This window comes from Micromonospora sp. WMMD730 (genome assembly GCF_049178955.1).
In the GTDB taxonomy this organism is placed as follows: Bacteria; Actinomycetota; Actinomycetes; order Mycobacteriales; family Micromonosporaceae; genus Micromonospora; species Micromonospora wenchangensis.
Map to the genome: position 1 here is coordinate 3606659 of NZ_JBMHML010000002.1, position 54339 is coordinate 3660997.

The following is a 54339-nucleotide window of genomic DNA, read 5'->3' on the forward strand; positions in this document are numbered from 1 at the left end:
CACGGCCAGCCAACCGTCGGCGATCTCGCCGGCCAGCTCCAGGTTCTTCGGGCCGACGGCGGCCAGGTAGATCGGGATGTGCTCGCGCGGCGGGTGGAAGCCCAGCCGCAGCGCCTTGCCGGGGCCGTCGGGCAGCGGCAGGGTGTAGTGCTCGCCGGCGTAGGCGACCTCCTTGCGGGCCACCGCCAGCTTGACGATGTCGACGTACTCGCGGGTGCGGGCGAGCGGCTTGGCGAACCGGACGCCGTGCCAGCCCTCGGAGACCTGCGGGCCGGAGACCCCCAGGCCGAGCCGGAACCGGCCGCCGGAGAGCGCGTCGATGGTGGCCGCCGTCATCGCGGTCATCGCCGGGGTGCGGGCGGGGATCTGCATCACCGCGCTGCCCACGTCGATCCGTTCGGTCTGCCCGGCCATCCAGGCGAGCATGCTCGGGGAGTCCGAGCCGTACGCCTCCGCCGCCCACACCACCGAGTAGCCGAGGCGGTCCGCCTCCTGGGCAAGCGCCAGGTGGTCCGCCGGCGTACTCCACGCCGTCTGATATCCGAGGCTGAGCCCGAGTCGCACTGATCCTCCCCATCCCGCACCACAGGTCGCATCAGGTTACGCAATGGCCCGGGGCCGGCCGCCCACCGGCTCGCCACCGGACGCCGACCGTCCGGACGCCGGGCGGGGTGGGTGGTCGGGCCGCGCCGGGACGGGTGGACAGCCAGCGACCGGACCGGCGCATCCGGTGCACAACGCGGCGGCGCGGGCGGCGGTGACGGTCGGATCGGCGACGCGACAGGCAGAGATGCCGGGAGCGAGGATATCGGTTGCGCCGCGTTCGAAATAAGGTTCACCCATGCAACAGCGACCGCTCGGCCGAAGCGGGCTGGCGGTTTCCCGGCTCGCGCTCGGCACCATGACCTGGGGCCGGGACACCGACGCCGACGACGCGGCGGCCCAGCTGAAGAGTTTCCTGGACGCGGGCGGCAACCTGGTCGACACCGCCGACGTGTTCGCCGACGGCGACGCCGAGTCGGTGCTCGGGTCGCTGCTGGGCACCCTGGTCCCCCGCGAGGACGTGCTGATCGCCACGAAGGCGGGGCTGCGGCCGGGCAGCGGCCGGCGGCGGGACGGCTCGCGCGGGCACCTGCTGCGTACGTTGGACGCCTCGCTGCGCCGGCTCGGCACCGACCACGTCGACCTGTGGCAGGTGCACGGCTACGACCCGGACACCCCGCTGGAGGAGACGCTGGCCGCGCTGGACCACGCGGTCGCCTCGGGCCGGGTCCGCTACGTCGGGGTGTCGAACTTCTCGGGTTGGCAGACCGCCCGCGCCGCCGCCTGGCAGGCCGCCTGGCCGGGGCGGGCCCCGGTGGTCGCCGCCCAGGTGGAGTACTCGTTGCTGGAGCGGGGGGTGGAGCGGGAGGTGCTGCCGGCCTGCGCCGCGTTGGGCCTGGGCGTGCTGCCCTGGTCGCCGCTGGGGCGGGGGGTGCTGACCGGCAAGTACCGCAACGGCCGCCCGGCGGACTCGCGGGCCGCCTCGGCCCACTTCGAGGCGTTCGTCGCCACCTACCTGGAGCCGCGCTGCTCCAGCATCGTCGAGGCGGTGAGCATCGCGGCCGGCGGGTTGGGCGTGTCGCCGCTGGAGGTGGCGCTGGCCTGGATCAGGGACCGGCCGGGGGTGACCGCGCCGGTGCTGGGCGCCCGCACGGTGGGGCAGCTGCTCGGCGCGTTGCAGGTGGAACGGATGACCCTGCCGGAGGAGATCACCACGGCGCTGGACGACGTGTCCGCCGTGCCGGTCGGCTACCCGGAGCGCGAGGGCTGATCCCGCCGCCGGCGCACAAGGTGGCGGACCGGACCAAAAGCACACCGGTACGTGTCAATTCCACCGATCGTCCTTTACCAACTGCCACTCCCCCATAATTGGTTCAGGCCGCTTGCGTTGTTCCGTCCGAATAGGCGGCTTAGAACCCCCTGGTGTTGTTGGCCCGGGTTTCGGCGTCCGCTTTTCGGCGGGCCTGTCCGGAAAGAGATCCGGCCCGGCGAAAACCGTCTGATCCGGCCGCCGTAAACATTGTGGCGGACCAATGACGGTGCTCTAATGATTGCGGCGTGAGCGACCCCCGCCGCGCCGTTTCTCCCATTTCGTTGGAGGACCCGTGGACCGTAAGACCGACGTCAAGCGCAAGCCCGCCAAGGTCGTCGTGCGCAAGCTCGAGCGGCTCGAGACCACCGTCGCCATCATCAGCGAGCCGGGCTGCCGCAACGACGTCTGCGGCTGACCCACCCCGTTTCGGCCGGGGCGCGGCGTGCCGCGCCCCGGCCGGCCATCTTCCAGGAGGTCTTCGCCCGATGCAGCGGCCCCGGATCAAGGGCATCCACAAGCCGGTACGGCTCCACCCGACCCTGATCAACATCGGTGGTCGGCAGCTGGGGATCGGCGCGGAGATCGACGACGAGGACGGCAGCCTCTGGGAGCTGCTGCGCCTGATGGACGGCACCCGGACCCGGGCGGAGATCGTCGCCGCGCTGCTCGACGTACGCCCGGAGATGGCCGCCGAGGACGCCACCGACGCGATGCAGACGATCATCGACGCCGGGTACGTGGAGGATGCCGCCGCGCCGCCCCCGCCCGAGCTGAGCCCAGCGGAGATCGACCGCTACGACCGGGCGTTCACCTACCACGCCTGGGTGGATCTCACCCCGCGCACCTCCCGCTACGAGGTGCAGGCCCGGCTCAAGGCGGGCCGGGTGGTGGTGCTGGGGCTCGGCGGCTCCGGTTCGGCGGTGGCCGCCTCGCTGGTGGCCGCCGGGGTGGGCACGGTGCACTGCGTCGACTTCGACGTGGTCGAGGCGGGCAACCTGACCCGGCAACTGCTCTACACCGAGGACGACATCGGCGCCGCCAAGGTGGACACCGCGGTGGCCCGGCTGCGCCGGATGAACCCCCACGTCACGGTCACCGGCGAGGAGGCCCGGGTCGACTCGACGCAGGACGTGGCGGCGTTGATGCGCGACCGCGACCTGCTGGTGCTCTGCGCCGACCAGCCCCGGCACGCCATCCGGGAGTGGACCAACCGGGCCGCCCTGGCCACCGGCACCCCCTGGATGCTCGCCCAGTACGCGGGCCCGATGGCGGTGATCGGTCTCTTCGTACCCGGTCAGACCTGCTGCGAGGCGTGCCTGCCGAGCGTCACCGACCGGCTGCGTGAGGAGCACGGCACCGAGCCGGAGGAGTTGTTCGAATTCACCGGGCACGCGGTGATCGCCCCCACCGCCAACCTCACCGGGCACCTGGCCGCCCTCGACGTCGTCTACCACCTCGCCGGCATCCCGACGACCACCCGGGGCCGGATGTTCCACCTGAGCCTGACCGACCTGACCTACCACTACGTGGTCAACCCCCGGCCCGGCGTCAAGTGCGACACCTGCGGCTGGTTCCAGGAGGAACGGTGACCGTGCTCGGGTTGGACAGCCGCCCCGCGGTGACGCACCTGGTGGTCCGCCAGGAGGAGGACGACGAGTACGTCGTCGGCGACCTGGCCAGCGGGAACTTCGTGGTGGTGCCCGAGGTGGGGGCGCGGCTGGTCGCGTTGTTCGCCGCCGGCCGGACCGTCGCCGAGGCCGCCGACGAGGTGGAACGCGAGACCGGTGAGCCGGTCGACGCGCTGGACTTCGTCGAGGTGCTCGTCGAGGCGGGCATCATCCGGCCGCAGAACGACGGTGGGCCGCCGCCGACGCAGGCCCGCCCCTGGTCGGTGTCGCGCATCCCGGCCCGGCTGGTCCGGCCGCTGTTCGGCCGGGTGGCCTGGACGGTGTACGTCGGCGCGCTGGTCGCCACGCTGGCGATGTTCGTCGCCGAACCGTCCCTGCTGCCGACCTACGAGGACACCTTCATCTTTCCCGACGTGGTGCTCAGCCTGCTGATCACCAATGTCACGGTGGCCCTGCTGACGGTGGTGCACGAGGCGTGGCACGCGTTCGCCGGGGCGGCCGTCGGCGTCCGGTCGCAACTGCGGTTGGAACGTCGGGGGATCTTCCCGGTGCTGGAGACCGACCTGACCGGGCTCTGGGCGTTGCCGCCGGAACGCCGCTACGGCCCCTTCCTCGCCGGCATGGCCATCGACGGGATCCTGCTGTTCGCCGCCGTCGCCCCACGGTTCGCCTGGTCGCGGGGCTGGCTGGAACTGCCGCCGGGAATGGTGCGGTTCCTCGCCATGGTGGTGTTCAGTCAGGCCGTCAAGCTGGCCTTCCAGACGCTCGCCTATCTGCGCACCGACATGTACCTGGTGATGGCCACCGCGACCGGTTGCCGCAACCTGCACGAGGTGACCCGGCTCAGCCTCAAGAAATGGGTTCGCCGGCTGACCCCGGCCGAAAGCACCGTGCTGCGTGACGCGCACGCCCGGGATCTGCGGGTGTCCCGCTGGTACCGGTTGTTGTATGTCGCCGGGGTCATCTGGATGGTCTGGTTCGCCATCCATTTTCTGCTACCGGGGGCGAAAGTGACCCTGGGGTGGGCCGCCGGAGTGCTGACCGGCGCACCGTTCGGCAGTGCCTACTGGTGGGAGGGAATTGCGCTGGCGGCTTTCGCCTCGCTCAACATCCTGCTGCCGCTAGGGGTGATCGTGCGTAATCGTTACCGCGCCGGAAGGTTGGCCACGTGAACCGCAGATGGCTCGGCCCGGTGGTCAGCGTGGTGGTCACCGTGCTCAGTGTGGCGACCATGTCCAGCCTCGGGGTGGGGGTGTTGGTCAACCTGTTCGGCGGGGACGCCGCGCTGCCCTGCGACCGGCTGCCGGGCACGGCGCAACCGTTCGAGGGCGACCGGCACATCGCGTACGAGGGGGCGCCGCACGAGCCGTACCGGACACTCCCGCCGACGTCGGGGCCGCACTCGCCCCGGGTGGTCGTGCCGGGCATCTACCGCGACGCGGTGCCGGAGGAACTCCAGGTGCACGCGTTGGAACACGGCCACGTGCTGGTGCAGTACGCCCCGGACGTCCCGCCGGGCGACGTCGAGAAGCTGGAGCGGCTCGGTCGCCGGCATCCCCGTGACGTGGTGGTGGCCCCCTACCCGGCGCTGGGTCACGGCATCGGGTTGACCGGCTGGCAGCGGCTGGACCGCCTGGACACCCTCGACGAGCGGGCGGTCGAGGAGTTCGTCGAGCGGATCGCCGGCCGCTACGACCACTCCTGGCAGCACGGGGCGACCGACTGCGTGCCGGGCTGACCGGCGGTGGCGGGTGGCGCGGCGCACCGGCCAAAGGGTGGCGCGGGGCCGCCGGGCTGGGCAGCATAGGTGCCATGGACTACGAATACGCGCCGCTGCGGTTGCCGCCGAATGTCGACAGGTTGACCGCCGCGGCGCAGCTGGCGATCCAGGCGGAGTTCTCCGGGTGGGAGTTGGCCCGGGTGCAGCTGTTCCGGGACGGCACCCGCAAGGTGGTGTTGCGCCGCCGCCGGGTCAACCAACCCCAACCGGGCCTGTCCTACTGACTGACCCCGTCGGCGGCACCGACCGTCGTCCGGGGGCACCCGGGTGGCCCGGGGCCGCCGGCCGGCCCGCACCGGGCGAGCCCGGTGGTGCCGTCGGGCGACCCCGGCCACCGTCTAGTGCCGGTGCCCGGCGTGGTCGTGGTCGTCCTCGTCGAGGAACGGGTGCTCGTCGAGCCGACCCACCAACCGGTCGTCGGCGGCCGGGGTGAACGGGCCCACCGGGTCGTCGTCGTCGAACGACTCCAGGTCGACCGGGGTGCCGACCTCGCTGACCATCACCACCCCGTCCAGCGGCTCCAGCTCCGGCACGTCCAGGGCGGACAGCGATCCGTCGCCGCTCTGCAACAGCTCCAGCACCGCCTCGCCGACCCCCTCGACCGGCGCCGGCTCGTCGTCCTCGGGGGTGCCCTCGCGGCGGGCCACCTCGGCGACCCGCAGCAGCGCCGAGACGCTCGGCACCCGGTAGTCGCGGCGCTGGCGTACCGAGATGACCTGCGGGTGCGGGTCGGCGGCCTCGGCGTCCCCGGCCGCCCCGCCGAACCGCTCGTCGGCCTCGTCCGGGTCGATGGACTCGACGTCCCAGGGCGTGACCTCGCCGAACGCGTCGAGCAGCTGCTCGTCGTAGGCGAAGGAGGCGTTGTTCAACGCCACGTACGCCTGCCACACGTCGTCGTCGTCGATCCGACCCTGCGCGGCCCGCACGGCCGTCAGGTGGGCACGGGCCGCGTCGATCACGCGTTCCAGGGCGGCGTCCAGCTCACCGTGCTGGTCGGTCATGAGGCTGTCCCTTCGAGACATGGGGGGAGGTGCGGCACCGGTCCGGTCAGCAGGTGCGGAGGAACCGGTCGAGCACCCGCACGCCGAACTGTAGTCCGTCCACCGGTACCCGCTCGTCGATGCCGTGGAACAACGCCGAGAAGTTGAGATCCGCCGGCAGCCGCAGCGGGGCGAAACCGAAGCACCGCATGCCGAGCTGCGCGAACGCCTTGGCGTCGGTGCCGCCGGAGAGCATGTACGGCACCGGGCGGGCACCCGGGTCCTCGGCCCGCAACGCCGCCGACATCGCGTCGACCAGGTCGCCGTCGAAGGTCGTCTCCAGGGCGGGCTGGCGCTGGATGTACTCGATCTCGATGTCCGGGCCTACCAGCTCGCGCAGCTGCCGTTCCAGCAGCTCGGACTGGCCGGGCAGGCTGCGGCAGTCGATGGTGGCGGTGGCTCGGCCGGGAATGACGTTGTCCTTGTAGCCGGCGGCCAGCCGGGTCGGGTTGGCGGTGCTGCGGACGGTCGCGCCGATGATGTTGGCGATCGGGCCAAGCTTGGCGATGGCGGTCTCCGGGTCGTCCGGGTCCAACTCCACGCCGAGCACGTCGGACAGCTCGGTCAGGAACGCCCGGACGGTCGGGGTGACGGTGAGCGGGAACCGGTGCCGCCCGATCCGGGCCACCGCCTCGGCCAGCGCGGTGACCGCGTTGTCGTCGTGGACGAACGAGCCGTGCCCGGGGCGGCCCTTGGCGTGCAGCCGCATCCAGTCCAGCCCCTTCTCGGCCGTCTCGATCAGGTAGAGCCGCTGGGCGTCGCTGATCGAGTAGGAGAAGCCGCCGACCTCGCCGACCGCCTCGGTGCAGCCGTCGAAGAGGTCCCGGTGCTGCTGGACGAGGAAGTGCGCGCCGTAGTCGCTGCCCGCCTCCTCGTCGGCCGTGTAGGCCAGCACGATGTCGCGGGGCGGGCGGACGCCGGTGCGCTGCCAGTGCCGTACCACCGCCAGCACCATCGCGTCGAAGTCCTTCATGTCGATCGCGCCCCGGCCCCACAGGTAGCCGTCGCGGACCTCACCGGAGAACGGGTGCACCGACCACTCGGCGGCGTCGGCGGGCACCACGTCCAGGTGGCCGTGCACGAGCAGGGCGTCGCGGCCGGGGTCGGTACCGGGGATGCGGGCGATCAGGTTGGCCCGGCCCGGCGCGGACTCGTGGATCTCGGCGGCCACGCCGACCTCGGCGAGCTTCTCCGCGACGTACTCGGCGGCCCGGCGCTCGCCCGCGCTGGTGTCGTTGTCGCCGGTGTTGGTGGTGTCGATGCGCAGCAGGTCACGGCAGAGGTCGACGACCTCGGCGGTGGGGTCGGGCGCGGCGGAGGCGGCATCGCTCGTCATCGCCTCTTTCTACCAGTCGCCGGCCCGGCCGCGAACGGCCCGGCCGCCGCGGCGGCGGCCACCCGGGGCCGCCCGGCGGCGGGGTGCCGGCCGAGCGGGCCGTGGGCGGCGGAAACACCGGCGGTGGACGCCGTCCCGGTTTGCCGATCACCGGGTACGGGTACCGGCGCTGGCGTCCCCGTTCCGCCCGTCGCACCGGCCGGCGCCCCGCGCCGGCCCCCGCCGAGGAGGACGTCATGTCCGCCGTTCCCCTGCCGCCGCTGCCGCCCTCCGCCGACGACGCCTACCGTCCGGGTGGGCGCAGCATGGCCGACCTCGCCGACACCGAACACCGGCAGTTGCTCGCCCTGGTCGACGAGGTCACCGACGCCACGGTGGCGCCCGCCCGGCGGCGCGAGGTGCTCCAGGTGCTCACCGCCATGGTGTCGCGGCACCTGTCGGCCGAGGAGCAGTACCTGCTGCCCACGGTCCGCGCGGCCCTGCCCGACGCCACCGCCCGGGTGGAGCGGGAGATCGCGGCGGACGCGACGCTGCTGACCGCACTGAAGGCCCTCGCCGGACCGGACGACCCGACGCTCGCCGACGTCGCCGCCCAGGTGCGTCGGCATGTCACCGCGGTGGCCGAGCTGGTCACCCCGCTACGCGAGGTGGCCTCCGACGCGGAGCTGATCCGGCTGGGCAACCGGTGGGAGATCGCCGAGGAGGCGGCGCCGACCCGGCCGCATCCGGGCACCCCGGCCACCCCGCCGTGGAACCGGATCGTCGAACCGGCCGTCGGCGTGGTGGACAAGCTGCGCGACGCGGTGACCGGCCGGCGCACCCAGTTGGCCGACCTGAACCGCCGTCCGCGACAGTGATCGACCGACCCCGATCCGTCAGGTTCACCGGCCCGGTTCGGTCCGGGGCCTTCCGTCTATCGACGTGTGGCCATACCGTCACCATATGAATCTGGAGCTGCGTCACCTCCGGGTGGTCTGCGCTATCGCCGAGACGGGCAGCGTGACGAAGGCCGCGTCCACCCTCGGCCTGGCCCAGCCGGCCCTGACCGCCCAGCTTCAGCGCATCGAGCGGGCGCTGGGCGGTCCGCTGTTCGAACGCGACAGGCGGGGTGCCCGGCCGACCGCGCTGGGTGAGTTGGTGCTGTCCCGGGCCCGGGTGCTGCTGCCGGCGATGAAGGGCCTGCAGGACGAGGCGGCCCGGCTGGCGGGGGCCGACGACGCCCTCGGCCGGTACCGGTTCGGCGGGGTGAACAGCCCGATCCTGGGCCGGCTGGTGCACCGGCTCGCCGCCGAGCAGCCGCACGCGCAGATCACCACGTACGCGTCGTGGTCGGCCGACGAGCTGGCCGCGCTGGTCGCCGGTGGCCGGCTGGACTTCGCGCTGACCGGCGTCTGCGGCGACGCCACCCCGCCGGCGGAGTTCGGGCTGGCCTGGCGGGAGGTGGCGGTCGATCCGGTGCTGGTGCTGCTGCCGTCCGCCCACCCGTTGGCCGACCGCGACGAGGTCGGCCTGGCCGACCTGCGCCACGAGCAGTGGGTGGCCGCGCCGGGTGACGGCTGCTTCGGCGACTGCTTCGCCGCCGCCTGCGCCCGCGCCGGGTTCACCCCCCGCAAGGTGTACGAGACCGACGTGCGCGGCTGCATGGACCTGGTCGACGCCGGCGAGGCGGTGGCGTTGTGCCAGGCCACCTTCCGCCCCGTCGCCGGCCTGGTGACCCGGCGGCTGGCCGGCACCCCGTTGCGCTGGCGGCTGCTGCTGGGCTGGCACCCGGAATCCCCGGCGGCCCGGGTCGCCGAGGCGGTGCTGGACGACGCGGTCGCCGCGTACTCCGACTCGCTGGCCGCGCACCCGGACTACCTGGCCTGGTTGCTGCGGCATCCCGAGTTCGGGGCCCGGGACACCGGCACGGCCCGCCCGGCCCCACGGGTGCGAACGGCGTGACGGCGGGTATCAGCCCTGCATGACCGATCTCTATCCGGCCGCCGACCAGCGGGAGCTGCTGCGTCGGGCGGCCAGCGCGCACACCGCCGCCGCCCGTGACGTCGAGACGTTCCTGCGCCGGCTGCCCGAGGTTCCCGACCCGGCCGACATCACCGAGTACGCGACGCTGCTCACCCGGGAGGAGCAGACCCGCACCGAGCGGCAGGACGCCGCCGACGCCGCCGGGCTGCGGCTGCCCAGCCTGGAGTCCGAGTAGCCGCACCGACGCGCCGGGCACCCGGGACGGCGTCCCGGGTGCCCGGCGCGGTGTCGGCCCGGGTCCGGTGCCGGCGGGTCCGGTGCCGGTCCGGTCCGGTCGGCGGGTCAGCGTTCGACGAGGACGTCGTGGCCCAGGTCGAGCAGGGCGTGCCGCCACTCGTCGTCGGCGTTGCCGTCGCCGGGCTTCTCGTCCACCAGCGACCGGATCCGGTCGATCGCCGCCCGCATCACCGCGACGTCGGCCGGGGTGAGGTCGACCTTGCGCTTACGCAGCACCGCCAGGATCTGCCGGCCGGGCTCGGGCAGGTCGAGGTCCGGGCCCGGGCCGAACGCCTCCTCGCCCGACCCCCGGGTCAGCAGCCACTGCCGCAGCTGTTCGGAGGGGACGTTCACCTCGGCGTGGAAGTCCTCCCAGATCAGCTCGACCTCGGGGTCGAGTCGCTGTTCGCGTGCCATCACGCCTCCTCTTCCGGTGGCCCGGGTGGTGCCGGGTCACCGTCGTCGGTCCACTGCCCCGGGCCCTCCGGCGGCACCTGCACCCGGGCCGGGTTCGCCGTCGGGGGCGCGAGGATGGGTGCGGTCCGCTCGGCGTACTCCTCGGTCTCCTCGGGTTCGGTCATCTCCGCCCTCCGGTCATCGGGGATGCGAGGTGGTGGCGGGCGCGTAGTCGCGGTCGCCTGCGGACACGTCGAAGGTGAGCTGTCCGTCCCGCGCGTCGACGGTGACCTTCTGCCCCGGGGAGAGCTGGTTCTCCAGCAGCATCCGGGACAGCCGGTTGTCCACCTCCCGCTGGATCACCCGGCGCAGCGGCCGGGCCCCGAACTCCGGCTGGTAGCCGTGCTCGGCCAGCCAGTCGGTGCCGGCCCGGGTGACGTCGACCTGGATGTCCTGGGCGTGCAGCCGGCGGCGGGTCTCCTCCAGCAGCAGCCCGGTGATCTGGCGCAGCTGCTCGGCCTCCAGCCGCTGGAAGATGATCGTCTCGTCGATCCGGTTGAGGAACTCCGGGCGGAAGTTCTCCTGGAGCCGGCGCATCAGCCGCTCCCGCAGCTCGTCGGCCTCCTGCTGGTCGCCCTGCGCGCCGACGCCGAACCCGACCGTCCGCTGGGCCCCGGTGATCAGCTCCGAGCCCAGGTTGCTCGTCATGATCAGCACGGTGTTCTTGAAGTTGACCGTGCGGCCCTGGCTGTCGGTGAGCCGGCCGTCGTCGAGGACCTGCAGCAGGATGTTGAACACGTCCGGGTGGGCCTTCTCGATCTCGTCGAGCAGCACCACCGCGTACGGGCGGCGGCGGACCGCCTCGGTGAGCTGGCCGGCCTCCTCGTAGCCGACGTAGCCGGGTGGCGCGCCGACCAGCCGGGCCACCGTGTGCCGTTCCTGGAACTCGCTCATGTCCACCCGGACCATCCGGTCGGCCTCGCCGAACAGCGCCTCGGCCAGGGCGCGGGCCAGTTCGGTCTTGCCGACGCCGGTCGGGCCGAGGAACAGGAAGCTGCCCATCGGCCGGTTCGGGTCGGCCAGCCCGGTGCGGGAGCGGCGGACCGCCTCGGCGATGGCGTTGACCGCGTCGTCCTGGCCGATCACCTTCTGGTGCAGGTGGCCCTCCAGGCGCAGCAGCCGGTCCCGTTCCTCCTCGGTGAGCTGACTGATCGGGATGCCGGTGGACCGGGAGACCACCTCGGCGATCTCCGTGGTGCCGACCGAGGGCACCTGGGTGTCGCCGCCGTCGCCCCGGGCCCGGCCGATCTGCGCCTCCAGCTCGGCGAGCCGGTCGCGCAGCGCGGACGCCTTCTCGTACTGCTCGTCGGCGACCGCCTGTTCCTTGTCCCGACGGACGTCCTCCAGTTGCTGTTCCAGTTCCCGCACGTCGGAGGCGGGGGTGCGGGTACGCAGCCGGACCCGCGCGCCGGCCTGGTCGATGAGGTCGATCGCCTTGTCCGGCAGGAACCGGTCGGTGACGTACCGGTCGGACAGTTCGGCCGCGGCGACCAGCGCCTCGTCGGTGAACCGGACCTGGTGGTGGGCCTCGTAGCGGTCCCGCAGGCCGCGCAGGATGGCCACGGTGTCCTCGACGTCGGGCTCGGGCACCAGCACCGGCTGGAACCGGCGGGCCAGGGCGGCGTCCTTCTCGATGCTGCGCCGGTACTCGTCCAGCGTGGTCGCCCCGATCACCCGCAGCTCACCGCGCGCCAGCGCCGGCTTGAGCATGTTGGACGCGTCCATGCCGCCCTCGCTGCCGGCGCCGCCCGCGCCGACCAGGGTGTGGATCTCGTCCAGGAAGATGATCAGCTCGTCCCGGTGGGCCCGGATCTCGTCGATCACCTTCTTGAGCCGCTCCTCGAAGTCGCCCCGGTAGCGGGTACCGGCGACCAGGCCGGCCAGGTCGAGTTGGACGACCCGCTTGCCGAGCAGCGTCTGCGGCACGTCACCGTCGCAGATCCGCTCGGCCAGGCCCTCCACGATGGCGGTCTTGCCGACGCCGGCCTCGCCGATGAGCACCGGGTTGTTCTTGGTCCGCCGGGACAGGATCTCGACCGCCTGTTCGATCTCGTCGGCGCGACCGATCACCGGGTCGATCTGGTCGTTGCGGGCCAGGTCGGTGAGGTCCTGGCCGTACTGGTCGAGGGTGGGCGTGCCCCGGTCCGGTTTCGGGCCGGCCGTCGCCCCGCGTTCGGCGCCCGCCGCCTGCAACGACTCGGGCTGGATCCGGCCGGCGGCGAGCATCCGACCGGCGGGCGACTCGGGGTTGAGCGGCAACGCCATCAGGATGTGCTCGGGGCCGATGTAGTTCGCCCCCATCGCCCGGGAGAGCTGGTGGGCGTCGAGCAACGCCCGTTTCGCCGCCGGGGTGAGGGAGAGGTTCGGTGGCACCTCGCCGCGCGGGGCGCCGTCGGCGCGGCCACCGAGCGCGTTGACCAGGGTGTCCGGGTCGGCGCCGGCACGGCGTACCAGGTCGCGCAGCGGCTCGCGCTGCAACGCCGCCCAGAGCAGGTGGTCGGTGTCCAGGTCGGTGCTGTGTTTCTGGGCGGCCCGCCGGGCGGCGTCGGCCAGCATCTCCCGGGCGTCGGCGGTCATCAGCCGGGTGATGTCGACCCGATGGGCCGGCCGGCGTCCGCCCTCACCCCGACCGAAGTACCGGGCCAGGAACTCGTCCCACGGGTCGGAGCCGAAGTCACCGGGTCCCATCATGTCTGTCCTCCGCTCCTCGGGCGCGGCCGGGCCGCCGAGGGCGACACGCAGGCGCGACACGATCGCCGGTGGCTACCCGACGGTCGCCCCGACAAACGCCGACAGGTGGCAGGGTGGAGGCATGGACACCCATCCGCTGCTGATCGTCGACGGTGCGAACGTGGTCGGCTCCCGGCCGGACGGCTGGTGGCACGACCGGGCCGGTGCGGCGGCCCGGCTGCGCGACCGGCTGGTCCCGGTGGCCGACACCGGCGTACCCCCGGAGCTGCCGGCGCCCGTCGAGGTGGTGCTGGTGGTGGAGGGCGCGGCCCGCGACGTGCCGGGCGTGGCCGGGGTACGCACCGTCGCGGCCCCCGGTTCGGGCGACGACACCATCGTCGACCTGGTCCGCGAGTCGGCGGACCGGCGGCGGCTGGTGGTCACCGCCGACCGGGAGCTGCGCGGCCGGGTGGGCGAGCTGGGCGCCGAGGTGTACGGCCCACGCTGGTTGCCCTCCTGACCCCCGTCCACGGCGCGGGTGGGTGGCGCGCAACCCCGCCCCGGCGGTCCCGTCGACGGGATCAGATGTCCCGCTACCGTGACCGGGTCGGCGGCTTCCCGCACGTCAGGGCGGTAACGGGACAGCGCGGCGGCAACACCGCCAGGGCGGATGTTCTCTCCCCGTCGGGTATACGTTGTAATGGAGATCTCCCCGCCCCCAGGAGGTCACCCGTGGCGAGCGTCGCCGAGCTGAAGGCCGCGATCGACATCGCCCTCCAACAGATCGGTGACGGGCAGAGCGCCGTCCAGGCCGCCGGGGAGAAGCTCGCCGAGGCGCAGCAGACCCTCGCCGGGGCGCTGGAGGGCAGCGGGCACGAGACCGTCGAGGCCGCCCAGGCCTCTCTCACCCAGGCCGGCCAGGAGCTGGAGGAATGTCTCGCCGCGACGCTCGTCGCGGTGGAACAGGCGCAGCTCTACGTGTCGTCGCTGTAGCGGGGCGTCGTGTCGATCGTCGAGGACGTCGGAGCCCAGGTACGGGCCGCCGCCGAGGAGTTTCCCCTGGCCCAGCTCGCCCTGGCCCTGGAGAAGTTCGGCCAGGCCACCGAGCGGTTGCGCTGGGTACGCCAGGAGTCGGCCAACCCGATGGGGGTGCCGGAACTCGCCGCCGCCACCGAACACGCCGAGTCGGCCGGGCACGCCCTGCGGGTCGCCCAGGAACAGCTCTCCGGCTACCTCGCCGCCATCGGGCTGGCCCCCGACGGCCCGCCCCCGGCGCGCGCCGACGGTCCCGCGCCACGCCACGACGGGCCCCGGGGCGACACCACCGCGCCACCTGCCGCCCCGGCACCGGCCGCCGACGAGGACCCCACCGTCAAGCGCTGGTGGGCGGTCCGGGTCGCCGAGCTGACCGGCGGCCGGGAGGGCCAACCCGAGCAGCCGGACGAGCGGGTCGCCGACTCCCGGGAACTGCTGCACCGGGTCGTCGCCGGCATCCGCTCCGGCGACCGGGACCGGCTGCACCGGGAGCTGCGCGCCGCGCACGCCGACGTCGGCCTCGGGCTCGCCGCGATCGCCCCGCCGCTGCTACGCGACCTCGCCGGGGAACTGCTCGGGCATCCGCCCCGCGCCGACGACCTGCCCCGGCTGCGCCGGGAACTGGACGGCCGGGTCCGCGACCTGCTGCCCGGTCTGCCGCCGCCGGTGCTGCACACCCTGCTCACCCGGGTCTGCCGGATGCCCCCGCCACGCCGGGGCGAGGGCGAGCAGGAGCAGCCGCACGCCGCCGACCCGGCCGTCACCGCCGGGGTGCTGACCGGCGTGCTGCTGGCCCGACTCGGCCGTGACCTGCCCCGCGAGGACCGCGACCCGCAGCGGGAGCAGGTGCCGCAGCGGGCACCGGAACCCGACCGGTCGCCGCCCCGACCGCCCGCCGACCGGCACACCGAGCGCCGGCCCGAGCCGACCCCGCACCGCCGGCCCGAGCCGACGCCACCGCCGCCGCCCGCCGGGTCGGCCCCGCCCCGCCCGAGGAGCCCGTGGGCGGACGGTGGGCCCCGTGGCTGATCTGCGGGCCCAACTGGCGACGCGGGTACGCGGAATGCTCTCCGAGGCGCTCGGCGTCACCCGTACCCGGGTCGCCACGGCCGAGTCGGAGCTGGCCGCCGCCCGGGACCGGCTCGCCCGGGTCCGGCGGGCCGCCGCCGGTGTCCCGGAGCGGGTCGGCGTCGAACGCGACAGGCGGCTGGCCGAGATCGACAGGCGGCACGCCGCTCGGCTCGCCGAACTCGCCCACCGGGCCGTCGAGGCGGCCCGCCGGGAGGCCCCCGGCGCGGCCAGCGCCCCCTGGTCCCACTGGCAGGTCACCCCGGCCGGTCGCGGTGAGAGTCCCGGCCCGCTGCGGGTCGGCACCCTGCGGGTCGCCGACGCCGAACCCGTCCCGGCGCTGGTGCCGCTGCTCGACGCCGGTCACGTGCAGCTGCACGGCGACGACCGGGAGGGTGCCGAGGCGGTGGTGTCGGCGCTGCTGCTGCGCGGTGTCGGCCGGACCGACCCGGGCACGGTCCGGCTCTACGGGTACGACCCCGAACACCTCGGCGGCGGGCTCGCCGGCTTCGCCCCGCTGGGCACCGCCGGGCTGCTGACCTTCGTCGGGCCGGGCGGGTTGGCCCGGCTCCTCGACGACCTGGTCGAGCAGATCCGCCGGATCAACGAGACGGTGCTGGCCGGCGAGTACGGCTCACTGCGGGCCCTGGCCGCAGCCACCGGACGGCGGCCCGAGCCGTGGCGGGTCGCGGTGCTGCTCGGCGGCGACGAGCTGTCCCGCCACGAGCGCGGCCAGCTCGACCGGGTGGTCCGCACCGGCGCAGCCTGCGGGGTGCACCTGGTGGTACGCGGCATCGAACTGCCCGACGACCCCGGCCTGACCCGGATCCGTACCGGCGCGGACGGAACCCGGATCGGCACCCCGCCCGGCCCTCCGGTACGCCTCGACCCGCCCCCGCCGGCCACCCTGGTCACCGAGACCTGCCGCGAGATCGCCGCCCGGGTCAACGCCGGCCCGCCGCCGACCCCCTTCACCGACCTGTTGCCGCCGCCGGAGCAGATGTGGAAGGAGGACTCGGCGCACGGGCTGACCGCCCCGATCGGGGAGGGACCACACGGCCGTCCGGTGCTGCTGACCCTCGGCGACTATCCCCCGCACGCACTGATCGGCGGGCCGTCGGGCACCGGCAAGACCAACCTCATCTTCGCCTGGATCGGCGCGCTGGCCGCCCGCTACTCCCCCGCCGAGCTGGAGTTCTATCTGCTCGACTTCAAGGAGGGGGTGTCCTTCGCCCGGTTCGCCCAGGGCCGGCGCGACCCGAGCTGGCTGCCACACATGCGGCTGGTCGGCATCAACGTCAACACCGACCGGGAGTTCGGCCTGGCGCTGCTGCGGTTCCTCGCCGAGGAGCTGCGCCGCCGGGCCGACGCGGCCAAGAAACACGAGGTCACCAAGCTGTCCGAGCTGCGGGCGGTGGACCCGGCCGGGCACTGGCCCCGGATCGTCGCGGTGGTCGACGAGTTCCAGGCGCTGCTCGCCGGCCGGGACGTGGTGGCCCGGGAGGCCGCCGACCTGCTGGAGGACCTCGCCCGGCGGGGCCGCTCGCAGGGCATCCACCTGGTGCTCGCCTCGCAGGACGTGCGGGGCATCGAGGCGCTGTGGGGCCGGCCCGCGCTGGTCGCCCAGTTCACCCTGCGGATCGCGCTGCCCAAGGCGCTGCGCATCCTGGCCGAACGCAACGACGCCGCACAGGCGCTGCCCCGCTACCACGCGGTGGTCAACGCCGAGTCGGGCCTGACCGAGGGCAACGAGGTGGCCCGCATTCCGTCGGCCAGCGACTGGGAGACGTGGAGCGAGTTGCAGCACCGGCTGTGGCGGATGCGGCCCGCCGACGCCGCCCCGGCACGGCTCTTCGACGGTGACGCCATCCCCCGCCTCACCGAGGCCCCCGACTTCCGGGCCCTCACCCCGCCGCCGGGCGACGCCACGCCGCGCGGCCCGGTCGCGGTGCTCGGGGAGATCATCGACGTGCAGTCCCGGTCGGCGGCGCTGCGGCTGCCCCGGGCGCCCGGCCGTAACCTCGCGGTCCTCGGCACCCGGGTCGACGAGGCGTGCGCGGTGCTCGACGCCGCCGCCCGCTCGCTGGCCCGTCAGCACCGCCCCGGCACCGCCCGGTTCTCCATCGCCTGCCTCGACCCGGACGCCGACCCGGCGGCCCGCGCCCTCTACGAGGACCTCGCCGACGACGCCGCCTGGTACGACGAGGAGACCGTCGCCGAGCTGATGGCCGAGACGGCCACCGCGCTGACCCGCCCCGGCACCCCGGGCACCCCGCACTACCTGCTGCTGTTCGCCGTCGACGCGGCGGCCGGTGCGCTGGCCACCGGCTCACCCGGGTCGACCGGCCTGGACCGGCTGCGCCGCATCCTGCATGACGGGCCGGAACGGCGTACCCACGTGTTGGCCTGGTGGCGCGGGGTGGCCCGGATGCGGGCGGACCTGGGCGGGCCGGCCGCCCGTACCGACCAGATCGGCGCCTGGGTGGCCCTCGACGTGCAGGGCGGCGAGCTGGGCTCGGCGCTCTACCCGGGTTCCGGCGGGCCGGACTGGTACCCGCGTCCGTGGCGGGGGCTCTTCTTCGACCGGGCGGTGCACCGCACCGGACAGGTGATCATCCCTTATGGTCCGTCCCGATGAACGAACCGGTCCCCAGTGACACCTACGCAGCCCACGTGCGCCGGCTCGCCGAGCTGACCGGCCGGGTGGCCGCCCAGCGGGCCGAGGCGCAGGCCTGGCACGACCAGCAGTGCGCCGCCGCCGAGCGGGCCGTCGCCCAGGCCACCACCCAGCTCCGCGACGCCGAGCAGGAGGTCGTCGACGCCCGGTCGATGCTGGAGCGGGTCGACGCCGAGGTGGGGCACCTCTGGGCCGAGCTACGGTCCCGGCTGGGCACCCGGCGGATCGGCGACCCGCCGGGGCCGGCCCGGGACGTCACCGGTGACCCGGTGCCGCTGCTGCGCGGGGTCCGCGAACTGCTGGACCGCACCGGCCAACGCGGTGAGCTGCCGGGGTCGGTGAACCCGCTGCTGGCGCTGTGCGGGGTGGCCGGCGCGGTCGTCGCGTACGCCCTGGGGGCCGCCGCCCGCGCGGTGGGCGAGCGTTACGGCGGTGACCTGGCGGTGGGTATGCCGGTGCTGGCGCTGGTGGTGACGTTGCTCGGCCCGGTGGCCGGGCTGGCTCCGGCGAAACGGTTGGCGGACCGCCGGCACGCCCTGCTCGGCCCCCGCCCGCTGGCGATCGTGCTGGCCGCCGGGGTGCTGACCACGGTGCTGCTGCTGGTGTCGGCCCGCTGACCGCCCCGGGCGTCGCCCGGGGCGGTCGGTGGCTCACGCCGGGCCGGCGACCGTGACTCACGCCGGCACGGGGACCGGGGCTTCACGCCGGGACGGCGACGGTGCTTCACGCCGGGACGGCGACCGCCTCGCGCAGCAGCCGGCGGGCCAGCACCAGCCGGTCGGCGTCGTCGTCCAGGCCGGGCAGGTCGCCCACCCGCAGTCCGGTGGAGCCGAGCAGGGCGTGCAGGGCCGGTGCGCACTGGTCGGGCAGGGTGACGGTGCGGTCGACCAACCGCAGCGCCACCCGGCCGTCGGCGGCCGGGCTGAGCTGCCAGCGCAGGCCCGGGCGGGGAGCGATCCGGCTGTCGGCGGTGAGCGCGGTGAGCGCGGCGGCCTGCGCCAGCGGCCGGATCGGGGCCGGCCGGGCGGCCGGCCAGGCCCGGCTCCGCAGCCGGGCGGCCACGGCGGCCGGGTCGGCCCGCAGCAGCCAGTCGCGCAGCGCCTCCACCGTCTCGGTCAACTCGGGTTCGATGGCGTCCGGGTCGGCCACGTCGGTGCCGAACGGCAGCCCGGCCCGCAGCCGGGGATCCTCGGCGGCCAGTGCCAGCAGCTCCTCGACCAGGGCGTACCGGGTCAACGCGCGGATGCCGACGGTCAGGTGCAGCGAGCTGGTCTCCTGGGCCTGGGCGCTGTGCAGCCAGCCGCGCGGCAGGTAGAGCGCGTCGCCCGGTTCGAGGATTACGTCCAGCGCCGCCGGCCCGTCGGCGGTGGCGGACACCTCGTCGGCCCGACCGCCCCAGGGCTGCTTCTCCAGCGGGTCGATCAGCACCGGCGGGTGGATCCGCCAGTGCTTGCGGCCGTCGACCTGGAGCACGAACACGTCGTGGGTGTCGTAGTGGGTGGCGAAACCCTGGTTGCCCGGCGGGGTGAGGTAGGCGTTGACCTGTAACGGCTGGGTCAGGGCGGTACCCAGGTCACGGGCGAAGTCGATCAGGGCGGGCCAGAGCCGGTGCAGCCCCTGCAGCACCAGCGTCGCGCCCCCGGCGTACAGCTCCAGGATCCGTTCGTCGAGGACCTGGTCGCCGATCTCCGCGCCCGCGCCGCCGCCGCCGGTGAACCGGGCCGCCGGCACCAACTGGCCGTCGCGGGCCACCCGCAGGAACGGGGTACGCAGCCCGCGCCGGCTGAGCAGCTCGTCGGCGTCGGCCGGGCTGAGCAGGTCGGTGAACCCGTCAGGGTTGGGCAGCTCGGCGGCCCGCGACAACAGTGGCGAGCGGCCCCAGTGGGCGGCGGCGAACTTGGCCGGTTCGACGCTGACGCAGCGCTCCAGCGCCCGCGTCGCGGCCGACGGGACCGCCGGGCGGCCGTGGCCGCCCGGCGGGTCGATGGTCGTCATGGGTGTCGGTCAGCGGGCGCTGCCGTCGGCGCCACCGTCGTGCTGACCGGGCGTCGCGCCACCGTCGGCCGGACCCTCCGCGCCGCCGTCCGCACCACCGTCGTGCTGACCCGGGGTCGCCCCGCCGTCGGCCGGACCCTCCGCGCCGCCGTCGGCGCCACCGTCGTGCTGACCGGGCGTCGCGCCACCGTCGGCCGGACCCTCCGCGCTGCCGTCCGCACCACCGTCGTGCTGACCCGGGGTCGCGCCACCGTCGGCCGGACCCTCCAGGCCGCCGCCGCTGCTGGTCTGCATGTCGTCGTCGTTCAGTGCCATGGGTGCTCCCTCGGGTGTGCCGCCCCGCCGCAGGGCGGGGTCTGTCGTACGCGGGTGGTACCCCCCACACGATCTTCTCTAACCACACCGTAGACGGCCCGTCCGACGCGCGGGACCGATCGCCGGCCCCGGGCCGCACGGGCTCGCCGACCCCGGGCCGGTCGGGTCAGGGAATCAACCGTTGCAGGTCACGGGGCATGCCGGCCTTCACGTCCTGCCACTCGCCCTGGGTGACGTGCCGGCGCAGGGCGTCCAGCACCACCCGGGCCACCCGCTCGGGCCCGCCCTCGACGTCGTAGGGGAAGCCCTGCCGGACCTCGTAGAGGAAGTCGTCCCGGTTGAGTTTGACCGGCACGTCCTCCGGCCGCCACCCGTCGAAGTAGATGCCGCGGACCAGCATCGGGAGCTGGGCGGAGAACTCCGCGCACTCCTGGACGGTCATCCGGTCGCGCAGCAGGTGCAGCACCGTACGCAGCGCCGCGTACGACTGGTTGCGTCGCGTCCGGGGCCATCCGTACGCGTCCTCGATGTCCTTGAGGATCAGGTTGGTCTTGTCCACCGAGGACTCGATCGCCGACATCAGCTGCTCGGCCATCGGGGTCACCCCCCGTCCTTCGGTTCGCCGCCCCACCGGCGGTCGTCGGCGCGTCGGGGTGGCCCCGACGGGCCCCGCCCCTGCCGGGCCGGGCTGCCGAACCGTCCGGGCCGCTCCGGTCGACGGGTGTCGCCACCCGTGCCGACGACGTGCAGCACCGCACCACGTCGGGGATCCGCCACCACCCGTGCCGTCATCTCGGTCACCTCCGTACCCGTGTCCGGTCTTCCCGACCGCTGCCCCGCCGGGCCGTCGGCCCGACCGGGACGTGCTCCGGCCGCGGGCGCGGCCGGCACCATCGAGGCTGCCCGTCGGCGGGGTGACCCGCCCTCACCCGACCAGGGTGAGGTGCGGCCGCCGGGTGACCGGCACAACGGGGCCGATGTGGCGGCATCCCCTGGTGGGGAGGCCGCCACATCGACTCCCTGGAGTTGATCAGCGGTGCGGGTCGGACGTGGTGGCCCGGTCAGGCGGCCCGCCGCTCCCGGGTCTGCTTGCAGCCGACGCAGGAGGTGGCGGACGGGAAGATCTCCAGCCGCTCCACCGGGATGGGCGCGGTGCAGCCCTCGCAGAAGCCGTAGGTGCCCTCGTCCAGCCGGGTCAGGGCATGCTCGAACTGGGCCCGCCGGTCGAGGATGGTGCGCAGCAGGGACTGGGCGGTGTCCCGCTCGGCGGTCTTGGTGCCACTGTCGGCCTGGTCGTCGCCGGCGGTGTCACCGACCTCCACCAGCCGCAGCACCTGGCTCTGCGCGACCGCCTGCTCGTACTCCGCGGACAGCTCGTCGTAGCGGGCCCGCAGGGAGGCCCGGATCTGGTCGGCCTCCGCCGTGGTGCGGGCGGTACCGACGGTGTCGTGGACGAGCATCGCTGCCTGCCTTTCCTTAGACCGGGGCGGCCCCAGGGCACGTTCCGGGCTCGGTGGGCACGGTGAGATCATCCGTACCGTGTGAGTCCGGCGAGTACCCACCGCCCGGTCCCGCCAAACCACCGGTTTCGCCGTCGTCACGACGGGCGCAGCGGGCCGTCGCGCCGCCCGGTGCGACCCGCTTGCGTCCACCGGCACGGCAGGGCCTCAGCCGGCCCCGTCGGCCCGCTGCACCAGGGCCGGGTGCCGGGGGTCGTCGACGCGCAGGACCACATCGGCGAAGGACTGCGGGGCGACCTCGTCGGCGTACCGGGCGAAGGCGGGCAGGGTCCACCGCTGCGCCGGGTCGGTACGCCGGGCCAACGCGGCCGGCGAGAGCACCAGGTGCACGGCGACGTCGAACGGCAGTCCCCCGCCGAGCAGCAACGCCCCGCTGACCAGCAGCACCGTGCCGGGCGACAGCTCCTGGTAGGCTGCCCGGCTGGCCCGGTCGGTCCGGGCGTCCCAGAGAGAGGGCAGCACCCGCCCGGTGCCGCCGGGGCCGGCCGGGTCGAGCACCTCCCGGCGCAGGCCGGCCTCGTCGATCCAGCCCTCGTAGTAGGCGTCCGGGTTGGTCCGGCCGAACTCGAAGCGGACGGAGGCGGGCCGCAGGAAGTCCCCGACGTGCAGGTGCAGCGCCGGGCGTCCCCCGGCACGCAGCGGGTCGATCAGCGCGTCGGCGAGCCGGTCCGGGGCGGCGGCGGGGGGACCGTCCACCGCGACCCGGAGGTGGGCCGGCGGCGTGGACCCGTCGGCGGTCGGCCCGGACGCGACCGTGAGGAGCCGTTCGGTCAGCTCGGTGACGAGCCGGTCGGGTGAGATCGGACGGACACGCATCCGACCATCGTGCCCCGTGGGCCGGCGACCGGCCCGGCGGCCCACGCACCGGGCAGTGGTGTCCGTCCCCGCCCCGGACACGCCGGTCGGGTCACCACGCCGGGCCCCGCCGTCGACCCGACAGCGGGGCCCGGCGGCACCGACCCGCCGGTCCGGTCGACGGGACTGGAGGCGACGAAATTTTTGCCGACAGCGACGCCGCGGATCGGGTGATTCAGATCGTTCGCCGGATTCGGCCGGCGGCACGGCACCGTGGGTGCGGTCCGGTGGGGCTGCGCGCGACGGTGCCGCCGGGCGGTGGCAGCGGTCCGGCCGGGACCGTTCAGCCGGTGCGGTCGACGGTGACCCGGGCGTCGTCGGCGAGCCGGTAGCCCACCCCGTAGACCGTGGTGACCAGTGGGACGTCGACGCCGACCTTGCCGCGCAGCCGACGCACATGCACGTCCACCGTGCGCACCCCGGCGTGCTCGTAGCCCCAGACGGCGTTGAGAAGTTGCAGCCGGGTGAACACCCGGCGGGGGTGGGCCACCAGGTGCAGCAGCAGGTCGAACTCCAGCCGGGTCAGCGGCAGCGGCTCGCCGTCGCGCAGCACGGAGCGGGAGGAGGCCAGGATGTGCAGCATAGGGATGGTGGCGGCGAGGGAACGCCCCGCTGCCCGGCCGGCCGGGGCCTGCTCGGGTCGCCGTTCGGTGGGAACGCCGGTGGTGGCGATGGTGCACTCGCCGCGTTCCAGCATCTCCCGGGCCGCCTCGAGCAACCGGCGGGCCGGCGGGGTGAGCGACTCCTCGTTGACCAGCGGGATGGAGAGGGTCACGGTGAGCACGGGGGTGACGGCGTTGGCCGGGCGGCGCTGACCACCGGGAGGCCGGCCGGGGACCGACGGCTGGGACGTATGCCATCCGGCGCGCGACGATGCGGGGCTGACCGACATGGTCCTCCTTGGGCTGGTCCGGGTATCTCCCCACGGCCCGGGACGCCGCTGCATCGATGCTTCCCGGCCCCTGGACGGGGGTCAAGGGGCGACCGCGTTGCATGAATGTGACAATTGACGAACAGTTCGCAGCCGGTCCCTCGCTCTGCGTACGAGCCAGATGATTACAGCAGAAGCGTCGACGTGCCCGGGTACGGGGGTGCCCGCCGGTTGGATCACGGCCGGCACGCGGCGACGCACCCGGCTCGGGGGGAGCCGGGTGCGTCCGGGATTGGTCGACCGGGTCAGCGGAACCGGTCGACCCGCACCCTCGCCTCGTCGGCGAGTCGGTAGCCCACCCCGTACACGGTGGTCACCAGGGGGGTGTCCGCGCCGAGCTTGGCGCGCAGCCGCCGGATGTGCACGTCCACGGTACGGGCGACGGCGTGTTCGTACCCCCAGACGTTGGCGAGCAGTTGCAGCCGGGTGAAGACCTGGTGCGGATGCTCGGCCAGGAACAGCAGCAGGTCGAACTCGATGCGGGTGAGCGGGATCTCCCGGTCGCCCTGACGCACCACCCGGGTGCCGGCGAAGATCCGTAGGGTCTCCGGGTGGTCGTCGGTCGACGCGGGCTCCCCGACCACCGGCCTCGGCCGGGGGGCCGGCAGCGACGACAGCAGGCGCGGCGCGGTCGACTCGCTCAGCCTGACCACCCCCTCCCCCGCCTCGGCCAACTCGCCGAGCAGGTCGACCAGGCGGGCCAGCCGGGGCGTCAGCGGCCCGGCGGTCAGGTCGAGGGTGATGGTCAGCGAGGGCGTGGAGCGGGGCCGACCCGCGATCACCCGGTCGGGACGGCCCGGCGGGTGCGGACGCGCGGTGAGGGCGACGAGGGACATGGGAGCCTCCTGTGTGGCGGTGCGTCCGCCACGCCCGGTGGGGCGCGACGGTCAGTGCGGCGTCCGGCCGGCGGTCACCGGCGGCGCGAAGGACGGGGTACGGTGCGTCGACGTCGGGCCCAGGGCCGGCAGCCCGGCGATCCGCCAGGCAACGAAGCCGCCCACCACGTCGGTGGCCCGGCGCAGGCCGATGTCCTGCAACGCGGCGGCGGCCAGCGACGAGGTGTAGCCCTCCTGGCAGATCACCAGCACCGGCAGGTCGTAGTCGACCGCCTCGGGAAGCCGGGCCGGGCAGCGCGGATCGAGCCGCCACTCCAGGACGTTGCGCTCGATCACCAGTGCGCCCGGCACGGTGCCGTGGGCGGCCCGCTGGGCGGCCGGCCGGATGTCGACCATGATCGCCCCGCCCCGGCAGGCCAGGTGCGCCTGTTCGGGGTCGAGCCGACGCAGTCGGGTGCGGGCTTCGGCGAGGATCTCGTCGATGCCGCGCGAACCCGGTGGTGGGGCCGGACAGCTCTCGGTGAGGGTGGCGTGTTGCGGCATCGTCGCGGTCCTTCCATGGGCGAGCCGACGGGTGGGGGAAACGGCGGGCAGCGTCACCAGGAGACGCCGGCGTGGGCGATCTCGGCGACCCGGAGCCGCCCGTCGACGAGGTGGTAGCGGGTCATGTGACGCAGCGCGGGGAGGTAGACGTGCACGCTGACCGCCGGCTGGTCGCCGCGGTTGGTCACCACGTGCACGTGTCGGGGGCCGAACCGGCGACCGGAGCCGGCGGCGAGGCGGTGCGGGCGCAACCGCCCACCGGAGACCGTCTGCTCGGTCAGCTCGCCGGCGACGACCAGGAAGGCTCCCGAGGAACCACCGTGGTCGTGCAGGTCGGTGCCCTGGCCGGGCAGCCAGCTCAACGCCCAGACCTCGTGGTCGTCGGCCGAGGCGAGCCGGGCGTACCAGCGCTCGGTGCGGTCGAACCGCAGCGGCACCGCCCAGGTGGTCGGGTCGGCGTACCGGGCGGCGACGGTGAGCAGGTCGGTGGCGTGGATGCTGGTCATGGCTTCTCCCGTGTGATGCGTCCCCCGACACTCTAGACTGTAAAGCCTATAGGTTTAGTAGGTAATACCGAATGCTGGGACGCGCCGGGCGAGCCGGTTCCCGTCACCGGCGGCCACCGGGGCACGGGCCTCTAGGCTGAGCGGATGACCGAGGAGTTCGACGCCGAGACGCTGGCCTTCGCCCACCGGATGTTCGACCTCGCCCGCGCGGGCGAGGCCACGGAACTCGGTGGCCACGTCGACGCCGGGCTGCCGGTGAACCTGACCAACGACAAGGGCGACACGCTGCTCATCCTGGCCGCCTACCACGCCCGTCCGGAGACCGTCACGGCTCTGCTGACCCGGGGTGCCGACCACACCCGGGTCAACGACCGGGGGCAGACCGCACTCGCCGCGGCGGTGTTCCGGCGCAACGCCGAGGCGGTACGCGCCCTGCTCGACGCCGGGGCCGACCCCGACCACGGGACCCCCTCGGCGGTGGAGACGGCCCGTTTCTTCGACCTGCCGGAGATGCTCGCCCTGCTCACCGCCCGGCAAACCTGATCAACCGTCGGGGCCGACGGTGCGCCGTCCCCGCGCCGGGAAGCCACACCGTCGCGCATCATGATCGGTCCTTCAGGCGGGCCCGTCGGCCGGCTTGACGGCCTCGATCAGGAAGCGTCGGGAGTGGGCCACGAAGGCGCCCTCGGCACGGATGGTGGCGTGCAGCCGTTCGAGCTGCGGCCGGTACCGGTCGACGTCGAAGTCCGGCACGGTCCAGACCACCTTGCGCAGGAACCAGACCACCGCGCCGACGTCGTGGAACACCGCCCGCAGGGTGGCCCGTTCCAGCCGTACCACGTGCAGGCCGGCGGCCCGGGCGGCGGCCACCGCCTGGGCGGTGTGCCGGGTGGCAGGCGGCGGCAACGGGCCCAGCACCGCCTCGCTCAGCTCCCGCATGGTGCCGGCGCCGATCTGCTGGGACAGGAAGCGCCCGCCGGGGCGCAGCACCCGGGCGATCTCCGCCCACCCGGTGTCCACCGGGTGGCGGCTGGTCACCAGGTCGAAGGCGGCCGCCCGGAACGGCAGCCGGGAGGCGGGAGCGATCTGCACCACCCGGCCGCCGACCCGCCGCAACGTACGCCGGGCGACCGCCACGTTGGGCGGCCATGCCTCGGTGGCCACCAGCAGCGGCGGCGGTTGGGGCAGCTCGGCGAGCACCTCTCCCCCACCGGTGTCGATGTCCAGCGCGGTCGTGACCGTCGCCATCCGCGCGGCCACCTGCCGGGCGTAGCCCCACGGTGGACGCTCCTCGGTGGCCCGTCCGTCCAGCCAGCCGAAGCCCCAGCCGTCGACGGGCGCGGCGGCGGCCTCGGCGATCAACTCCGCACAGCTCGGCTCGACCATGCGCCCACCCTGGGGCAGCTCCGCACGGTCGGCAACCCGATTACCGTGGCCGGCGCGGACCCCGCGACCCCGGCCGGACGCCGCGACGGTGGTCAGGGGCGGGACGTGATCAGGGGGCGGGGCGCAGGATCTCCACGGTGGAGCCGGCGGGGACACCGTCGAGGGTGTCGAACCCGGTGGGCTCACGGCGGCCCGACTCGAACTGCCGCATCAGCCGGGTGCCCAACCCGACGCCGACCGCACCGACGAGCAGCGCGACCAGCTCGGTCACCAGCAGCACCCCGCTCGTACCGCGCTGCGGAGCATCCGCCCGCACCAGGCAGGACAGCAGGAAGAGCGCGGCCATGCCGGCGTTGACCATGTTGAAGGTGACCATGGTGCGACGGTGCGGCCCCGGCCGCACGTCCCACAGGTCGATCATGCCGGCGACGGCGGCGAGCCCGGCGGCCACCAGCGCGGCGATCGCCGTCCAGTAGCCGACCTCGCCGAGGAACGCCGGGCCGCCCGCGACGTCGGCGAGGTCGAACACGGTGGCACTGACGAAGAGCCCGAACGGGAACGTCACCAGCATCGGTTGGATGGGATGCCCCTGCACCCTCAGGCGGCTCTCCATCGTTTCCTCCCCGGGATCGGCTCAGCTCACCGGTCCAGGGTGCTACCCGCGGGTCGCTTCGACGAAACGATCGGGCCGTGATTCGCGGGTCCGGGGAGAAACGACACCAGTCGGCCGACGTCGTACCGGGACCAGGGTCGGCGACGTAGCGGCATCGCCACCCGCCGATGCCGTCACCGTCGACCCCGATGAGCGGGTCGACCGGACCGGGCGGCCGTCAGGACTCGCGGGGGCGGGAGACGGTGGTGACCAGCCGTTCGGCCACCTCCCGCAGCGGGATGTCCAGTGACGACGCCGCGCTGCGCAGCACGTCGAGGGCCTCCGGCGCCGGGCAGCCCCGCTGGGTCATGATCACCCCGACGGCCTGGCCGACGATGTTCTCCCCGAGCAGCGCGCCGTCACGTTCACTGTCCCGCTCGGCCCGCCTGGCCCGGTCCCGTACGGCGGCCAGCAGCAGGCCCGCGTGCTCGGCGAGCAGCATCGCGGTGAGCTGGTGCCGGGTGCCCAGCGTGTTGTGCCGGCCGGCGTACAGGTTGATCGAGCCGACCGCCCGCTCGTCCACGTCCACCGGGGCGGAGATCACCCCGCACACGCCCAGCCGACGGGCGCGGTCGGTCCAGGGCGCCCACCGGTCCTCGACGGTCAGATCCGTCGCGATGATCATCTCGCGACGGCGGATGGCGCTCATCGCGGGTGACTCCGCACCGTGCCCCAGGTCGTCCAGCTCGGCCAGCCGGGGGTCCGACGCGGCCACCCCGGCGGGCTCGCCGGCCCGCAGCGCGGTGAACCCGCACCAGAGCACCCCCGGGACGGCGTCCGCGGCGATCCGGACCAGCTCGGTCAGTGCCTCGTCGAAGTCGTCGACCGCGATCAGCCCCGCGGTCAACTCCCGCAGCAGGGCGGCCGTCTCCAGTACCCCGAGCGTGTCGATGGTCAGCTCCCGCATGTCCAGGTTCACCGGCCCGCAGGCTCCGTGGTACACCTGCCGTCCGGCACCGGCGTCGTTGCCTGTGTCATCGTGATGATCTCTCTCCCGAGTCGTGGGCCCCGGGCTACTACCCTGGCAAAACCGGATCGAAACCGCGTAAAGGAACCCCTCCGGCGCATTTCGCGCCGGAGGGGTTCCCGGACCGCTCAGCGGGCGGCGGCGAGCCGGCGGCCGACGGAGGCGATCAGCCGGTCCAGTTCCGAACCGAACGGGTTGTCGTGCACCAGGTACGTCCAGGTGGCGCTGGGCCGCACCAGCTTGGCGGCGTCCGGCTCCCAGTCCTCGGCGAACTCGGTCTCCTCGAAGGTCGCCAGAGTCCGCGTCTCGATCTCGGGGATGAGGTTGGTGAACGCCGGCACCGCCGCCCGGTGGAACTCGTCGAGCGGGTCGAGCCGGCCCAGCGCCCGCAGGTGCACGCCCTCGCGGACCTCGGACAGCTCGGCCAGGTGCTCCGCCCAGAGCCGGTCGGTGTGGTAGAGCGCGATGGAGCGGGCCACCCGGGCCAGCAGGTCCTCGTCCATCTCGCCGGCCTTGTCGGGCATCCGGTCGAGCAGCATCAGCGCGGCCACGTCCGAGGTGAGCAGCCGCTCCCGACGCTCGGCCAGGGCGATCCGCTGCTGCTCGATGACCACGCTGTAGCGCCAGGTGTTGCGGTGGATCTCGTGGTTGACGCCCTCGGCGACCCGCTGGGCGTGCTCCACCGCGTAGTCGACCTGCTCGTCGGTGACCAGGCCGTCGGCGTTCATCCGGGGCGAGGCCGGGACGGTGTCGCCGGCGTGCCGCACGACCAGGTCGTCCTCCAGGCTGACGAAGAAGACCGAACCGCCCGGGTCGCCCTGCCGGCCGGCCCGACCACGCAGCTGGTCGTCGACCCGGCGGCTGTCGTGCCGGCCGCTGCCGATCACGTAGAGGCCGCCGAGTTCGGCCACCCGCTCCTGGTCGACCTGCTCGCTGCCGCCGAGCCGGATGTCCACGCCCCGGCCGGCCATCTGGGTGGAGACGGTCACCGCGCCGTACGCGCCGGCCTCGGCGATGATCGCCGCCTCCTCGTCGTCGTTCTTGGCGTTGAGCACGACGCACGGCACCCCGGCGGCCTGCAGGCCGGCGGCGAGCCCCTCGGACTCCTTCACGTCGAGGGTGCCGACCAGCACCGGGCGGCCCGCCTCGTGGCAGCGCCGGATCTCGTCGATCAGCGCCTCCTCCTTCTCGGCCCGGGTCGCGTAGATCCGGTCCGGCTCGTCCTCGCGGACGCAGGGGGTGTTCGGCGGGATCACCGCCACCTCGAGGCCGAAGAACTCGCGGAGCTGGTCGCCGACCAGCACCGCGGTCGCCGTCATGCCGCACAGCTTGGGGTAGAGCGCGATGTACGCCTGCACGGCGATGGTGCCCAGCACCTCGCCCTCGGCGGTGGCGTCCAGCCCCTCCTTCGCCTCCACGGCGGCCTGCAGGCCGTCGGGCCAGCGACGGCGCTGGGCGACCCGGCCGCGCATCTCGTCGATCAGCTCCACCGAGCCGTCACGGACGATGTAGTCGACGTCGCGGTGCAGCAGGGCGTGCGCGTGCAGCGCCACGTTCACCGCGGAGAGCTGGCCGACGTGCTCGGTGTCGTACAGGTCGATGCCGCCCAGCTTGGCCTCGACGGCGGCCAGACCCTCGGTGGTGAAGGCGACGCTGCGGCCGTCCTCGGCGACCGTGTAGTGCCGGCCCTTGCGCAGGCCGCGCACGAGCGCGGCGGAGGCGTGCACCGGGTCCTGCTCGCCGGTGGTCGAGCCGGCCAGCACCATCGGCACCCGGGCCTCGTCGATCAGGATCGAGTCGGCCTCGTCGACGATGGCGGTGGCAAGCGGCGGCTGGACCCGGTCGGCGATGTCGGTGACGAGCTGGTCGCGCAGGAAGTCGAAGCCGGCCTCGCTGACCGAGACGTAGGTGACGTCGCAGCCGTACGCGGCCCGCCGCTCGGCCGGGGTGGAGGCCTCGTTGACCCAGCCCACGGTCAGCCCGAGCAGCCGGTAGACCGGCGTCATCCACTCGGCGTCCCGGCGGGCCAGGTAGTCGTTGACGGTGAGCACGTGCACCGGCCCGTTGCCCAGCCGGACGTGCCCGTAGGCGGCGATGGTGGCGGTGAGCGTCTTGCCCTCACCGGTGGCCATCTCGGCGACCTTGCCGGACAGCAGCGCCATCGCGCCGAGCAGCTGCACGTCGTACGGCCGCTGGTCGAGGCCCCGGCGGGCGGCCTCGCGGCCGACGGCGCAGATGTCCACGTACTCCGTGGCGGCCCCGGCGGCCTCGGTCAGCGCGTCGTCGTCGAGCGCCGACAGCTCTTCCTCACGCGCGGCGACCCGCGGCAGCAGCTTCTCCAGCGGAGCCAGGTCGACCGTCGTCCCCGGGCGCTGGAGGAACCGGCGGAACCTGCTCTTCAACCGTTGCGACACACCCATGAGCGGCAACGGTACGCGAATTCGGCCGCAAACGGCTGCCCGGTCTGTCCGACACGGCCCCGGTGTCCGGTCACCGGCACGTCCGGGCAGGTCGACGGGGGTGTCGCCGAGCGTCGTCGGGCAGCCGTCGGGCGGCCGGTCGACCGGGGCGCGGGCTGACCGACGTCGATGATCAAGGGGGACCGCTCCCCGGGGCCGGTGACCGGTCTCCTCCGCACGGCACCGGCCCGCCGGCCGGGGTGCGGCCGGTCCCGCCGGGCTCAGGGGGTGAGGACGACCTGGAGTTCGTGGCGGCGGCGTCCGGCCAGGTCGGTGAGGAGCGCGGGGGCGTCCGCGAACGGGACCACGGCCGAGATCAGGTGCGCGCGGACCAGGTCGCCGTGCCGGCGCAGCAGGTCGATCGTCTCGGCGGAGAGCCGTTCCCGGTCCCAGGTCGGGGCGAGACCGCGCGGCACCCGGCCGATCTGGGCGCAGCGCAGCGTCAGCCCGTTGTGGTGGAACTCCTCGCCGAGCCGGACGGCGTCCGCGCCGCCCGGGTAGAAGGCCAGGTCGACCACCGTGCCCTGGGGGCGCAGCAGGCGCAGCGCCAGGTGCAGCGCGTGGTCCTGGCCCCGGCACTGGAACACCACGTCGGCCCCCCGGTCCCCGGCGCCGTGGTTCCACCGCGTCTTGAGCACCACCGCCGCGTCGTCGGCGCTCGGGTCCAGGGTCTCCAGCCCGAGGGCCTCGGCGACCTGCCGGCGCTGCGGCGTGGGGTCGACCACCACCACCGAGGCGGCCTCGTGACGGCGGGCGAACAGGGCGGTGAGCAGGGCGACCACGCCGCCGCCGACGACCGCCACCCGTCGGCCGCGCACCCCGTCGCCGAGGGTGCGCACGCCGGCGCCGTACAGGTCGGCGGCGGCGTGCAGCAGCCCGTTGGCGCAGATCGGGCCCATGTGCGCCACGTAGACGCCGAGCATCGGGTCGAGGTCGTCGGGCAGCGGCACGAACCGTTCGGCGAGCGGGTCGGCGACGTACCCGCTGCGGTGGCCGTACGTCATCGCGCCGACGGTGCCGACGGCGATCGCCGGGGTGCGGCTCTGCACCACCTCGGCGACCTGCATGTAGCCGAGCCGGGTGACCGGGTACGGGGTGCCGGCGGTGCCCGGCCGGAACAGGCCGAGGCCGGGGTCGAAGGTGACGGTGAGGTGGGGGTTGGTGCCCTTGACGAAGCTCAGCTCCGTCCCGGCGGAGACCCCGCTGTAGCGGGTCCGCACCCGGATCATGCCCTCGCGCAGCTCACCGGCGTCCTGCTCGGCCAACGCGACGCGCCCCGGGCCGTCGACCACGACCACCGTGTCACGCATCGACGCCCACCCCCGTGGGCGCGCCGGGCCGGCCGTCGGTGGTCGGCGTGAGCGCGGCCGGGCCGGTGGGCAGGCTGACGCCGCGACCGGTCCGGGCGCTCTGCGCGAGCGCGACCGCCAGGCGTTGGGTGCGCAGCGCCTCCGCGTACGGCACCCGGATGTCGTCGCCGACCCCGGTCACCGCGTCGACGAAGGCCCGGTCGACGGCGACCCGGGCGGCGTCGGGATCGGCCGGGAGGTGGCGTTCCCCGTCGGTGTCCCGGACGGTCAGGCCGTCCTCGGTCAGCGAGAGGGCCAGCCCGTCGGCGAGGATCTCCAGTCCGGCCCGGTGCTTCCAGCCGAGCACGCAGGCGGCGGCGAGGGTGCCCACCGCGCCGGAGGCGAAGCGCAGCGTGGCGGCGGTCACCGAGTCGATGTCGGCGTCGTCGACCGGGGGTGGGTTGCCGTCGCCGTAGGCGGTCACCTCGACGGCCTCGCCGACCAGCACCCGGGTCAGGTCCAGGACGTGGGCGGCCTGCTCGACCACCGGGCCGCCGGAGCGGTCCCGCACCGCCCACCAGGCCACCGGGGGCACCTTGTCCAGCCAGGCCCCGTTGACCATCCGCACCGGACGGTCGGCGAGCAGTTCACGGGCCTGCGACACCACGTGCAGGTAGCGCCAGTGGTGCCCGACGGCGGTGAGCAGTCGCCGCTGCTCGACCAGGGCGGCGATCCGTTCGGCGGTGTCCAGGTCGACCGCGACCGGCTTCTCCACGAACATCGGCACCCCGGCGGCGATGACGGCCTCCTCCACCGGCCCGTGGGCGAACGGCGGCACGCAGACGTAGACCGCGTCGGGGCCGGCGGCCAGCAGGTCGTCGACGTCGGCGAAGGCCCGGGTGGAGTGCGTGTCGGCCAGCCGGGCGGCGGCGGACCGGGTCACGTCGGTGACCCCGACCAGTTCGACGTCGGCGAAACTCCCCAGCACGCGGGCGTGACGTTGCGCCACCCCACCGGCCCCGACCAGCCCCACCCGACACGTACGCATACCCTCGGCCCTCTCGACGCGGTCAACCACCACCGCGCACAGCACTGCCCCGGCGCGGCGGGGCGAAACCCCGTCGGTCACCGCAACACAGCGTTCATCTGCCGGGAACCGGCCGGTGGAGCCGCCGTGATCAAGCTGTTAGGGAATATCCAGTTAACGAATGTGCAGAGACGGGAAAACCAAGTCTGCGTTTTCCGCCATGGATCTGGGGGTTTGCCAGTGCGGGACACAGAACCGATCGTCTCCCCTGTCGTGGAGGCATGGGCCACCTACCGGACGACGTCGGCGCAGGACTGGCCCACGCGACGGCTGATCAGAGCCAAGGGGGAGAACCGGGTCAGCGTGGTGCTGCCCGCCCGAAACGAGGAAGCCACCGTCGGGGCGATCGTCTCGACGATCCGGGAACACCTGATGGACCGCGTCCCCCTGGTCGACGAGTTGATCGTGGTCGACTCGCGGTCGACCGACCGCACCGCGCAGGTGGCCCGGGCCGCCGGCGCGGAGGTGGTCGGCCAGGACGAGATGACCCGGGGGCTGCCCCGGCTGACCGGCAAGGGCGACGCGCTCTGGGCCGGCCTGGCCGCCGCCGAGGGTGACGTCGTCGCGTTCGTCGACGCCGACCTGCGGGAGTTCCGGCCGCACTTCGTGACCGGGCTGATCGGCCCGCTGCTGGTCGACCCGTCGGTGGAGTTCGTGAAGGGCTTCTACCACCGGCCGCTGGTCGGCGCGACCAGCGTGGAGACCGACGGCGGCGGGCGGGTGACGGAGCTGATGGCCCGGCCGCTGCTGAACCTGTTCTGGCCGGAGCTGGCCGGTTTCGTGCAGCCCCTCGCGGGCGAGTACGCCGGCCGGCGCGAGGTGCTGGAGCGGGTGCCGTTCGTCACCGGTTACGGGGTCGAGACGGCCATGCTGATCGACCTGCTGGAACTGGTCGGCCTGGACGCGCTGGCCCAGGTCGACCTGGGCGAGCGCAAGCACCGGCACCAGGACACCGCGGCCCTGGGCCGGATGTCCGCGCAGATCATGCACACCGCCTGGGCGCGGTTGCAGCGGCGGGGCTGGGCCGCCCCGGGCACCAGCCCGGGTGCGCTGCTCACCCAGTTCCGTCGGGGCGGCTCGGAGGCGCTGCCGAATCTCGACCGGGAGGTCGTCGTCAACGACGTCTCGGTGCAGGAACGCCCGCCCCTGGCCGAGCTGCGGCCCCGGCTGCCGCGCCGGCGGGTCGCCGCGTGACGAGGCGTCGCGCCGGCGGCTGCGCCACCCGACGCGCGGGGTCGAGACCCGCCCGGGACCCCGTCCGTCCCGAGAGGAAGTCCCGACCATGAGCCTCACCGTGCTGATGAACGCCGGCCCGTGGCTGTCCGTGCCGCCACCCGGCTACGGCGGCATCGAGAACGTCGTCGCCACCCTGGTGCCGGAACTGCGCCGGCTCGGGGTGCGGGTGGTGCTCGCCTCGGTGGGGTCGAGCACCCTGCCGGTGGACGAGAAGTTCTCGGTCTTCGACGACGGGCAGTTCGCGGCGCTGCAACGGCCGTACAACCAGGTGTGCGGGGTGGCCCAGGCACACCTGGCCGGGGTGGTCCGGCAACTGCACGGCCGCGACGACGTCGATCTGGTGCACGACCACGTGGAGGCGGTCGGGCTGGCCACCCTGGCGGCGATGGGGCCGGACGCCCCGCCGGTGCTGCACACCCTGCACTGGGACCTCGCCAAGCACCCCGAGCTGTACGGCACCCTCGACGGTGGGGCGCGGGTACGGGTCAACGGCGTCTCCGCCGCCCAGTTGGCCCGCGCGCCCCGGGCGCTGCGCGAGCACGCGGTCGGGCATGTGCACCTGGCGACCCCGCTGGCGGTGCACGCCGACCGGGCGCCCCGGCCGGTGAAGGGCGACCACACGGTCATCCTGGGCCGGATCAACCCGGGCAAGGGGCAGGACGTCGGTGCCCGGCTGGCCCGGCGCACCGGGGTGCCACTGGTGCTCGCCGGCCCGGTCGGGCCCTACCACCGGCCCGCGGACCTGGCGGCGGCGGGCGACGGGGCCCGGCAGAACCCGGACGTGCGGTTCTTCTACGACGAGGTCGCCCCGCACGTCGACGGGGACCTGGTCCGCTGGGTCGGCACCGTGGCCGGTCGGGAACGCGACGACCTGCTGGCCGGAGCGCGGGCGGCGCTGTTCCCGCTGCGGTGGGAGGAGCCCGGCGGGACGGCCGTGGTGGAGTCGCTGGCGCTGGGCACGCCGGTGGTGGCGACCGCCCGGGGCTGCCTGCCCGAGTTGGTCGACCACGGGCGGACCGGCCTGCTCACCGACGACGAGGACGAGCTGGGTGAGCTGCTGCTGGCGGCGCGACGGCTCGACCCCGACGAGTGCCGCCGGGAGGCCGCCGCCCGGTTCACCCCGGCGGTGATGGCGCAGCGCTACGTCGCCCTCTACGAGACGGTCCGCGCCGCCGCCCGGGTGCCCGAGCTGCGGGCCGCCTGAGCCGGCCGGGCCCGGGACGGCCCGGCACCGGGACCGTGGGCGACACCGCCCACGGTCCCGGTTTCGTCCCACCGGGCCCCGGGTACCTGGCGGTTCTCCCCAGCACCACGAACGGAATCGAGGGGCCGATGGTCAGCCGGATCACCTGCGAGGTCAGCGACGCGTCACCGGTGACCGTCGTACGCCTCGCCGGCGCGCTCGACCTGGGCACCATGCGCACCGTGCACACCGTGTTGGACCGCTGCCTGACCACGCTGCCGGACGCGCTGGTGGTCGACCTGGGCGGGGTGACCGTCGCCGACCGGCTGGCGCTGTCGGTGTTCGCCGCCACCGCCCGGCAGGCCGCCGACTGGCCGGCCGTGCCGATGGTGCTCTGCTCTCCCCCGCCGGACGCCGCGGCCTGGTTGGCCACCTCCACCACCTGCCGGGTGGTGCCGGTGCGGCAGGACTGCGCGGAGGCCACCCGGTGGGCCGGGGCGAGCGCCGCGCCCCGGTTGCGGGCCCGGTTGGAGCCGGCGGCGGGGGCCTGCCGGCGGGCCCGTGAGCTGGTCGGCGACGCGTGTTCCCGGTGGAACGTGCCGCACCTGGTGGAGCCGGCGTCGCTGGTGCTCAGCGAGCTGGTCGGCAACGTGGTCCGGCACGCCCACACCCCGATGCGGATCACGTTGACCCTGCACCAGCCGTACCTGCGGGTGGCCGTGGCCGACGGCAGCCGGACGGCGGCCCGCGCGGCCAGTCCGGACCTGTCCGCCGAGGGGGGCCGGGGGCTGCTGCTGATCCGGGAGATGGCGCAGCGCTGGGGCAGCTCCCCGCTGGCCGACGGCAAGGTGGTGTGGGCACTCCTGCCGGCGAATTGACCGAAATTCCCCCTGTCGCCTGGTTACATGGGCGGAGGGCGGGTAGTCGCGCCCGTCCTTTCTGTCGTCACGACGGGGTGAGAGAGCCATGCCCAGACGGGTAACCACGGAGCCCGCACGAGACCGGGGGCCGGCCATCCTCGCCCCGGCCCGGTTCGGCGGCTTTCCCGGGCCGGTCCGCCCGGCGCTGCCCGGCAACAAGCTGCTCCGGCTGCTCGGCACCACCGACGCCAAGCAGATCGGCCTGCTCTACCTGGCCACGTCGTTCGTGTTCTTCCTGATCGGCGGGGTGCTGGCCCTGCTCATCCGGGCCGAGCTTGCCCGGCCGGGAATGCAGTTCCTCTCCCCCGAGCAGTACAACCAGGCGTTCACCATGCACGGCACGATCATGCTGCTGCTCTTCGCCACCCCGCTGGTGTTCGCCTTCGGCAACTACATCGTCCCGTTGCAGATCGGCGCCCCGGACGTGGCGTTCCCCCGGCTCAACGCGTTCGCGTACTGGCTGTACCTGTTCGGCGGGACCATGGTCGTCGGCGGCTACCTCACCCCCGGCGGCGCGGCCGACTTCGGCTGGACGGCGTACAACCCGCTCAGTGACACGACCCACTCCCCCGGCGTCGGGGCGAACCTGTGGGTGGTCGGGCTGGTCGTCTCCGGACTGGGCACCATCCTCGGCGCGGTCAACCTGATCACCACCACGCTGACCCTGCGCGCCCCCGGCATGACCATGTTCCGGATGCCGATCTTCACGTGGAACATGCTGCTCACCGCCGTCCTGGTGATCCTGGTCTTCCCGCTGCTGGCCGCCGCGCTGCTGGCGCTGGGGGCGGACCGGCTGCTCGACGCGCACGTCTACGACGCGGGCACCGGCGGGCCGATGCTGTGGCAGCACCTGTTCTGGTTCTTCGGCCATCCCGAGGTCTACATCGTGGCGCTGCCGTTCTTCGGCATCATCACCGAGATCATCCCGGTGTTCAGCCGCAAGCCGATCTTCGGTTACACCGGGCTGGTGCTGGCCACGGTCGCGATCACCGTGCTGTCGATGACCGTGTGGGCGCACCACATGTTCGCCACCGGCCAGGTGCTGCTGCCGTTCTTCAGTTTCCTCAGTTACCTGATCGCGGTGCCCACCGGGGTGAAGTTCTTCAACTGGATCGGCACCATGTGGAAGGGGCAGCTCACCTTCGAGACGCCGATGCTGTTCGCCATCGGGTTCCTGGTGACCTTCCTGCTCGGCGGCCTCACCGGGGTGCTGCTGGCCAGCCCGCCGGTGGACTTCCACGTCACCGACTCGTACTTCGTGGTGGCGCACTTTCACTACGTGCTGTTCGGCACCATCGTCTTCGCCGCCTTCGGCGGGGTGTACTTCTGGTTTCCCAAGATGACCGGCCGACTGCTCGACGAACGGCTCGGCAAGCTGCACTTCTGGACCATGTTCGTCGGCTTCCACGCCACCTTCCTGGTGCAGCACTGGCTGGGCGACGAGGGGATGCCCCGCCGGTACGCCGACTACCTGCCCGGCGACGGCTTCACCATGCTCAACATGATCTCCACGGTCGGCTCGTTCGTGCTCGGCGCGTCCACCCTGTTCTTCCTCTACAACGTGTGGAAATCCTGGCGGTACGGCGCGTTGGTGACCGTTGACGACCCGTGGGGGTTCGGCAACTCCCTGGAGTGGGCCACCACCTGCCCGCCGCCGTTGCGCAACTTCGACCGGATGCCCCGGATCCGCTCCGAACGCCCCGCCTTCGACGCCAAGTACGGCCCGCTCGTCGCCGACCTCGGCCGGGACCTGCCGCAACGCACCACCCGGCCGCCGCAGGAGTTGCACGACGAGCTGCGCCACGAACGGCACGTCCCCGAGTCGCCGGCGGCCGAGGGCGCGCACGGGGCCCGGGAGGCGGTGGAGTACCAGCCCGCCCCGCAGTCGGGCGCCCGCCCGGTGGTGGTGCCCGAACCGGAGCAGGTCCGCCGCCCCGGCTTCGCGCACTCCGACGCCCCGCAGGACGACGGCCCGGGTGGCGCGAACCCCGACACCCCCGAACGGTGGCGGCACCCGCACGGCACGGACGACGACGACCCCGGACGACGCTGACCCGGGACGGCTCTCGGGCCGGCACCCCCGTGCGGGGGTGCCGGCCCGACGTTCGTCCTTCCGCCGACCGGAGCCGGGGTCAGGCGTCCACGGTGGCGGGCAGGCCGGCGGCGGCCAGCGAACGGCGTACCGCCGGCTGGACCCGGGTCAGCCGCAGCGGCACCCCGGTGCGCAGGGCGGCGTCCCGGCCGGCCACCAGCGCGGCGATGCCACCGGCGTCCACGCCGCCCGCGCCGTCCAGGTCCACCACCAGTTCGCGGGGCTGCCCGGCGACCGCCTCCAGCATCATCCGGCGCAACTGGTCCGCGCCGTCGCGGTCGATCTCGCCCCCGACCTCGACGACCGTCCGCTCCGCGGTGCGTTTGACCGCGATCCGGTTCCGGCCGGTGTCCGCCTCGGCGGCGCCGTTGCACCACGGCGGCGGGGTGTCGGCGAGCATCGCCTGACGCAGCCAGGTCAACGCCCGCGACAGCAGCCGGGACACGTGCATCTGGGAGATGCCGAACCGGGCGGCGATCTCCGCCTGGGTCTGGTTGCCGTAGAAGCGCATCGCCAGGATGCGCCGCTCCCGCCAGGGCAGCCGGTGCAGCAGCCCGCTGACCGTCACCCGGTCGTCCACCGACTCCAACGCGTTGTCCGACTCGCCGACCAGGTCACCGAACTCGGCGGAGCTCTCCCCGCCGACCGGCGCGTTGAGCGAGGCGGGGCTGTAGCCGGCCGCCGACTCCAGGGCGGCGAGGATCTCCTCCTCGGGCGTCTCCAGCCGGGCCGCCAGCTCGGCCACGCTCGGCGCGCGGGACAGCTCACTGGTCAACGCCGAGGTGGCCTGTCCGACCTCCAGGATCAGGTCCCGCAGCCGGCGGGGCACGTGCACCCCCCAGGTGCGGTCCCGGAAGTGCCGCTTGATCTCCCCGACGATGGTGATCGCCGCGTACGCGGTGAACGAACCCCGCTCGGGGTCGTAGCGGTCGACGGCGTTGACCAGGCCGAGCCGGGCCACCTGCTCCAGGTCCTCCAACGGTTCACCCCGCCCCCGGTAGCGGCGGGCCAGCCGGCCGGCGAACGGCAGGGCGAACCGGACTAGGTCCTCACGGGCCTCCCCCCGGCGCTCCGGTGGCAGGCCGGCGATCCGCGCGGCGTACGCCAGTGCGGCGGCGTCCAGGTCCTCCAGGCCCCGCTCGGTCGGAGGTGGTGTGGTCGTGGTGGTCTGTCCGAACATCCGCGCCTCCCTCAGGAAGGTCCCCCGCCCGGATCGGGCCGGTCGGGCGCGTGGTGGCACCACGCACCGGGTCGGAAGTGGGGTTTCACGTGCCGCGCCGGGATCACCGGACGCGGGCGGGCGACGACCGGTCGCCACGCGGCGAACCGTCGCGGCGGGCGGTCCTCCCGCTCCCCAGGTACTCAATCACGCGTCCCCGGGTTCGCGAGGATGTTTCGGCGTGCCGGGTCCGGCCGGGCGGCGCGGACACCCCCGGCGTCCCCTTTCCGGGCGACCGGCCGGCCGTCTTCGGCCCGGCCGCGCCGTGGGACCGGGGCCGGTCAGGACACGGTGAGCCCCAGTGGCGCGCCCGCCTCGCGGAGCCCGGCCAGCGCGTCACCGACGCTCAGCGGCGGCGGCGTCGGCAGGTCGTACGGCTGGCCGCGCAGCACCTCGGTGGCCCGCCGGGTGGCCACCGACGCCACCGGGTAGCCCCGGGCGGCGGTCCGGTCCAGGGCCCGGCGGCGACGGCCGAACGCCGCCACCGCCAGCCACTGCGGCAGCCCCGCCACGGCCGGCGACCGCAACCCCGGCGACTCGGGCAGCACGTCCACCGAACTGAACGGCTCGCTGCCGGCGAGCCACCACTCCACCTCCTCGACGCTGCCCCGGGTCGCGTTCTCGCACCAGTACGGCACCAGCCCCGCCCGCACCACCTGCCACGGATCGAACACCCGACCGCACTCCACCACCAACCGGTCGCCCGTCTTGCCGGCCCGGCGCAGCCACCGGCGGTACAGGTCGGCGGTGGCCGCGCTGAGCGCCCCCGGGTACGGCACCCGCACCTGACGCAGCTCGTGGCCCCGGCCGCCGGCCCAGTGCCCCAGCGCGCGGACGAACCCCGGCTCCACCCCGTGTTCGGCGGACTCCCCGGCGGCGGTGACCGGCGGCGGTTCCCACCCGTCCCCGGTCGCCCCGGCGGCCCGCAACACCTGACGCAGGGCGGGCGAGCCCGGGTGGAAGTCCACCGGCCGCAGGCCGCTGGCCGGGCAGCCGAGCTGGAAGCTGTGCCCCTGCCCGGAGTCGGACACCGGCCAGCGGCGCGCGTCGTCGACCAGCAGCAGCGCCGCCCGGTCGGCCAGCCGGTCGGCCAGGAACCGGGCGTACCCCACCGGCAGCGCCCGAAAGCGGCCCACCAGGGTGATCGCTGTACCGGCCAGCGCGCCCCGGCTCGCCGGGCAGTGCACCTGACGGACGTGCAGCCCGGGGTTGCCGGCGAGGATGCGGGCGGCGAACGCGGCCCCCTGGTCGAGCGCGGCGGCGGGACGATCCACCGCGCCGTGCGTCCAGTGCGCGGTCATCTCGAAGCCGGTGGGTAGCCAGGGCACCCCGAGCGCCACGGCCAGGTGCACGGCGGCGGCGTGCGGCGCGCCCAGCACCACCGCCGGATACCGCTCCCGGGGATACTGGTCGACGATCCAACCGGCCACCCGTTCCCCGTCCACCTCGGCGGCCTGGGCGGCGGTGAGCGCCACCCGGCCGGCGTTGCGCGCCCCGGTGAACGGTGACGACGACGGCGCATGCCCCAGGTCGGCGCAGTCCACCCCGCGCAGCGCGCGGGCGGCCGCGGCGACCAGCACCCGCGCGGTGCTGCCGGCCGTGACGACCCGGTCGCCGGCCAGTCCCGCACCCTGGGCCGTCGGCCCGGCCGGTACGGTCCGCACCGGCTCCACCCCGCCTCGTTCGCTCACCACGCGGCCCGGCTTCCCGCCCCTTCGGGGTCTAAACGGGGCATCGCGTCCCGACGGGGGCGATCCCGCCCCGCCCGCCGGTACGCCCTACCGGTGCCCGCCGGTCGGTGACCGCCCAGCCGGGCCGGTGCGGGTTTCGCGGGGACCGGGCGGGGCAAATCCGGACGATGAGCGCCGAGCCCGAACAGACCGCCGACGCGGCGGCCACCATCACCGCCTATCCGGACGGCCCGCTGCTGGTCCGGGGCGACTTCGCGCTGGTGACCCCCGACGGGCGGGCCATCGAGACCCGCCGGGGCGCGGTGGCGCTATGCCGCTGCGGGCGTTCGGGTCGCAAACCGTTCTGCGACGGCACCCACCGGGCCGTCGGTTTCCGCTCGCAGGCGTAGCGAGGACGTGCCCGCGGCCCAACTGTCCAGCAGGTGGACGGCGAAGAGCCGGTCGGTGGCCAGCGCGGCGGCGGCCCCGAACAGGACGTCGCCGGCGAGGGCCGGTTCGGTGCGGACCAGGCCGCCGCACAGGTCGTGCGCGGCGATCTGCTCGTGCACCGCGTCGGCCTCCACGTGCTCGTCGTAGAAGCGGGTGGCCGCCTCGTCCAGGCCCAGGCGGCGCAGCCCGTTGCCGTAGCGGCGGTTGGGCAGCGAGGAGGTCATCTCGTAGGCGGCCAGGTGGCCCAGCAGCGCGCCGCGCAGCCGCCGGTGCAGACCGAACAGCGAGATCAGGTTGTTGACGGCCAGCGTGACCGCCGGCACCCGGTCCAGGTGGGCGGCGTAGTCGGTGTCCAGGCCGAGCCGGCCCAGGGTCACCCGGAACAGTTCGGCGTGCATCCGGTCGCACCGGCCGTTGCCGTACTCGTCCATCTGGATCTCGACCAGGGCGGCCTTGGCCGGTCCGCCGAGGCGGGGCAGGGCCCAGCTGTGCGGGTCGGCCTCGCGCAGGTGGTAGATCGAGCGGTGGGTGACGAACTCGCGAAACTGGGCCAGGGTGGCCTGCCGGTGCAGGGTCCGGGCCAGCGACGGTCCGTCGGCGGCGGCGACCAGGGCGGCCAGCGCGGCGGGCACGCCGGCCGGCAGCACCGTCGGCTGCGGGCCGACCAGCCGCCGCACCGCCGCCTCGAACGGCCGCTCGGCCGCGGCGCGCAGCGCCAGCAGGGACGGCTGCCACTCCCAGTCCTCGTCGACCCCGGCCCAGCCCCGGTAGTGCAGTTCATAGCAGAGGAAGAGGGTGAGCTGCCGGTCCTCGTCGGTCAGCGGGTCCGGGTGGCCGTCGCCGACGTCGCCGGCCAGCGCCCCGGCGAGCCCGGCCGGCAGGTCGTGCGGCGGCCGGTGCAACGCCGCCACCAGCGCGCCGGAGACCGGGCCGCGTGGCGTCGGCAGCGACGCCGGACCGTAACGGCGGTCGGTGGGTACGGACATCGCGCCTCCCTGGTGAATGCTGAGCTCAGGGATGCCCTGGGGCTGCGGCGCTAAACGAGGTCCTCGGCCTCGACGATCTGCCGCTCGGCCGCCATCATCCGGTCCCGGATGCGTCGGGTGGCGTCCCCGTCGGCGACGAGACTCCGCAGGTCGGCCAGGGCCAGCTCCGGCGCGGTCGGGGCCACCGCCGGGTCCACCACCGCCTCCAGCACGCACGGCCGGTCGGCGGCCAGCGCCTCGTCCCAGGCGGCACCCACCAGCTCCGGCCGGTCCACCCGGACGCCGTGCAGGCCGAGCAGCCGGGCCCAGCCGGCGTACGGCACGTCGGCGCGCCGACCGGCCACGCCCGGCGTCCAGCGGCCGTCGCCGAGCCCGGAGTGGTCGCGGTTGTTGAGCACCAGCACCACCAGCCGGGGATCGGCCCAGTCCTGCCAGCGGTGGGCCACGGTGATCAGCTCGGCGAGCCCGTTGAGCTGCATCGCGGCGTCGCCGAGCAGGGCGAGCACCGGGACGTCCGGGCGGGCGAGCTTAGCGGCGAGCGCGTACGGCAGGGCGCAGCCGAGTGAGCCGAGGGCACCGCAGAGCTGCGCGTCGACCCCGGGCGGCAGTTGCAGGTGGCGGGCGTACCAGGAGAGCACCGAACCGACGTCGACGGCGACCGACGCGGCGTACGGCAGCCGGGCCGACAGCTCCCGCAGGACCAGTTGCGGGTTGACCGGTTCGGCCGGTAGGGCGGCGTGCCCGGCGGCCTCCGCGCGCCACCTGTCGACGGCGCCCTCGACGGTGGCCCGCCACTGCCGGTCGGGGCGGTCGGCGACCTGGCCCAGCAGCGCGCGCAGGGTCTCGGTGGCGTCGCCGACCAGCGGCACGTCCACCGGGTACCGGGTGCCGATGCGTCGCCCGTCGATGTCGATCTGGATGGTGCGGGCCTGGCCGGGCATCGGGAGGTAGTCGGTCCACGGGTCGTTCGTGCCCACCATCAGCAGGGTGTCCGCGCCGCCCATGAGCTGCGCGGCGGCCGTGGAACCGACCTCGCCGAGCACCCCGGTGTGGAACGGCAGCCGCTCGTCGAGCACCGGCTTGCCCAGCAGCGAGGCGGCCACCCCGGCACCCAGCCGGTCGGCCAGCGCCACGATCTGGTCCGCCGCGCCCCGGCCGCCCTGCCCGACCAGGATCGCCACCCGGTGGCCGACGGTGAGCAGCGCCGCGGCGGCGTCCAGGTCCGCCTGGTGCGGCAGCACCCGGGCGAGCGGTTCCCCGGGCGTCGCGGTGAGCACCCCGGCCGCGTGCGGTTGCAGCTGCGGCACGGCCGCCTCCTGCAACGCCCGGGGCAGCACCACACAGGTCGGGCTACGGGTCGCCGCGGCCGTCCGGAACGCCTGGTCGAGCAGGGCCGGCACCTGTTCCGGGGTACGCCCGTAGCGGACGAACTGGTGGCACACGTCGCCGAAGAGCCGGGTCAGTCCGATCTCCTCGTGCACCTCGCCGAGCGGCCCGGTGACGTCCTCGCCGACGATCGCCACCACCGGTTTGCTGTCCAGCTTCGCGTCGTACAGGCCGTTGAGCAGGTGCACCGCGCTGGGGCCCTGGGTGGCCAGGCAGACCCCGATGCCGCCGGTGAACTTGGCGTGCCCGGTGGCCATGAAGGCGGCGCTCTCCTCGTGCCGGGCGGGGACGAACTCCGGGTCCCCGCCCGCCGCGTCCAGCGCCTCGACCACGGGGGCGATCGCCTCCCCCGGGCAGCCGAAGGCGCGGGGCACCCGCCAGGCCCGCAGCCGCTCCACCACCAGGTGCGCGACCGTGCGGTCAGCCACGGTCGCGTCCCGGGGTGGCCGGGTCGACGTAGCGCAGCACCGCGCCGACACCGTCGGCCAGGTCGGGTGCCTCGTCGGGGCCGAGGACGGTCAGGTCGGCGTCGGTACCGACCAGCGCCCGGACCAGGGCCGCGTCGGCCCGGACCCGTTGCGGGTCGGAGACGGCGGCGAGCTGGTCGGGTGCGGTGGCGATGTCGGTGGCCCGGGGTCCGATCCACAGCTCGCCGACGGCCGACGGGTCGTCGACCAGCAGCATGGTGTCGACCTGGTTGCGTTGCAGGGCCGCCACCACGGCGTCCAGCCCGGCGCCCACGTCCTCCTGGGTGCCGAACCGGTCCAGCGTGGCGGTGACGTGCTGGTCGGCGACCTCGGCGATGGTCTGCACGGTGATGTCGTCCATCGCCGCCGGGTCGGCGCCGCCGGCCCGGGAGCCGGCGTCGGTGCGGACCACCACGTCCTGCCAGCGGGCCGGTAGCTGGGCGGCGATCATCCCGGTGGCCCGGACGTCCCCGGCGACCACGACCACGTCTGCGCCGACCCGGTCGGCCAGTTCGGCGGTGGCCGCGGCGGCGTCCCCGGCGTTGTGGTGCCAGGCCTCCATCGCGGCCCGCTGGTAGCGGGACTGGGACCAGCCGCCGGGCTGCACCCGGCGCAGCGGGTAGCTCTGCCGGCCGGTGACGTGGGCCCGTCGGGGCACCCCGCCGGCGCTGACCGCGACCGCGTCCGCGCCGGTCCGGTCGGCGAGCACCCGGACCCAGGCGACCTGTTCCCCGCGTTGGGCGAGCAACGGCATGACGTGCGGCAGCGGGGCGTACGCGGCCAGGTCGCGCAGGGGCGGCGCGGCGAGGTACTCGGCGAGCACCACCCGGCCCCGGTTGGCGAACGCGGCGAGTCCGTAGTCGCCCGGCAGCGGGTCGTGGCCGCGCACGACGCGGTCCAGCGCCGCGATGGTCGGCTCGTCCGCGCCGTCGGCGGCGAGTTGCCCGGCCAGGGCCCGCCAGCGCAGGTCCAGCGCCGGACGCGCGTCCTGGGTGTCCCGGGAGGCGTCCAGGTAGACCGAGCACCACGGCCCGGGACGGTCGTAGAGCTGGTGCAGGAAGGACAGCTGCATGCTCGACCCCTTTCCGGCTCGGCCGCCCGCTTACCCGCGCCGCCCGGGATGTCACCTCGGCCGGGCCGGGTGACGTGACCGCTGGTTCATTCATGTCATTCGACCCGGAAGACGGATACCATCAGTGAACGGAACGGGACTCTCGGTGGTGAACATGGACAGCGATCTCCGCAATCGGGTGATACGCCCCACGCAGCGGATATTCACCGGGCGGGTGGTCCGGTTCATGGACGGCTACACCCGCGAGGTCAGGATCGGCCAGCCGGTGCTGGTGGCGGTGCTGACCGCGGCGAGCGTGGCGGGCCTGCTGGTGCTGCTGGTGCGCGCGGCGCTCTCGCAGGCCGGCGGCGGCACCCGCCGCACGTGGAAGGACCTGAAGAAGGGGCCGGAGTTCCTGGTCACCCCGGTCCGGCTGCGCGACGACAACGGCCAGCTCTACGAGGTCGAGCTGCACGGGCACCTGGCGCAGAGCGCCGTGCACCCGTCCGACTGGGTGCAGCTCACCCTGCGCCCGCAGGACGTCGACCTGCCGCCGCGCATCGAACGGATCGTCAACCTGACCACCGCGCAGGTGCTCACCCCGCGTACCGCCACGGTGTGGAGCCACCTGGGCCCGCCGCTGCTGATCCAGGCGGTGCTGGGCGCGGTGCTGGTGCTGCTGGTCGCCGCCGCCGTGGTGCTCACCTGAGGCCACCCGGCCGGCCGCCGCCCGACCCGACGGTCCGGGGCCGGGCCGGCGGCGGGCCGCCGTGGCCCACCCGGGGCGGTCAGCCGACCGGGGTCAGCGGGCGCTGCGGCGCGGTGCTGCGCAGCAGGCCCCGGCGGGCCGCCCAGCGTTCGAAGAGCAGGGTGGCGAACGGCGGCACCGCGCAGACCAGGGCCACGAAGGTGACCCCGAGCGACCACCGGTGCAGCCGGGCCACGGCGAGGACCAGCAGGCCGTACGCGACGAAGAGCGCGCCGTGGATCGGCCCGAAGACCTGCACGCCGATCTCGTTGCCCGGCGGGCCGTACTTGACCGCCATGCCCACCAGCAGGGCCAGCCAGGAGCAGGCCTCGGCGATCGCCGCCGCCACGAACAGCCGGGTCGTCTTCTCGCGCATCGCGCCATGCTATCCAGCCACCGTCGCCGCACGTCCCGCGACGGGCGGCGGGCGACGGGGATCACCCGGGTCGCCGGTGGGTACCTAAGGGGTCCTTCGGGTCTTCCCGGTTCGCCGGGGACGTGCGAGGTTTGTCGGGACCAACGGTGACAGGGCGGTGGCCATGGGCGAGGAAGTCGGAGCGCGCACGTTCAGTCGGGAGGACCGGGCCCGCTACCGGGAGAAGGTCCGCCGGTGTCTGGACGTCTTCGCCGAGATGCTGCGGGAGTCCCGGTTCGACGTGGAGCGGCCGATGACCGGCCTGGAGATCGAGCTGAACCTGGTCGACGACGACTCCCGGCCGACGATGCGCAACGCCGACGTGCTCGCCGCCGTCGCCGATCCCAGTTTCCAGACCGAGCTGGGCCAGTTCAACGTGGAGATCAACGTCGCGCCCCGGCGGCTCGTCGGCACCGGTACGGCCGAGTTCGAGTCTCACGTACGGGCCAGTCTGAACGCCGCGGAGGAGAAGGCCCGCACGGTCGACGCCCACATGGTGATGATCGGCATCCTGCCCACCCTGGAGCCGGGGCACCTGACCGCCGGGGCGCTGTCGGCGAACCCGCGCTACGCGCTGCTCAACGAGCAGATCTTCGCCGCCCGGGGCGAGGATCTGCGGATCGCGATCACCGGGGTGGAGCGGCTGGCGACCACGGCCGACACCATCACCCCGGAGGCGGCCTGCACCAGCACCCAGTTCCACCTCCAGGTCAGTCCGGCCGACTTCGCCGGCTACTGGAACGCCGCCCAGGCGATCGCCGGGGTCCAGGTGGCGCTGGGCGCGAACTCGCCGTTGTTCTTCGGCCGGGAGCTGTGGCGCGAGACCCGGGTGCCGCTGTTCCAGCAGGCCACCGACACCCGCTCCGAGGAGATCAAGGCCCAGGGGGTACGGCCACGGGTCTGGTTCGGGGAGCGGTGGATCACCAGCGTGTTCGACCTGTTCGAGGAGAACGTGCGGTACTTCCCGGCGCTGCTGCCGGTGTGCGACCCGGAGGACCCGGCGCAGACGCTGGCCGCCGGTGGCGTGCCCCGGCTGGCCGAGCTGCGGTTGCACAACGGCACCATTTACCGCTGGAACCGCCCGGTGTACGACGTGTGGAAGGGCCGCCCGCACCTGCGGGTGGAGAACCGGGTGCTGCCGGCCGGGCCGACGGTGGTGGACACGATCGCCAACGGCGCGTTCTATTTCGGGCTGGTCCGGGCGCTGGCCGAGTCCGACCGGCCACTGTGGTCGCAGATGTCGTTCAGCGCGGCGGAGGAGAACTTCACCAGCGGCGCCCGGCACGGCATCGACGCGCAGGTGTACTGGCCGGGGCTGGGTTACCTGCCGGCGACCGAGCTGGTGCTGCGCCGGCTGCTCCCGTTGGCCCACCAGGGGTTGGACCGGTGGGGGGTGGACCCGGCCGAACGTGACCGGCTGCTGGGCATCATCGAGCAGCGCTGCCTGACCGGGCGCAACGGCGCGAGCTGGCAGGTGGCGACGTTGCACCGGCTGGAGTCGGCCGACCATCTCGACCGGCCGGAGGCGTTGCGCGAGGTGGTCCGCCAGTACGTCGAGCTGATGCACAGCAACCTGCCGGTCCACGAGTGGCCGGTAACCGATTGACTTTCGATAGGTTGCGAGCGATAGTCGATACATGACGACGGCACGCTGGGCGGTCACCGCCCTCAGAGTCTTTCTCGTGGTCCTGTTCGCGGTGCTGGTGCTGTTCCAGACCATGTCGCTGCCCGGCCAGTTCGCCCACCTGGCGCGCGAAGCACCCGAGCAGGCGTACCTGCGCTGGCCGGCCACCGCCGTGACGGTGTTCTGGGTGCTCTGCGTCCAGGTGGTGATCGTCGCCACCTGGCGGCTGCTCACCCTGGTCCGCCACGATCGGATCTTCAGCGAACCCGCGCTGGTCTGGGTGGACGCCATCGTCTGGGCGGTCGCCGCCGGCTGGCTGACGCTGGTGGGCGTGTTCCTCTACGTCGGGTTCCACGCCGACGACCCCGGCCTGCCGATGCTGCTGTTCCTGCTGTCCGTCGGGGCCACCGTGCTCGGACTGCTGATGGTGGTGATGCGGGCGCTGCTGCGCCAGGCCACCACGCTGCGCTCCGACATGGAAGCGGTGATCTGATGCCCATCGTCGTACGCATCGACGTCGAGCTGGCCAAACGCAAGATGAGCGTCGGTGAGTTCGCCGAGCGGGTCGGGCTGACCCCGGCGAACGTGGCCGTGCTGAAGAACGGCCGGGCCAAGGCGGTGCGGTTCAGCACGCTGGAGGCGATCTGCCGGGTGCTCGACTGCCAGCCGGGCGACCTGCTCGAATTCGTCGACGACGGGGAGCCGACGCCGTGAGGCACCTGCTCGCCCTCGCCGCCGCCGTGCTCCTGGCCGTCGGGGTGGCCGGTGTCGTGCTCGGCGAGTCCGACGACTCCCCCGGGCTCCAACTGCTCGGCGGCCTGCTGGTCATCGGCGCGGTCGCCATCGGCGTACGGGTCCTGCGGGCCCGACGCTAGCGCCGGGGTTCAGGACGCCGGCCAGTGGCGCAGCAGGGCGTCGAGGGCGTCGAGGACCCGGGTCCAGCTCTGCCCGGTGTCGGGGGCGCTGTGGTCGAAGCTGCCGCCCAGTTCGAGGTTGACGTAGCCGTTGAAGACGCTGCCGAGCAGCCGTACCGCGTGGGTCTGGTCGGGTTCGCGCAGGTCGTAGCCGCGCAGGATGGCCCGGGTCAGCTCGGCGTGCCGCCTGCCGGCGCTGGCGGCGGCGGTGGCCGGGTCGAGCCTGAGCTGGGCGGCGGCCCACCGGCCCGGGTGCGCGCGGGCGTAGTCGCGGTAGACGCCGCCGAGGGCGGCCAGCGCGTCCCGGCCGGCCCGCCCGGCGAGCGCGTCGGCGGCCCGGACGGCCAGCTCGTCGAGGGCGAGCAGGGCGATCCGGGTCCGCAGATCCTGGGAGTTGCGCACGTGCGCGTAGAGGCTCGCGACCTGCACGTCGAAGCGGCGGGCGAGCGCCGAGAGGGTCACCCGGTCGAAGCCGACCTCGTCGGCCAGCTCCGCGCCGGCCCGGGTGAGACGGTCGGTGGTCAAGCCCGCACGTGCCATAACTCATTATGGGTTTGCCTAAAGGGTTTAGGCAAATTACCGTTGCCGTCATGGAACCACTGACCGAGCAGGAGATCCGGTCCGCGTTCGTCAACTGCACCAAGGGTGAGAGCAGGCGGCTGTACGTCCCCCGCGACCTGGCCGACCGCCCCTGGCCCGAGCTGGACTACCTCGGCTGGCGCGACCCCCGCGCCCCCGACCGCGCCTACCTGGTCACCGAGGTGGACGGCCGGCGGACCGCCCTGGTGCTGCGCTGCCCCACCCCGACCACCCGGCAGCCGCCGCGCGGCCTGTGCGCGATCTGCCTGACCTCCCCCGCCGGTGGCGTCAGCCTGATGGTCGCGCCGAGGGCCGGCAAAGCGGGGCAGCAGGGCAACTCGGTCGGCACCTACCTCTGCACCGACCTCGCCTGCCCGCTCTACGTACGCGGACGCAAGGACCCCGGCCCCGGTGCCCGGATGCAGGAGTCGCTCACCACGGCCGAGAAGGTCCAGCGGCTGACGACGAACGTCGCCGCGTTCGTCGCCCGGGTGACCGGCTGACCCCGACGGGGACGACGCGACCGCACGACAACCGGCCCGCTGCGCACCGGGCCACGCGGCGACGCTCACCCCGGGGGTGACACCGCCTCGTCGAGCACCGTCCCGGCCCGACCCGCCACCTCGCCGAGGACCTCGCGCACACCGCGCCGACCGTCGAGCCGCGCCCCGGCGAAGCTGACCGGACCGTGGAACGACGCCCGCCCGTCGCCGCCGCCGAGCCGGAAGGCCGCACCGGTGAACACGCTCCCCGCGAACCCGGTGTCGCCGTGGAACTGGACGCCGGTGAAATCGGCGTGGCCGACGTGGCAACCGCCGAGGTCGAGGTCGACCAGGGTGGCCCCGCAGAGCATGAGGTCCATCCCCGCCCAGTGCGGCGGCCCGCCCGGGGCGGGCGTCGACGGGCGCAGCCGCGCCGCGAGCAGCCGCTGGGCGGTGCGCCGTAGCTCCAGCTCGGCGGCCTGCCCGTCGGTGCGGGCGGCGGCCAGATCGAACCACAGCGGCATCCGCAGGTAGCCGCAGATCGTGTCCACCACCCGCTGTCGCAGCTCCGGGCGGGCATCGCCGAGGTCGGCGAGGACCGTCAGCCCGGCCCGGCGCACGTCCGGGTCGGCGTCGGCGAGCTGGCCCGCGTACGGCCGGACGGAGTCGTCGGGCACCAGCTGCGCCCCGTCCGGCCCGGCCGGTGCCGGCGTCCAGCCCAGCGGCCAGCACACCGGGCCGTCGTCGGCAGTGTCGACCCAGGTCGCGCCGGCGAGGTCCACGGTGGGCTGGTCGAGGTGGACCGGACCGGCGAACCGGGCCGACCGGAACGACGCGGCGGCGGCGAACCGCGCCTTGAAGAACCAGGCCGGACCGGCGAACCGGGCCTGCCGGAACGACACCGGCCCGACGAACCGGGCGCCGTCGCCGCCCTCGCTCCACTCCTGGTAGTCACCCATCAGCACGGCGACCGGCCAGTGCGGGTCGTCCTCGTTCGGCTCGTCCCAGGGGGCGGGCGAGGTCTCCTCGATGGTCTCCCAGGCCGGGTCGTCCTCCCACAGCTCGTCCTCACCCCGGCCGAACCAGGCGAACGCGGCGAACCGGGCCGCGGTGAAGTCGGCGTCGGCGCGAAACCGGGCCCGACCGAAGGTGGCATGGTCGAGGAACCGGGCCCGGGTGAACCGGACCGGGCCGCGCCAGACGGCGCGGGCGAAGTCGGCGACACCGGTGAACCGGACGTCGGCGAACGAGGTGACCCCGAGGAACCGGGCGTCGGCGAACCGGGCCGCACCCAGCACCGCGCCTGCGAGGTCGAGATCCACCAGGGTGGCCGCCCGCAGGTCGAGGTCGACGGCGGGCGGCGGTTCCGGGTCGACGCCCGGGTCCGCCGACCCGGCCGGGGTCTGCGCCGCCGGGCGCAGCAGCGTGGCCAGCACCCGGCCCGCCTCCCGCCGGGCGTCGGCGTCCCACCCGTCGACCCCCACCGGTGCCCGCAGCCCGTCGGCGAGCGCCGCGACCGCCCCGGGGCGCAGCCCGGGGCTCCCGGCCACCAGCTCACCGAGGTCACGCAGGGCGGCGATGCGGCCCGTGCCCGTCTCCTGCGCCACCGCGCGGACGGCTCCCTGAAACGCCACCGGGTCCGACTTCCCGACCGTCACCCCGACCTCCCCACCCGAGCCCGCCGGGGACGCCCCGGCGTCGCGCAGGATAGCCGGGCCGACCGACACCGGCCCGGGGCGGGCGGCGCGGGCGTGTGCGGTCAGCCGCCCCGGGCGAACAGCGCCAGGCGTACCCGGTTCGGGCTGTCCGTCTTGGTCATCAGGCTGGTGATGTGGGTCTTGACCGTGGTCACGCCGATGTGCAGCCGGTCGGCGATCTCGGTGTTCGACAGCCCCTCGGCCACCAGGGTGAGCACGTCCTGTTCGCGGGCGGTCAGCCCGGCCACCGGTCGGGGCGGCTCGGCGCGGGCGTGCACCGCCCGCCGGACCAGCCGTTGCAGCACCTCCTCGCTGAACGGGCTACCCCCGGCGGCGGCCCGGCGCACCCCGTCGACCAGGTCGCCGGGCGGGGCGTCCTTGAGCAGGAACCCGCAGGCCCCGGCGGTGAGCGCGGGATAGAGGTGGTCGTCGTCGCCGAACGTGGTCAGCACCAGCACCCGCGTCGCCGGCCGGTCGGCGAGGATGCGGCCGGTCGCGGTGATCCCGTCGACGCCGGGCATCCGCAGGTCCATCACCACCACGTCGGGCACGAGCCGGGCGGCCAGGGTGACCGCGTCGCGGCCGTTGTCGGCCTCGCCGACCACCTCGATGTCCGGCTGCGCGTCACAGAGCATGCGCAGGCCCGCGCGGATGAGGTGCTGGTCGTCGACCAGCAGCACCCGGATCACGACCGCCGCGCCGGGTACGGGCCGCCCGAACCGGGCGGCGGGGTGGTCGTCCCGCCCGGGGGTGGGCCGGCTGCCGGGGACGGGCCGGTGTCGGTCGACGCCACGGCGGGCAGCACCGTGCGGACCCGCCACCCGGTGCCGGCGGGGCCGGCGTCCAGCCGCCCGCCGAGCACCTCGACCCGTTCCCGCATGCCGGTGAGGCCGTGTCCCCCACCGGGTGGCACCGCCGTCGGCGCCCAGCCCCGCCCGTCGTCGGCCACCTCCCAGTGCACGGCGTCGTCGACAACCGACACGGTCAGCCGCGCCCGCGCGGACGTTCCGGCGTGCTTCACCACGTTGGTCAGCGCCTCCTGGGTCAACCGCAGCACCGCCAGTCCGCGTACCGCGTCGAGGGTGCCCACCGCCGGGGCGACGTCCGCCTCCACCGTCACCCCGGCCTGCCGGGCCCGGTCGACCGCCGCCCCGAGCGCGGCCGGCAGCGCCGACGGCTCGATCGCGGTCAACGTCGCGTCGCCGTGTGCCACCTCGGGATCCCGCAGCACCGCGACCAGCCCACGCAGGTCCGCCAGCGCCGCCGTCCCGGTGGCGTGCACGTCGTCGAAGACGGCACCCACCCGGGGGTCGAGGTCGGTGAGGACGTGCCGGGCGACGCCGACGCGCAGCACCATCGAGGCCACGTGGTGGGCCACCACGTCGTGCAGCTCCCGGGCGATGGCGCTGCGTTCGTCGGCGCGCGCCGCCCGCTGCTCCGACTCGCGGTGCAGGTGCTCGGCCCGGTCCCGTTCGTCGGCCTGCCGGCCGAGTTCCCGGTTGGTCCGCACCACGGTGCCGATCAGCAGCGGCAGGCCGACGTCCACCAGCAGCCCGAACACCGTGCCGGCGACCCCCCGGCCGGTGTGCCCGGACGGGTCGAACGCGGCGACCACGGTCAACCCCACGGCCGCCCACCAGCCGGTACGGGGATGTCGGGACCGCATGGTCACCTCGAGCAGCGCCCAACTCGCCCCGACCTGGTTGATCGTGGTGTCGTCGAGGACGACGATCGCCGCGGCCAGGAGCGCCGTCTGCGCCGTCAGGTTGAGCAGCGGCCGGCGGTGGGCCAGCAGCGCGACGGCGAAGGCGGCCACCGCGAGCGCCCACTGCCGACCCGTCGGCGGCTGACCGGTCTTGCTGCCGAAGAGGAGGTAGCACAGGCCGCTGAGGTCGAGCAGGACCATCCGTACCAGCGTGTCCCGCGTGTCGAACAGCCGTCCCAGCCAGGCCACGCCGGTCAGCCTACGGAACGGGGGCCGGCGCGGGGCCCGCCGGGTGGGTGGTGGTCACGCGGCCAGCGCCAGTTCCGGGCGACGCCGGGACGCCAGCACCGCCGTCACGGCGAGCGCGGTCGCGGCCACCAGGGCGGCCAGC

At 74.4% G+C, this 54339-nt stretch carries 59 protein-coding genes (2 of these 59 only partly in view); 26 read left to right on the forward strand and 33 right to left on the reverse strand.

The features are described 5' to 3' along the window. Positions 1–564: the 5' portion of an LLM class F420-dependent oxidoreductase gene (locus tag ACN265_RS15810; RefSeq protein WP_421408390.1), read on the reverse strand. Its footprint begins 489 nt before the window's first position; 564 of the gene's 1053 nt are visible here — the first part of the coding sequence; the start codon lies at positions 562–564; its stop codon lies off the left edge, out of view. Positions 565–841: 277 nt separating this feature from the next. On the opposite strand from ACN265_RS15810, the gene ACN265_RS15815 reads away from it, so the two are divergent. From ACN265_RS15815 to ACN265_RS15840, 6 genes are all read left to right on the forward strand, one after another. Beyond that, positions 842–1813, forward strand: a complete 972-nt coding sequence (locus ACN265_RS15815) for an aldo/keto reductase (protein ID WP_088646211.1) — start codon at positions 842–844, stop codon at positions 1811–1813. Between the two features lie 334 nt (positions 1814–2147). After that, positions 2148–2270: a hypothetical protein gene (locus ACN265_RS15820; protein ID WP_255470009.1), complete on the forward strand. Its 123-nt coding sequence runs from the start codon at positions 2148–2150 to the stop codon at positions 2268–2270. A 70-nt stretch (positions 2271–2340) separates the two neighbouring features. Continuing rightward, entirely contained in the window at positions 2341–3444 is a 1104-nt protein-coding gene (locus tag ACN265_RS15825; RefSeq protein ID WP_421408391.1) for a ThiF family adenylyltransferase, read from the forward strand. Then, positions 3441–4655: a PqqD family protein gene (locus tag ACN265_RS15830; protein WP_421408392.1), complete on the forward strand. Its 1215-nt coding sequence runs from the start codon at positions 3441–3443 to the stop codon at positions 4653–4655. Before ACN265_RS15825 ends, ACN265_RS15830 begins: the two co-directional genes overlap by 4 nt. After that, positions 4652–5221 (forward strand): DUF3105 domain-containing protein, encoded by a 570-nt coding sequence (locus tag ACN265_RS15835; RefSeq protein WP_363654304.1) that lies wholly within the window; start codon positions 4652–4654, stop codon positions 5219–5221. Before ACN265_RS15830 ends, ACN265_RS15835 begins: the two co-directional genes overlap by 4 nt. 74 nt (positions 5222–5295) lie before the next feature. Then, on the forward strand, positions 5296–5487 hold the full coding sequence (locus ACN265_RS15840; protein WP_088646215.1) for a DUF5703 family protein: 192 nt from the start codon (positions 5296–5298) through the stop codon (positions 5485–5487). 114 nt (positions 5488–5601) lie between these two features. On the opposite strand, the gene ACN265_RS15845 is transcribed toward ACN265_RS15840, so the two are convergent. Then, positions 5602–6264, reverse strand: coding sequence for a hypothetical protein (locus ACN265_RS15845; protein WP_204924506.1), 663 nt, complete (start codon positions 6262–6264; stop codon positions 5602–5604). Positions 6265–6310: 46 nt separating this feature from the next. Beyond that, a complete protein-coding gene (locus tag ACN265_RS15850) occupies positions 6311–7639 on the reverse strand; it encodes a M20/M25/M40 family metallo-hydrolase (protein ID WP_421408393.1) in 1329 nt (442 codons plus the stop codon). 236 nt (positions 7640–7875) lie between these two features. On the opposite strand from ACN265_RS15850, the gene ACN265_RS15855 reads away from it, so the two are divergent. From ACN265_RS15855 to ACN265_RS15865, 3 genes are all read left to right on the forward strand, one after another. Next, positions 7876–8496, forward strand: a complete 621-nt coding sequence (locus ACN265_RS15855) for a hemerythrin domain-containing protein (protein WP_357926755.1) — start codon at positions 7876–7878, stop codon at positions 8494–8496. 85 nt (positions 8497–8581) lie between these two features. Then, on the forward strand, positions 8582–9580 hold the full coding sequence (locus ACN265_RS15860; RefSeq protein ID WP_204924509.1) for a LysR family transcriptional regulator: 999 nt from the start codon (positions 8582–8584) through the stop codon (positions 9578–9580). Between the two features lie 19 nt (positions 9581–9599). Further along, positions 9600–9836, forward strand: a complete 237-nt coding sequence (locus tag ACN265_RS15865; protein ID WP_363654313.1) for a hypothetical protein — start codon at positions 9600–9602, stop codon at positions 9834–9836. 107 nt (positions 9837–9943) lie between these two features. Here the strand turns inward: ACN265_RS15865 and ACN265_RS15870 are convergent, their stop codons facing one another. From ACN265_RS15870 to ACN265_RS15880, 3 genes are read right to left on the reverse strand one after another with little or no spacing between them, the layout of a single operon-like run. Next, positions 9944–10294 carry a DUF3140 domain-containing protein gene (locus ACN265_RS15870; protein WP_421408394.1) on the reverse strand — a complete coding sequence of 117 codons (351 nt, stop codon included), beginning with the start codon at positions 10292–10294 and terminating at the stop codon, positions 9944–9946. After that, positions 10294–10458, reverse strand: a complete 165-nt coding sequence (locus ACN265_RS15875; protein ID WP_204924510.1) for a hypothetical protein — start codon at positions 10456–10458, stop codon at positions 10294–10296. The genes ACN265_RS15870 and ACN265_RS15875 overlap by 1 nt, the downstream gene beginning before the upstream one ends. A 13-nt stretch (positions 10459–10471) precedes the next feature. Then, the gene (locus tag ACN265_RS15880) at positions 10472–13024 is read right to left on the reverse strand and encodes an ATP-dependent Clp protease ATP-binding subunit (RefSeq protein ID WP_421408395.1); all 2553 of its coding nucleotides are present in this window, start codon (positions 13022–13024) and stop codon (positions 10472–10474) included. 121 nt (positions 13025–13145) lie between these two features. Between ACN265_RS15880 and ACN265_RS15885 the strand changes: the two genes are divergently transcribed. From ACN265_RS15885 to ACN265_RS15905, 5 genes are all read left to right on the forward strand, one after another. Further along, positions 13146–13523, forward strand: a complete 378-nt coding sequence (locus ACN265_RS15885) for a hypothetical protein (RefSeq protein ID WP_204924512.1) — start codon at positions 13146–13148, stop codon at positions 13521–13523. A gap of 212 nt (positions 13524–13735) precedes the next feature. Continuing rightward, the gene (locus ACN265_RS15890; protein WP_088646224.1) at positions 13736–13996 is read left to right on the forward strand and encodes a hypothetical protein; all 261 of its coding nucleotides are present in this window, start codon (positions 13736–13738) and stop codon (positions 13994–13996) included. A 9-nt stretch (positions 13997–14005) separates the two neighbouring features. Further along, a complete protein-coding gene (locus ACN265_RS15895; RefSeq protein ID WP_421408396.1) occupies positions 14006–15067 on the forward strand; it encodes a hypothetical protein in 1062 nt (353 codons plus the stop codon). Next, positions 15060–17744 (forward strand): FtsK/SpoIIIE domain-containing protein, encoded by a 2685-nt coding sequence (locus tag ACN265_RS15900; protein WP_421408397.1) that lies wholly within the window; start codon positions 15060–15062, stop codon positions 17742–17744. The genes ACN265_RS15895 and ACN265_RS15900 overlap by 8 nt, the downstream gene beginning before the upstream one ends. Then, positions 17741–18400 carry a hypothetical protein gene (locus tag ACN265_RS15905; RefSeq protein WP_357926765.1) on the forward strand — a complete coding sequence of 220 codons (660 nt, stop codon included), beginning with the start codon at positions 17741–17743 and terminating at the stop codon, positions 18398–18400. Before ACN265_RS15900 ends, ACN265_RS15905 begins: the two co-directional genes overlap by 4 nt. A 106-nt stretch (positions 18401–18506) precedes the next feature. Here the strand turns inward: ACN265_RS15905 and ACN265_RS15910 are convergent, their stop codons facing one another. The 10 genes from ACN265_RS15910 to ACN265_RS15955 all read right to left on the reverse strand — a co-directional run bounded on the left by ACN265_RS15910 (position 18507) and on the right by ACN265_RS15955 (position 25284). Beyond that, on the reverse strand, positions 18507–19778 hold the full coding sequence (locus ACN265_RS15910; RefSeq protein WP_421408398.1) for a cupin domain-containing protein: 1272 nt from the start codon (positions 19776–19778) through the stop codon (positions 18507–18509). A 9-nt stretch (positions 19779–19787) separates the two neighbouring features. Beyond that, positions 19788–20093 (reverse strand): hypothetical protein, encoded by a 306-nt coding sequence (locus tag ACN265_RS15915; protein WP_421408399.1) that lies wholly within the window; start codon positions 20091–20093, stop codon positions 19788–19790. Between the two features lie 166 nt (positions 20094–20259). Further along, a complete protein-coding gene (locus ACN265_RS15920; RefSeq protein ID WP_421408400.1) occupies positions 20260–20688 on the reverse strand; it encodes a DUF2267 domain-containing protein in 429 nt (142 codons plus the stop codon). 5 nt (positions 20689–20693) lie between these two features. Next, positions 20694–20885 (reverse strand): hypothetical protein, encoded by a 192-nt coding sequence (locus ACN265_RS15925; protein WP_204924519.1) that lies wholly within the window; start codon positions 20883–20885, stop codon positions 20694–20696. A 269-nt stretch (positions 20886–21154) separates the two neighbouring features. Further along, the gene (locus ACN265_RS15930) at positions 21155–21553 is read right to left on the reverse strand and encodes a TraR/DksA family transcriptional regulator (RefSeq protein ID WP_088647439.1); all 399 of its coding nucleotides are present in this window, start codon (positions 21551–21553) and stop codon (positions 21155–21157) included. 207 nt (positions 21554–21760) lie between these two features. Continuing rightward, a complete protein-coding gene (locus ACN265_RS15935) occupies positions 21761–22429 on the reverse strand; it encodes a uridine kinase (RefSeq protein ID WP_421408401.1) in 669 nt (222 codons plus the stop codon). 322 nt (positions 22430–22751) lie between these two features. Beyond that, a complete protein-coding gene (locus ACN265_RS15940; protein WP_420118043.1) occupies positions 22752–23360 on the reverse strand; it encodes a winged helix-turn-helix domain-containing protein in 609 nt (202 codons plus the stop codon). A gap of 284 nt (positions 23361–23644) precedes the next feature. Beyond that, a complete protein-coding gene (locus ACN265_RS15945) occupies positions 23645–24235 on the reverse strand; it encodes a winged helix-turn-helix domain-containing protein (protein WP_204924522.1) in 591 nt (196 codons plus the stop codon). A 51-nt stretch (positions 24236–24286) separates the two neighbouring features. Next, the gene (locus ACN265_RS15950; protein ID WP_420115398.1) at positions 24287–24778 is read right to left on the reverse strand and encodes a rhodanese-like domain-containing protein; all 492 of its coding nucleotides are present in this window, start codon (positions 24776–24778) and stop codon (positions 24287–24289) included. 53 nt (positions 24779–24831) lie between these two features. After that, complete coding sequence (locus ACN265_RS15955) at positions 24832–25284, reverse strand: cysteine dioxygenase (RefSeq protein WP_204924524.1); 453 nt, start codon at positions 25282–25284, stop codon at positions 24832–24834. 144 nt (positions 25285–25428) lie between these two features. Between ACN265_RS15955 and ACN265_RS15960 the strand changes: the two genes are divergently transcribed. Then, the gene (locus ACN265_RS15960) at positions 25429–25827 is read left to right on the forward strand and encodes an ankyrin repeat domain-containing protein (RefSeq protein ID WP_421408402.1); all 399 of its coding nucleotides are present in this window, start codon (positions 25429–25431) and stop codon (positions 25825–25827) included. 72 nt (positions 25828–25899) lie between these two features. Here ACN265_RS15960 and ACN265_RS15965 read toward each other — a convergent pair whose 3' ends face one another. The 6 genes from ACN265_RS15965 to ACN265_RS15990 form a co-directional block, all read right to left on the reverse strand. After that, positions 25900–26670: a class I SAM-dependent methyltransferase gene (locus tag ACN265_RS15965; RefSeq protein ID WP_357926784.1), complete on the reverse strand. Its 771-nt coding sequence runs from the start codon at positions 26668–26670 to the stop codon at positions 25900–25902. 109 nt (positions 26671–26779) lie between these two features. Next, entirely contained in the window at positions 26780–27283 is a 504-nt protein-coding gene (locus ACN265_RS15970; protein ID WP_204924527.1) for a DUF2231 domain-containing protein, read from the reverse strand. A 217-nt stretch (positions 27284–27500) separates the two neighbouring features. Continuing rightward, the gene (locus tag ACN265_RS15975; protein ID WP_204924528.1) at positions 27501–28241 is read right to left on the reverse strand and encodes a GAF and ANTAR domain-containing protein; all 741 of its coding nucleotides are present in this window, start codon (positions 28239–28241) and stop codon (positions 27501–27503) included. Positions 28242–28417: 176 nt separating this feature from the next. Further along, complete coding sequence (gene secA2 / locus ACN265_RS15980) at positions 28418–30709, reverse strand: accessory Sec system translocase SecA2 (RefSeq protein ID WP_357926789.1); 2292 nt, start codon at positions 30707–30709, stop codon at positions 28418–28420. Between the two features lie 260 nt (positions 30710–30969). Next, complete coding sequence (locus tag ACN265_RS15985) at positions 30970–32058, reverse strand: zinc-dependent alcohol dehydrogenase (RefSeq protein ID WP_421408403.1); 1089 nt, start codon at positions 32056–32058, stop codon at positions 30970–30972. Next, positions 32051–33085 (reverse strand): Gfo/Idh/MocA family protein, encoded by a 1035-nt coding sequence (locus ACN265_RS15990; protein ID WP_421408404.1) that lies wholly within the window; start codon positions 33083–33085, stop codon positions 32051–32053. The genes ACN265_RS15985 and ACN265_RS15990 overlap by 8 nt, the downstream gene beginning before the upstream one ends. A 252-nt stretch (positions 33086–33337) precedes the next feature. Between ACN265_RS15990 and ACN265_RS15995 the strand changes: the two genes are divergently transcribed. The 4 genes from ACN265_RS15995 (at position 33338) to ctaD (ending at position 38516) form a co-directional block, all read left to right on the forward strand. Further along, positions 33338–34318, forward strand: coding sequence for a glucosyl-3-phosphoglycerate synthase (locus tag ACN265_RS15995; RefSeq protein WP_307826132.1), 981 nt, complete (start codon positions 33338–33340; stop codon positions 34316–34318). 88 nt (positions 34319–34406) lie between these two features. Beyond that, entirely contained in the window at positions 34407–35564 is a 1158-nt protein-coding gene (locus ACN265_RS16000; RefSeq protein ID WP_421408405.1) for a glycosyltransferase, read from the forward strand. A gap of 128 nt (positions 35565–35692) precedes the next feature. Beyond that, the gene (locus ACN265_RS16005) at positions 35693–36421 is read left to right on the forward strand and encodes an ATP-binding protein (RefSeq protein ID WP_204924537.1); all 729 of its coding nucleotides are present in this window, start codon (positions 35693–35695) and stop codon (positions 36419–36421) included. Positions 36422–36509: 88 nt separating this feature from the next. Beyond that, a complete protein-coding gene (gene ctaD / locus ACN265_RS16010) occupies positions 36510–38516 on the forward strand; it encodes a cytochrome c oxidase subunit I (RefSeq protein WP_421408406.1) in 2007 nt (668 codons plus the stop codon). Between the two features lie 79 nt (positions 38517–38595). Here the strand turns inward: ctaD and ACN265_RS16015 are convergent, their stop codons facing one another. Together ACN265_RS16015 and ACN265_RS16020 are read right to left on the reverse strand one after the other, a co-directional pair. Next, positions 38596–39735 carry a SigB/SigF/SigG family RNA polymerase sigma factor gene (locus ACN265_RS16015; RefSeq protein WP_420117596.1) on the reverse strand — a complete coding sequence of 380 codons (1140 nt, stop codon included), beginning with the start codon at positions 39733–39735 and terminating at the stop codon, positions 38596–38598. A 320-nt stretch (positions 39736–40055) separates the two neighbouring features. After that, a complete protein-coding gene (locus tag ACN265_RS16020; RefSeq protein WP_421408407.1) occupies positions 40056–41438 on the reverse strand; it encodes a hypothetical protein in 1383 nt (460 codons plus the stop codon). 194 nt (positions 41439–41632) lie between these two features. Here ACN265_RS16020 and ACN265_RS16025 point away from each other — a divergent pair, with 194 nt between their 5' ends. Continuing rightward, on the forward strand, positions 41633–41854 hold the full coding sequence (locus tag ACN265_RS16025) for a CDGSH iron-sulfur domain-containing protein (RefSeq protein ID WP_363654360.1): 222 nt from the start codon (positions 41633–41635) through the stop codon (positions 41852–41854). Here the strand turns inward: ACN265_RS16025 and ACN265_RS16030 are convergent. The 3 genes from ACN265_RS16030 to ACN265_RS16040 are packed head-to-tail and all read right to left on the reverse strand — an operon-like array spanning position 41774 to position 45805. Then, positions 41774–42880 (reverse strand): iron-containing redox enzyme family protein, encoded by a 1107-nt coding sequence (locus ACN265_RS16030; RefSeq protein WP_421408408.1) that lies wholly within the window; start codon positions 42878–42880, stop codon positions 41774–41776. The genes ACN265_RS16025 and ACN265_RS16030 overlap by 81 nt on opposite strands. A 50-nt stretch (positions 42881–42930) precedes the next feature. Further along, the gene (locus ACN265_RS16035) at positions 42931–44694 is read right to left on the reverse strand and encodes a thiamine pyrophosphate-binding protein (RefSeq protein ID WP_421408409.1); all 1764 of its coding nucleotides are present in this window, start codon (positions 44692–44694) and stop codon (positions 42931–42933) included. Continuing rightward, complete coding sequence (locus ACN265_RS16040; RefSeq protein WP_421408410.1) at positions 44687–45805, reverse strand: Vms1/Ankzf1 family peptidyl-tRNA hydrolase; 1119 nt, start codon at positions 45803–45805, stop codon at positions 44687–44689. The genes ACN265_RS16035 and ACN265_RS16040 overlap by 8 nt, the downstream gene beginning before the upstream one ends. Positions 45806–45950: 145 nt before the next feature. Here ACN265_RS16040 and ACN265_RS16045 point away from each other — a divergent pair, with 145 nt between their 5' ends. Further along, positions 45951–46493 carry a hypothetical protein gene (locus tag ACN265_RS16045; RefSeq protein ID WP_421411507.1) on the forward strand — a complete coding sequence of 181 codons (543 nt, stop codon included), beginning with the start codon at positions 45951–45953 and terminating at the stop codon, positions 46491–46493. Between the two features lie 79 nt (positions 46494–46572). Here the strand turns inward: ACN265_RS16045 and ACN265_RS16050 are convergent, their stop codons facing one another. Then, positions 46573–46908 carry a DUF3817 domain-containing protein gene (locus ACN265_RS16050; RefSeq protein ID WP_420116268.1) on the reverse strand — a complete coding sequence of 112 codons (336 nt, stop codon included), beginning with the start codon at positions 46906–46908 and terminating at the stop codon, positions 46573–46575. A gap of 163 nt (positions 46909–47071) precedes the next feature. Between ACN265_RS16050 and ACN265_RS16055 the strand changes: the two genes are divergently transcribed. The 4 genes from ACN265_RS16055 to ACN265_RS16070 are packed head-to-tail and all read left to right on the forward strand — an operon-like array spanning position 47072 to position 49446. Then, the gene (locus ACN265_RS16055; protein WP_204924545.1) at positions 47072–48553 is read left to right on the forward strand and encodes a glutamate--cysteine ligase; all 1482 of its coding nucleotides are present in this window, start codon (positions 47072–47074) and stop codon (positions 48551–48553) included. A gap of 31 nt (positions 48554–48584) precedes the next feature. Further along, on the forward strand, positions 48585–49064 hold the full coding sequence (locus ACN265_RS16060; RefSeq protein WP_420116266.1) for a DUF2975 domain-containing protein: 480 nt from the start codon (positions 48585–48587) through the stop codon (positions 49062–49064). Next, entirely contained in the window at positions 49064–49285 is a 222-nt protein-coding gene (locus tag ACN265_RS16065) for a helix-turn-helix domain-containing protein (protein ID WP_088645242.1), read from the forward strand. Before ACN265_RS16060 ends, ACN265_RS16065 begins: the two co-directional genes overlap by 1 nt. Further along, entirely contained in the window at positions 49282–49446 is a 165-nt protein-coding gene (locus ACN265_RS16070) for a hypothetical protein (protein ID WP_420116265.1), read from the forward strand. The genes ACN265_RS16065 and ACN265_RS16070 overlap by 4 nt, the downstream gene beginning before the upstream one ends. Positions 49447–49455: 9 nt before the next feature. Here the strand turns inward: ACN265_RS16070 and ACN265_RS16075 are convergent, their stop codons facing one another. Next, positions 49456–50010, reverse strand: coding sequence for a TetR/AcrR family transcriptional regulator (locus tag ACN265_RS16075; protein WP_421408411.1), 555 nt, complete (start codon positions 50008–50010; stop codon positions 49456–49458). A 65-nt stretch (positions 50011–50075) separates the two neighbouring features. Here ACN265_RS16075 and ACN265_RS16080 point away from each other — a divergent pair, with 65 nt between their 5' ends. Then, the gene (locus tag ACN265_RS16080; RefSeq protein WP_204924549.1) at positions 50076–50567 is read left to right on the forward strand and encodes an FBP domain-containing protein; all 492 of its coding nucleotides are present in this window, start codon (positions 50076–50078) and stop codon (positions 50565–50567) included. 65 nt (positions 50568–50632) lie between these two features. Here ACN265_RS16080 and ACN265_RS16085 read toward each other — a convergent pair whose 3' ends face one another. From ACN265_RS16085 to ACN265_RS16100, 4 genes are all read right to left on the reverse strand, one after another. Next, positions 50633–52153 carry a pentapeptide repeat-containing protein gene (locus ACN265_RS16085; protein WP_421408412.1) on the reverse strand — a complete coding sequence of 507 codons (1521 nt, stop codon included), beginning with the start codon at positions 52151–52153 and terminating at the stop codon, positions 50633–50635. Positions 52154–52305: 152 nt separating this feature from the next. Beyond that, complete coding sequence (locus ACN265_RS16090; RefSeq protein WP_204924551.1) at positions 52306–52932, reverse strand: response regulator transcription factor; 627 nt, start codon at positions 52930–52932, stop codon at positions 52306–52308. Beyond that, a complete protein-coding gene (locus ACN265_RS16095) occupies positions 52929–54197 on the reverse strand; it encodes a sensor histidine kinase (protein WP_421408413.1) in 1269 nt (422 codons plus the stop codon). Before ACN265_RS16095 ends, ACN265_RS16090 begins: the two co-directional genes overlap by 4 nt. A gap of 54 nt (positions 54198–54251) precedes the next feature. Continuing rightward, positions 54252–54339 carry the 3' portion of a hypothetical protein gene (locus ACN265_RS16100; protein ID WP_420116261.1) on the reverse strand. The gene runs 842 nt beyond the window's last position, so only the last 88 of its 930 coding nucleotides appear in the window; its start codon lies off the right edge, out of view; it ends in the stop codon at positions 54252–54254.

Excerpts from the sequence above, each read along its gene's own strand:
- ACN265_RS15815 (WP_088646211.1), top strand. The coding sequence starts at position 842 with ATGCAACAGCGACCGCTCGGCCGAAGCGGGCTGGCGGTTTCCCGGCTC.
- ACN265_RS15825 (WP_421408391.1), top strand. The coding sequence starts at position 2,341 with ATGCAGCGGCCCCGGATCAAGGGCATCCACAAGCCGGTACGGCTCCAC.
- ACN265_RS15840 (WP_088646215.1), top strand. The coding sequence starts at position 5,296 with ATGGACTACGAATACGCGCCGCTGCGGTTGCCGCCGAATGTCGACAGG.
- ACN265_RS15845 (WP_204924506.1), bottom strand. The coding sequence starts at position 6,264 with ATGACCGACCAGCACGGTGAGCTGGACGCCGCCCTGGAACGCGTGATC.
- ACN265_RS15850 (WP_421408393.1), bottom strand. The coding sequence starts at position 7,639 with ATGACGAGCGATGCCGCCTCCGCCGCGCCCGACCCCACCGCCGAGGTC.
- ACN265_RS15855 (WP_357926755.1), top strand. The coding sequence starts at position 7,876 with ATGTCCGCCGTTCCCCTGCCGCCGCTGCCGCCCTCCGCCGACGACGCC.
- ACN265_RS15860 (WP_204924509.1), top strand. The coding sequence starts at position 8,582 with ATGAATCTGGAGCTGCGTCACCTCCGGGTGGTCTGCGCTATCGCCGAG.
- ACN265_RS15865 (WP_363654313.1), top strand. The coding sequence starts at position 9,600 with ATGACCGATCTCTATCCGGCCGCCGACCAGCGGGAGCTGCTGCGTCGG.
- ACN265_RS15870 (WP_421408394.1), bottom strand. The coding sequence starts at position 10,294 with ATGGCACGCGAACAGCGACTCGACCCCGAGGTCGAGCTGATCTGGGAG.
- ACN265_RS15875 (WP_204924510.1), bottom strand. The coding sequence starts at position 10,458 with ATGACCGAACCCGAGGAGACCGAGGAGTACGCCGAGCGGACCGCACCC.
- ACN265_RS15880 (WP_421408395.1), bottom strand. The coding sequence starts at position 13,024 with ATGATGGGACCCGGTGACTTCGGCTCCGACCCGTGGGACGAGTTCCTG.
- ACN265_RS15885 (WP_204924512.1), top strand. The coding sequence starts at position 13,146 with ATGGACACCCATCCGCTGCTGATCGTCGACGGTGCGAACGTGGTCGGC.
- ACN265_RS15905 (WP_357926765.1), top strand. The coding sequence starts at position 17,741 with ATGAACGAACCGGTCCCCAGTGACACCTACGCAGCCCACGTGCGCCGG.
- ACN265_RS15910 (WP_421408398.1), bottom strand. The coding sequence starts at position 19,778 with ATGACGACCATCGACCCGCCGGGCGGCCACGGCCGCCCGGCGGTCCCG.
- ACN265_RS15915 (WP_421408399.1), bottom strand. The coding sequence starts at position 20,093 with ATGGCACTGAACGACGACGACATGCAGACCAGCAGCGGCGGCGGCCTG.
- ACN265_RS15920 (WP_421408400.1), bottom strand. The coding sequence starts at position 20,688 with ATGGCCGAGCAGCTGATGTCGGCGATCGAGTCCTCGGTGGACAAGACC.
- ACN265_RS15925 (WP_204924519.1), bottom strand. The coding sequence starts at position 20,885 with ATGACGGCACGGGTGGTGGCGGATCCCCGACGTGGTGCGGTGCTGCAC.
- ACN265_RS15930 (WP_088647439.1), bottom strand. The coding sequence starts at position 21,553 with ATGCTCGTCCACGACACCGTCGGTACCGCCCGCACCACGGCGGAGGCC.
- ACN265_RS15935 (WP_421408401.1), bottom strand. The coding sequence starts at position 22,429 with ATGCGTGTCCGTCCGATCTCACCCGACCGGCTCGTCACCGAGCTGACC.
- ACN265_RS15940 (WP_420118043.1), bottom strand. The coding sequence starts at position 23,360 with ATGTCGGTCAGCCCCGCATCGTCGCGCGCCGGATGGCATACGTCCCAG.
- ACN265_RS15945 (WP_204924522.1), bottom strand. The coding sequence starts at position 24,235 with ATGTCCCTCGTCGCCCTCACCGCGCGTCCGCACCCGCCGGGCCGTCCC.
- ACN265_RS15950 (WP_420115398.1), bottom strand. The coding sequence starts at position 24,778 with ATGCCGCAACACGCCACCCTCACCGAGAGCTGTCCGGCCCCACCACCG.
- ACN265_RS15955 (WP_204924524.1), bottom strand. The coding sequence starts at position 25,284 with ATGACCAGCATCCACGCCACCGACCTGCTCACCGTCGCCGCCCGGTAC.
- ACN265_RS15960 (WP_421408402.1), top strand. The coding sequence starts at position 25,429 with ATGACCGAGGAGTTCGACGCCGAGACGCTGGCCTTCGCCCACCGGATG.
- ACN265_RS15965 (WP_357926784.1), bottom strand. The coding sequence starts at position 26,670 with ATGGTCGAGCCGAGCTGTGCGGAGTTGATCGCCGAGGCCGCCGCCGCG.
- ACN265_RS15970 (WP_204924527.1), bottom strand. The coding sequence starts at position 27,283 with ATGGAGAGCCGCCTGAGGGTGCAGGGGCATCCCATCCAACCGATGCTG.
- secA2 (WP_357926789.1), bottom strand. The coding sequence starts at position 30,709 with ATGGGTGTGTCGCAACGGTTGAAGAGCAGGTTCCGCCGGTTCCTCCAG.
- ACN265_RS15985 (WP_421408403.1), bottom strand. The coding sequence starts at position 32,058 with ATGCGTGACACGGTGGTCGTGGTCGACGGCCCGGGGCGCGTCGCGTTG.
- ACN265_RS15990 (WP_421408404.1), bottom strand. The coding sequence starts at position 33,085 with ATGCGTACGTGTCGGGTGGGGCTGGTCGGGGCCGGTGGGGTGGCGCAA.
- ACN265_RS16000 (WP_421408405.1), top strand. The coding sequence starts at position 34,407 with ATGAGCCTCACCGTGCTGATGAACGCCGGCCCGTGGCTGTCCGTGCCG.
- ACN265_RS16005 (WP_204924537.1), top strand. The coding sequence starts at position 35,693 with ATGGTCAGCCGGATCACCTGCGAGGTCAGCGACGCGTCACCGGTGACC.
- ctaD (WP_421408406.1), top strand. The coding sequence starts at position 36,510 with ATGCCCAGACGGGTAACCACGGAGCCCGCACGAGACCGGGGGCCGGCC.
- ACN265_RS16015 (WP_420117596.1), bottom strand. The coding sequence starts at position 39,735 with ATGTTCGGACAGACCACCACGACCACACCACCTCCGACCGAGCGGGGC.
- ACN265_RS16025 (WP_363654360.1), top strand. The coding sequence starts at position 41,633 with ATGAGCGCCGAGCCCGAACAGACCGCCGACGCGGCGGCCACCATCACC.
- ACN265_RS16030 (WP_421408408.1), bottom strand. The coding sequence starts at position 42,880 with ATGTCCGTACCCACCGACCGCCGTTACGGTCCGGCGTCGCTGCCGACG.
- ACN265_RS16040 (WP_421408410.1), bottom strand. The coding sequence starts at position 45,805 with ATGCAGCTGTCCTTCCTGCACCAGCTCTACGACCGTCCCGGGCCGTGG.
- ACN265_RS16050 (WP_420116268.1), bottom strand. The coding sequence starts at position 46,908 with ATGCGCGAGAAGACGACCCGGCTGTTCGTGGCGGCGGCGATCGCCGAG.
- ACN265_RS16055 (WP_204924545.1), top strand. The coding sequence starts at position 47,072 with ATGGGCGAGGAAGTCGGAGCGCGCACGTTCAGTCGGGAGGACCGGGCC.
- ACN265_RS16060 (WP_420116266.1), top strand. The coding sequence starts at position 48,585 with ATGACGACGGCACGCTGGGCGGTCACCGCCCTCAGAGTCTTTCTCGTG.
- ACN265_RS16065 (WP_088645242.1), top strand. The coding sequence starts at position 49,064 with ATGCCCATCGTCGTACGCATCGACGTCGAGCTGGCCAAACGCAAGATG.
- ACN265_RS16080 (WP_204924549.1), top strand. The coding sequence starts at position 50,076 with ATGGAACCACTGACCGAGCAGGAGATCCGGTCCGCGTTCGTCAACTGC.